This window comes from Phaeovulum sp., from assembly GCF_047638075.1.
In the GTDB taxonomy this organism is placed as follows: Bacteria; Pseudomonadota; Alphaproteobacteria; order Rhodobacterales; family Rhodobacteraceae; genus UBA6197.
Genome location: NZ_JBLJBV010000018.1, coordinates 1 through 57,170, shown reverse-complemented (window position 1 = coordinate 57,170; position 57,170 = coordinate 1). Strand labels below are relative to the sequence as shown.

Below are 57,170 nucleotides of genomic sequence, written 5' to 3'. Positions count from 1 at the left end.
TTTTCACCGCGTTCACGGTCAAGACACAAAAGCCGACACTGGACCGGGGCATCAGCGGCGCCTGGCTGTTGGGGGTGGTAGCGACGCAGGCGATTGCGGTTCTGGCCTCGCTTTTGGCGGTGCATATGGCGCCGCCGCAGCGTATCGCGCTGGATTTCATTTCGCTGTCGATGTGGCTTTGGGGCGGGATGCTTTACATCTGGCTGATGGCGCTGATCTTTTACCGCTACACGTTCTTTCCGTTTTCGCCCAGCGATCTGACACCGCCTTACTGGATCAATATGGGCGCCATGGCGATTTCGACATTGGCGGGCGCGCTGTTGATCAAGAATGCGCAAGAGGCCGGGTTTCTGCACTCTATCGCGCCGTTTTTGAAGGGGTTCACGATCTTTTATTGGGCTTCTGGCACATGGTGGATTCCAATGTTGCTGATCCTGGGATTCTGGCGCCACATCTACATGCGGTTCCCGCTGACCTATGACCCGCTTTACTGGGGGGCGGTGTTTCCACTGGGCATGTACGCAGTGGCAACCCAGCGCATGGCAGAGGCGTTGGAGCTGGATTTCCTGCACCTATTGACAAGCGGCTTTGCCCTGATTGCCATGGCGGCCTGGCTGCTGACCTTTGGCGCGTTGATCTACCGCCTGGTGCGCAATCCAGGCTGAGGGGCCGGACCGGCCCCCCGGCGCGGGTCTCTAGGCTTCAACCTTGTCGGCAATCACGGCAACACAATCCCCGGGTTTGACCAGCCCTGGAAAATGCCGGGCGGTAAACAGCCCGCCGCGGCGCGCCGGAAGGGTGATGGGCGCAAGGCCGGTGCGCGCCACCGGAAAAATCCGTGCGATCGGCTGGCCCTTCGTGATCTGGTCGCCCAGATCGGCCAGAAACTGAATCAGCCCGCCATCTTCTGCGAAGGTAAAGCAATCATCGTCAGGCATATCCAGCCATTCGGTGGGATGCACTGTTACCTCACCCGCCATGATGCCGGCCGCGATCAGAAAATTGCGCGCACCCCGGATGGCGATTTCGGCGGTGCAGGCGCTGGCCGTGCCGCCGCCGCCCAGTTCGGTGGTCACAAAAATCTTGCCCATTTCCTCGGCGGCGGTGTCATACATGCCAACCGCGTCAATTTCCAGCATCTTGACCGAATAGGGGGCCCCAAAGGCGCGCACCAGTTCAAATGAACGCGCCTCTTGCATCTTGTCCGGCACGATATGGGCGGCGCAAAACGGCAAAAAGTCCAAGGTCTTGCCGCCGGAATGGAAATCGAGCACATAATCCGCCATTGGCAACAAAACCCGTTGGAAATAATCGGCAATCTTTTGGGTAACGGTGCCATCCGGCCTTCCGGGAAAGGCGCGGTTCAGGTTGCCGCGGTCAATAGGCGAGGTTCGGGTTGCCGCCTGAAAGGCCGGATAATTCATCGCCGGAATGATGATCACACGGCCCGTCACCTCATCCGCGCTAAGGCGGGCGGCCAGATCGAACAGCGCAATCGGGCCTTCGTATTCGTCGCCATGGTTCGCGCCGGTCAACACTGCGGTCGGCCCGTCGCCATTCTTGATCACGGTAATGGGGGTCATCACTGACCCCCAGGCGGCATCATCGCGGCTGTAGGGTAGCCGCAAAAACCCGTGGTGGACGCCCTCGGCCGCGAAATCCACCGTTGCTGAAATAGGCGAGGGAACCAGTTGCTGTTGCAGCATCGGCCTAATCCTTTACGAACAGTTTGCGCGGCACATCCGCCAGACATTCGACACCGGTTTCGGTGATCAGAATGCTTTCGGTGATTTCCAGCCCCATATCCTCTAGCCAAAGGCCGGTCATGAAATGGAAGGTCATGCCAGGCTGCAACACGGTCCGGTCGCCGGGGCGCAGGCTCATCGTGCGTTCGCCCCAATCGGGCGGATAGCTGACGCCGATGCCATAGCCGGTGCGGTTATCCTTGACGATGCCGTATTTTGCCAGCACGTCAAAGAAACCCTTGGCGATGTCTTCGCAGGTATTGCCGGGTTTGGCAGCGGCAAGCCCTGCCTCCATCCCTTCGAGCGTGGCTTTTTCGGCCTCTAGAAATGCCTGTGTCGGCTTGCCCAGAAACACCGTGCGTGACAGCGGCACATGATAGCGGTGATAGCAGCCGGCAATTTCAAAGAACGTGCCCATGCCCGCCTGCATCGGCTTGTCGTCCCAGGTCAGATGGGGGGCCGAGGCATCGCGCCCGGACGGCAAAAGCGGCACGATTGCAGGGTAATCGCCGCCCATGTCAGGCGTGCCGCGGATGCCGGCATCATAAATCTCTGCGACCAGATCGCATTTGCGCATCCCCACCTCGATCTTGTCGACGATGCGTTCATGCATCTTTTCGACGATCCGCGCGGCGTTGCGCATATAGGCGATTTCCTGCGGCGATTTCACCGCGCGCTGCCAGTTCACAAGGCCGTTGCAATCGCTGAATTTCGCATTGGGCAGATGCTTGACCAGGGCGCCAAACGCAGCGGCGGTGAACCAGTAGTTGTCCATCTCAACACCGATGCGGGCGTTACCCCAGCCTTTGTCTGCCAAGATTGCGGACAGATAGTCCATCGGGTGGCGTTCGGTTGATTGCACATAATGGTCCGGGTAGCCGATGATGTTTTCGGGCTGGAGATAGGCGGTCAGCCGGGCGCCATTGGCGTCTTGGCCGCGGCCAAACCAGATCGGCTCGCCTACCGGTGGGATGATCACGCATTGATGGACGTAAAAGGACCAGCCGTCGTAGCCCGTCAGCCAATTCATGTTGGAAGGGTCGCTGATGATCAGCAGATCGTGGCCCTTGGCCTCCATCGCGTGGCGCGTTTTGGTCAGGCGCGCGGCAAATTCCGCCCGGCTGAACCTGAGGTGAACGTCAGTCATTATGTGGCCTCCTTGGGGCGCCTCTTGCCCCGGGTTAAACGACAAAGCTGTGACCCGCGCCGGCGGCCCTTGCCCGGGTCACGGCCAGTGCGGCAATCGCGGTATCCTGAATTCCGGTGCCGGTCAGATCGGCCAGGGTGATCTGCGCGGGGGCCGTTCGGCCCGGGCATCTGCCGGCGATGATTGCGCCCAGTTCGGAAAAATCGGCATCGCCCGCAATCAGCCCGGCGGTAATTGCGTGGTGCAATTCACCCATAAGGCGGGTCTGCGACAGGCGGTCTGCCACATAAAGGGTGCGGGCAATCAGCCGCGGGTCAAGCTCGTTCTTGTGTTCGGCGTCTGACCCCATCGCCGTGATGTGCTGGCCGGGTTCAACCACCCTTTCGGGCAGGATAGGGTCTGTTGCGGGCGTGGTGGTGACGATGATATCAGCCCCCGCCACGGCCTCGGCCACGCTGGTCACGGCGGTTGCACAAAAGCCCGGATCCAGCCGCGCCGCTAGTGTTGCCGCCTTGGCCGGATCGCGGGCCCAGATCCGCACGGCCGACAAGCGCCGCACCAAGGCAAGCGCACGCAGTTGCATTTCGGCCTGTTTGCCGGCGCCCAATATGGCCGCGACATGCGCATTTGGGCGTGCAAGGTGGCGGGCCGCGACGGCGCCCGCGGCGGCGGTGCGCACATCGGTCAGATAGCCATTGTCCAAAAGCAGCGCCTGCACCAAACCGGTTTTGGCCGACAAGACCACCATCAGCCCACTGGTCGACGGCAACCCCAGCGCCGGGTTGCCAAAGAACCCCGGGCTTATTTTGATCGCAAAGCTGTCAAGCCCCGGCACATAGGCGGTTTTGACATCGACCTCGCCCCGGTGTTCGGGGATATCCAGCCGCAGAACCGGCGGCATGGCCACGGGTTTCGTCGCCAGCGCGCAAAAGGCATCCTCGATGCAGGTGACGGCGCTTTGATCCAGCGGCACCAGCCTGCGCAGGTCGGTCTCGGTCAATATGGTGATCGGATGGCGCATCAGGGGGTTTCCAGTTCGGGGTCACGGGCCAGAACGCGGGCAAAGAGATCAGGGGCGATGTTGGCACCTGAAAGGATTGCGACCACCGGGCCGGTTACGCGGACCTTGCCCGCCAAAAGGGCCGCCACGCCCACGGCGGCCGCGCCCTCGACGGGGTCACCGGTGGTGGCGTGGATATGGCGCATTGCGGCGGCAATCTGGGCTTCGGTCAGCAGCACGACGCCGTCCAGAAGGGTGCGGCACATCGCAAAGGTGGTGGTGTTGGATAGGCCGATCCCGCCGCCAAGGCTGTCTGCAAGGGTGGGCAGTTCCGCAACCTTGACCGGGTGGCCCGCGGCAAGGCTGGCGGCCATGGCGGCACCACGGGTCATGCTTAGGCCGATGATGCGGGTGTCGGGGCGTAGGCCCTTGACTGCGGCGGCGACCCCGGCGGCAAGCCCGCCCCCCGAAAGCGGCACCAGAAGGGTGCTTGCCGTCGGGCAGTCTGCCAGAATCTCCAGACCCAGCGTGCCCTGACCTGCAACGACGGCGGGGTGATCAAAGGGGGGGATTTCGGTCAGCCCCTCGTCGCGGACCGCGCGGGCGACCTCTTCCATCGCGTCGTCCTGGGTGGCGCCGACAATTCTGATTTCGGCGCCCAGATCGCGCACGGCGGCAACCTTGTTGGCGGGGACAAGCCGCGACAGACATACGACCGCCCGCACCCCGGCGGCCCGCGCGGCGTGCGCCAGCGCGCGGCCATGATTACCGGTTGATGCCGTGACCACCCCGCGGGTCAGGACCTGCGGCGGCAGGGACAAAAGGGCGTTGGTGGCGCCGCGCAGTTTGAAGGCGCCGGTGTCTTGCCGGTATTCCTGCTTTAGAAATACCGGCACCCCTGCCAGATCCGACAGGCTTTTATCAAAGAGGATTGGCGTTTGGCGAACCCGACCTGAAATGCGGGCCTTGGCGGCGCGAATATCGGTCAGGGTGACGGGAAGGTGGTCCATCATTCCCCCAAAGGCAGGGTCATGAGATGCCCGGCGGCACCTGCACCCGGGTCTTTCAGCAGGCGCAGCACATTCCACGCGACAGCGTAGTTTGAGGAAAGGGCCAGCGCCCCGGTGGCGGCCTCGACCTGGTCAATTATACCTGCGGCGCGCACGGCGGTGCAGGAAATGAACAGCGCATCAGAGGTTTTGGCCATCGCATCGCGGGCAAATGCCACAATCTCATCCGGGGATATGCGGGCCATCGCGCGGTCATCGTCCATGTCAAGGCAGGTGAAGCGGTCGACGGTAAAGCCTTCGGTATCAAAGAGTTGCGCGGTAGAGGCCGAGGTGGCCACCGAATAGGGCGTCAGCACCGAAATGCGCCGCGCGCCCATCGCCCGCAGCCCCGCCAGCGTGGCCGAAATGGGCGTGACCACCGCGACACCGGGTTTGCCGCGCTGAACGGCGGCGCGCACCGCCGCGTCACCAATCACCACCGAGGCCGAGCTACAGCCGTAGATCACCGCATCCAGCGGCTCGTCGGGCAGGATCAACGCGGCCGCCTTTGCCAGCCCCGGTTCCATCGCGGCCAGGGTTTCAGGGGTGACGGGGTTGGCATAAGGGATGCGGTTGACATAAACGCCAATACCGCGCGGCGCCAGAATGCGGGCGTAGTCCACCTCACTGGTGTGATCGGTGGCAAGGGCGACCAGCCCGACGCGATGCGGCACGGGGCGGTCGTCAAGGCGGGGTTTTCGGGCAGAGACAAGGATTTCGGTCATTGCGCGGGTCTTCCATAGCGGTATTCAAGCCAACGCAGGATCACTACGGAAACCAGGCTCATCGCCAGGAAGAACACGCCGACCAAGGTGATCGGTTCTATGTAGCGGTAGCTGGCATTGGCGACGGATTTGGCCCGATTCATCAGTTCAAGCACGGTGATGGCCGACAAAAGCGGCGTTTCCTTGAACATTGCGATCAGGTAATTGGCCAGCGCCGGGATCATGGGCGGCACCGCCTGCGGGATGATCACATGCGCCCATGTCTGACGCATGGTCAGGTTGGTTGCGCGGGCGGCCTCCCACTGGCCGCGGGCGACGTTTTCAATGCCGGCACGGTATACCTCGGCGGTGTAGGTGGCATAGTGCAGGCCCATGCCGATGACCCCCGCCACCAGAGGTGACAGCACGATCCCGGCATCGGGCAGCACATAAAAGATAAAGTAGAGCTGCACCAAAAGCGGCGTGCCGCGGATAAACTCTACGAACCCGGCCACCGGGCGCGAGATGACCTTGACCTTTGATCGCCGCGCGATGGCAAAGGCCAGCCCCAGAACCGCAGCAAGGATTGCCGCCAAAAGCGATATGATCAGCGTCAGCCGCAACCCCGCCAGCAGGGTCGGCATGATTTCGGCAACGAAGGTCCAGTCCCATTCCATGCTTTAGCGCACCCCATCCAGCCCGCGCGTCAGGCGGCGTTCCAGCGCGCGCATACCGGCGGAAATCAGCAGCGCCATAGCGAAATACAGCACCAGAATTGTTACGAACGGAACCAGCGTGCTGCCCGTTTGCGCGCGCACCACCTGTGCCTGAAAGGTCATATCCGATAGCGAAATCAGCGAGACAATGGCGGTGGCCTTCAACAGCTCGATCACGTTGTTGCCAAAGGTGGGCATCATCAACGGCAGGGCCTGCGGCAGGATGATGTGGCGCATGCGTTGAAACCGGGTCAGGTTGACCGCGATGCAGGCTTCATACTGGTCACGGGGCACAGACAGGATCGCGCCGCGCACCACCTCGGCGCCGTAGGCCCCCACGTTCAGCCCCAGCGCCATCACCCCCGCCTGCAACGGTGTCAGGGTGACACCCGCAAAGGGCAGCACGAAATACACCCAGAACAGCTGCACAAAGATCGAGGTGCCGCGGAAAAACTCGATATAGATGGTGGCCAGCCACCGCAGCGGCCAATAGGGCGCGACCCGCCCCAGACCCGCCGTAAAAGCCACCACCAGCGCCAGGGCCGAGCCCATTGCCGTCAGCTTGACCGTTACCAGCGCCCCCTGAAAGATCAGGGTCAAATATCCGAACCAGTCGACCATCAGGTTTTGCCCTTGTTGGAAAATCGGGGGCGGCACCCGGTGTGTGCCGCCCACAGGTCAGATCATTCGCCGCACTGTTCCGCGCGGCTGGTCGAGATGGCAGCCGCGGCAGAAAAGCCGTACGGCTCGATGATGGCGGCGAAATCGCCGGACTCTTTCATCTTGGCCAGTTCCACATCAAAGGCATCGCGCAGCGCGGTGTCGTTTTTGTTGAACGCGGCGCCGTCGCAATAAACCGGGGCACCGACAACCGGGGCAAACATTTCAAGGTTCGGGTCGTCGGCCTTTGCCATCAGATCCGAAATTGACAAAACGGGCAGCGAATATGCATCAAGACGACCGTCTTGCAGCATCTTGACCCCCGATTGCCCATCGGGCACCACAATCACCCGGTCACGCGGAACCCCGGCGTTCAGGGCCAGTTTCTCTTCGGTGCCCCCGCCTGGCGCCCCGACCTTGGCGGTTGGGTCTGCGGCAATGTCTTCGTAGGATTTGAAGCCTTTGGGGTTGCCTTTGGGCAGCAAAAGGGCCTCTGCATCGCAGAGCACGGGTTCAGAATAGGCAACGGCCTTGCAACGCTCTGGCTTCATGAACAGGCCCGCGGTGATGACATCATGGCGGTGTGCCTGAAGCCCCGGAATCATTGCGCCATATTCCGAAATGGAGGCCACGACCTCGGGCACGCCAAGACGTTTGAAAATCTCTCTTGCGACATCGGGGGCGGCGCCTGAAACGGTGCCATCGGCGGCAACGGCGGTAAAGGGGGGCTCGTTTGCGATGGCGATGCGGGCAAAGCCCTGCTCTCTCAGATCATCCAGTCTGTCAGCAAAGGCGGGCAGCGGTGCGGCCAGCAAAGCCACGGCTAGAAGGGTCTTTTTCATCGGGTTCGTCCTCTCTGTCGGTTGGGGTCAGACGCGGTGCCCTGCTGCAATGATCTTGCGCAGGAATGCTTGGGTTCGTTCTTGCGTCGGGTTGGTGAATATTTGTTCGGGCGGGCCCTGCTCGATGATCTGGCCCCGGTCAAAGAACAGGACGCGATCAGCGAATTCATGGGCAAAGCCCATTTCGTGGGTGACAAGAAGCATGGTCATGTCGGTTTCCACCGCCAGCTGTTTCATCACCGAAAGCACCTCTTCGACCAGTTCAGGGTCAAGCGCCGAGGTCACTTCGTCAAACAGCATGATGCGCGGTTGCAAGGCCAGGGCGCGGGCAATGGCGACGCGCTGTTTTTGCCCCCCGGAAAGCTGGCTGGGCATGGCGCGGGCCTTGTCGGCCAGGCCGACCATTTCCAGCAGTTCCATCGCGTGAGCTTCGGCCTTGGCGCGCGGCACGCCCTTGGTCAGGATCGGCGCAAGGGTGACATTGTCGAGCACCGATTTATGGGGAAACAGGTTGAAGTGCTGAAACACCATCCCGATGTAATTGCGCATATGGTGCAGATGCGCCTCATCTGCGGGTATTTCCTGACCATTCTTTTGCATGTGGTAAAGCTGTTCGCCACACACCTCTATATGGCCACCGGAAATGGTTTCCAGCGTCATCAAGATCCGCAGGATCGTGGTTTTGCCTGACCCCGAAGGCCCGATCAGGGCCAGCTTTTCACCGGGCATAACCTCAAAGGAAAGGCCGTCTAACACCTTCAGTTTCCCGAAAGATTTATCAAGGCGGTCAACACGAATGATTGGCGTCGTCAAAACTGGCTCTCCCAGGTCAGGTTTGTTGCAGCATTGTCGTGATATAAAATCATGTCAATTTATAAATCGTATCATGACAATAATAATTCCCTGCCCGCAACCCTGGCGGGTCAGATGGGCGTCAACAGCACCTCTGGTTCATCCGCCAGCAACGCCGACACAATCCCCAGCCCGCGCCGCATTTCCTCTTCTCGGGCAGACCCGAGCGAGATTCGGATTGCGTCGCGGCGCCCTTTCTCGGTTGACCGGAACGACCCGCCCGAAGCTATGGCGACGCCTTGCAACCGGGCTTGGGCCACAAAACTTTCTTCGGTCCAGCGGGGGGGCAGGGGTAGCCACAGGTGCAGGCTATGCGGGTGGCAGGTGGGCATTGCATCGCCCAAAACCTGACGGGCGACCGTGTGGCGTTGTGCCAGCGCCGCACGTTGCCACGCAGCCAGCGTGGCCACGGTGCCATCCGTGATCCAATGGCTGAGCAGGTCCACCATCGGCGGGGTGGCCATCCAGTTGGCGACCAGATGCCGGTTTGCGACAGTTGTTGCCAGACGCGGCGGCGCCGTCAGATAGGCCAGCCGCAACCCCGGCAGGGTGATTTTGGTAAAGCCGCAAATATGCAAGACCCGTTCGGGGGCAAGGGCGGCAAAGGCCGGCGGACGGTCAGCGATCATCACGTTCAAAATGTCATTTTCGATGATCGTCAGGTCATGCCGCCGGGCGATCTCGATCAGTTCACGGCGTCGATCTGTCCCCATAAGATTCGCTAAAGGGTTGATAACGTTGGGTTGCAAGTAAACCGACCGGATTGCCCCCTTGCGCGCCGCCTCGTCCAGCGCGTCAGGGCGCATTCCGTCGGCGTCCATCGCGATGCCTTCCAGATGCAGCCCCAGATAGCTGCAAAGCGGCATGATCGAGTGATGGGTCAACGCCTCTGCGGCGATACCCGCGCCAGAGGGGGCGACGCTCATCAGGGCCGCGGTGATGGCAGGGGTGGCGCCGTTGGTGATGGAAATGCTGGCCGGGTCGGCGGCCACGCCCTGGCGCGCCAACCAATCTGCTGCCACCTTACGGTGACGGGGCATGACCATGTTTGGCCGGAACGACAGGGCCGAGCTGGCCGTGATATTTTCAGCCAGCCAGGCAAAGCCCTGTCGCATGCGATTCAGGTGCATTTCCTCGACCACGGGCTTGAGGATCGACAGATCAATGACCTCGCCGGGGCGTTCGGGCAGATAGGGCTGACGCGCCTCGGCCCCTGGTCCCAACACGAATGATCCGCGCCCGATTTCACCCGCGATAAGGCCCCGGCGGCTTAATTCCTCATAAGCGCGGCTGACGGTCTGCACGGATAGGCCCAGATCGTTGGCCAGCTTGCGGTGCGGCGTCAAGCGCGCAGCGGCGGGTAGCGCCCCTGATTCGATGGCCCGCGCGAATTGTTCGGCCAGCGACATATAGGCGGGGCGGTGCAAAAGGGCGGGATCGGGATTCCAATTTGTCATGATTGCAAATCTGGTCAATATCAGGTCAATCTGCAACTGATTTGTTTTTATGGATACCCAACATGCGACTCGACGCCATTGACCTGCGCATCCTGGAGGCCGTCCAGCGGGATGGCCGGATCACAAAGCTGAAGCTGGCCGAAGTGGCGGGCCTGTCGCCTACGCCGTGCTGGCTGCGGCTGCGCAAACTGGAAACCGCGGGCCTGATCGAGGGCTATCACGCGCGTCTTGCCCCGCGCCGTGTGGCCCCGGTGACGACCGTGATCATGGAGATAACGCTGGCCAATCACCGTCAGGCTGATTTTGAGCGGTTCGAGCGCGCAGTAGCCGCCCGGCCCGAAATCACCGCCTGTTGGTCGGTGGGCGGCGGTGTTGACTACTTTGTCAAGGTGATGACGCGTGACATTGACGCCTATCAGCGGCTGGTTGACCAAATGCTGTCCGAGGATATCGGAATCGACCGGTATTTCACCTATATCGTCACCCGCGTGGTCAAGGATGACGGGGCGGTGCCGATTGCGCTGATGGCACCCCGCTAGAGAGTCTCTCTGCCGAAGGCGGGTCTGACAGGTAATTTCGGTTGTGCGGGGGGTCAAATATGGCCCCCTTTTCCTGTCCGGGGGGTGCATCATGGGTGAAATCCTTTCGGAGTATCCCGCATGAATGCCCGTATCCCGCATCCCCCGCCGCATCCGGCCCTTGCCCGCCTGGGCGACCGCAGCCTGCTGCGGGGTCTTGGCTATGTGAATGGTCGCTGGACTGCGGCCAGCGATGTGGCCGACTTTGAGGTGACAGATCCCGCCAGCGGGGCGCTGCTGGCCCGGGTTGCGGCGCTTGGCCCGGCTGAGACCGACAGCGCGATTACAGCCGCTGCCGCCAGCTTTGCGGCGTGGCGCGACCGCCTGCCGCAGGACCGCGCGGGAATTTTGCGCCGCTGGGGGGCGCTGATGCTGGAGGCGCGCGAGGATCTGGCACTGTTGATGACGCTTGAGCAGGGTAAACCGCTGGCCGAAAGCCGGGGTGAAATCGACTATGCCGCATCCTTTCTTGAGTGGTTCGCGGGCGAGGCGCCGCGCATGAACGTGGAAGGCGTTACCAGCCATCTGCCGGGTGCCGAAATGTTTGTGCGGCGCGAGGCGCTTGGCCCGGTGGGGGTGGTGACGCCGTGGAATTTTCCGGCGGCGATGATCACCCGCAAGGTGGCGGCGGCGCTGGCTGCGGGTTGCACCGCGGTGGTCCACCCCTCGTCCGAGACGCCGCTATCGGCGCTGGCGCTGGCAGAGCTGGCGGAACGCGCCGGGGTGCCTGCGGGGGTGTTCAACGTGGTGCCGGGAGATGCGGCGGCAATCGTGGGGCAGATGTGCGCCGATGACCGGCTGCGCGCGATGTCCTTTACCGGCTCAACCGAAATTGGCCGTATGATTGCCGCGCAATGCGCGCCGTCAATGAAACGGCTGGTGATGGAGCTGGGCGGCCATGCGCCGTTGATCATCTTTGCCGACGCTGACCTTGACCGCGCTGTAGATATCGCGATGGACGCGAAATTCGCCACCTCTGGGCAAGACTGTCTTGCCGCGAACCGCATCTATGTGCAGCGCCCCTTGCTGGCCCGCTTTACCAAGGCGTTCGCGGCGCGGATTGCAGCCCTTAGGGTGGGCCCCGGCATTGATGCGCAAACCGATATTGGCCCCCTGATGCACGCCCGCGCCGTGGAAAAGGTCGCCGCCCAGGTCAAAGATGCGCAGGCCAGGGGCGCACGTCTGGTGACCGGGGGCGGGGTGCATCCGGATCTGCCGCTGGCCTATCTGCCCACGTTGTTGGCCGATGTGCCCGCAGATGCGCTGATCGCGCGCGAAGAAACCTTTGGCCCGGTTGCGGCGCTGATGCCCTTTGAGGACGAGGCCGAGGCGATAGCCCGCGCCAATGCCACCCAATACGGGCTGGTTGCCTATGTTGTCACCCGCGACGGGGCGCGGCAGATGCGTCTTTCGCGCGCGCTGGAATTTGGCATGGTCGCGGTGAACCGGGTGAAACTCACCGGTGGCCCCGTGCCTTTTGGCGGCTGGAAACAATCGGGCCTTGGCCGCGAAGGGTCGCGCCACGGGTTAGAGGCTTTTACCGAACTGAAATATCTTTGCATTGATACGGCCGCGTAAGGCCACGAAAGGACAAACCATGCTTGACCGCGATAATGATCTGAACGCCTGGGACCGGGACCATTTCTTTCACCCCTCGACGCATATGGGGGCCCATGCGCGCGGCGATTTGCCCCGCCGGGTGATTTCTGGCGGTGAGGGCGTTTACATCACTGACAGCACCGGCAAGCGCAGCCTTGATGCCTTTGCCGGGCTTTACTGCGTCAACGTCGGTTATGGGCGCACGGAAATTGCAGACGCGATTGCCGAACAGGCCCGCGAACTGGCCTATTATCACGCCTATGTCGGCCACGGTACCGAAGCCAGCATCACCCTTGCCCGGATGATCATCGAACGTGCGCCCAAGAACATGAGCCGGGTCTATTTCGGCCTTTCAGGGTCGGATGCGAATGAAACCAACATCAAGCTGATCTGGTATTACAACAACATCCTGAACCGCCCGGAAAAGAAAAAGATCATCAGCCGGTGGCGTGGGTATCATGGCTCGGGCGTGATGACGGGCAGCCTGACGGGGTTGCACGCGTTTCACAACGCGTTCGATCTGCCGCGTGCGGGGGTCTTGCATACCGAGGCGCCCTATTATTTCCACCGCGAAGATCGCAGCATGAGCGAAGAACAGTTCAGCGCCCATTGCGCCGCCATGCTGGAGGAGATGATTCTGGCCGAGGGGCCCGATACGGTCGCGGCCTTTATCGGTGAGCCGATCCTTGGCACCGGCGGTATTGTGCCGCCACCAGCGGGCTATTGGGCGGCCATTCAGGCGGTGCTGAAAAAGTATGACATCCTTTTGGTGGCCGATGAGGTGGTCACCGGGTTTGGCCGTCTGGGCACCATGTTCGGGTCTGATCACTACGGGATGGAGCCGGACCTGATTACCATCGCCAAGGGGCTGACCTCGGCCTATGCGCCTTTGTCAGGGTCGATTGTCAGCGACCGGATGTGGCAGGTTCTGGTGCAGGGGTCTGATCAGTTGGGGCCGATTGGCCATGGCTGGACCTATTCCGCCCATCCGATCTGCGCCGCGGCCGGGGTTGCCAACCTGAAGCTGATCGACGAATTGGGGCTGGTCGCAAACGCCGCCGAAACGGGGGCCTATTTCCGCAAATCCCTGGCCGATGCGCTGACGGATCACCCCAATGTTGGCGAAGTGCGTGGCGAGGGGCTGGTGGCCGCGGTCGAATTTGTCGAAGACAAGGACGATCGCCGCTTTTTCGACCCCGCGCGCAAGATTGGACCGGCAGTTTCAGCCGCCTTGCTGGAATGTGGCGTGATTGGCCGGGCGATGCCGCAGGGCGATATTCTGGGCTTTGCCCCGCCCCTGTGCATGACCCCGTCCGAGGCCGATACCGTGGTGGCCGCCACCGTCAAGGCTGTCGCCAAGGCTTTGCCCCGGCGCTAGGGGTCAGTGACCGGCGGCCAAGGGTCGCCGGGTTTGCCCGATGGTCTGGCGGAACTGCTGCCGATAAGACCGCGCCAGTGTCTGCGCCGACTGAAAGCCGGTGCGGGCCGCTATTTCGGCAAGGGTCAATTGCGTCTCCATCGCCAGGGCGCGGGCGTGTGACAGGCGGATGCTGCGGTAATAGCGGCCCGCCGACATGCCCAGCGTCGTCGTAAACAGCCGGTCCAGCGTGCGCAGCGATACCGCCGCCTGTTCGGCAATCTGCGGCAGCGGCAGCGGCGCATCGGCGCTTTGGCGCATGTGCAGGATCGCGCGTTGCAGGGGCGCGGGCAGAATGCGGTTGGCCGTGCGGCCTACGGGGCGGTCCGGGGTCGGCGCGGCGGGGTCGGTCTGGTGCTGGAACATATTGGCCACGTCAAACCGCAACGCCGCGTCGGCGCGCTGCCCGATCAGGTCCAGCACCCAGGCCAGCACCCCCTGCGCCCCGCCACAGGTGATGATATTGCCGTCGGTGACATAGGGGGCGGCAACTGGTTTCAGATCCACAAAGGCTTCGGCAAAGGCGTCCAGTTCCAGCCAGTGGATCGTTGCCCTGCGGCCATGCAACAGCCCCGCCGCCGCCAACAGCCACGCCCCGGTATCCAGCGCCCCGATGATCGGCACGCCGCGTGCCTTGCGGCGGATCAGGGTCAGGGTGTCGCGCTGCAAATGGTCGCGCACACGGTAGCCCGCCACCAGCACCAGCGCATCGGTCGCGCCGATACGGTCTGCGGCAATATCCACCCCCACCGCCAATCGCGAAGACGAGATCGCCGGCCCCCCTGTCAGTGACGCCACCTGCCATGAAAACAGCCGCTTTCCTGACAGGTCGCGCGCCGCGCGCAGCGGCTCTATCGCGCTGGCCAGCACCATGTTCGAAAACCCGTCGAACAGCAAAAAGGTGATATTCAGTGGTAATATTGGCGACATCAGCACAATATATGACAGAATCAGCACATACTGCGAGAGGTTTCTCCCTAAGATAAGATCAAATCAAAAAGGGGAATGCGATGAATCGCGATGTTTTCATCACCTGTGCGGTGACGGGATCGGGGCAAAGCCATCTGAAATCGGACCGGGTTCCGGTCACGCCGGCCCAGATTGCCGACGCCTGTATCGAGGCGGCCAAGGCGGGCGCGGCCATTGCCCATGTCCATGTGCGTGACCCAAAGACCGGCACCCCGTCGCGCGACCCCGCGCTATACCGCGAAGTGGTCGACCGGGTGCGCAATTCTGATACCGATGTGGTGCTGAACCTGACCGCCGGAATGGGCGGCGACATTCTTTTGGGCTCGGCCGAGGCACCGCTGCCGCTGTCGCCCGCGACCGATCTGGTCGGCGCGACCGAACGGCTGGTCCACGTCGAGGAACTGCTGCCCGAGATTTGCACCCTTGATTGCGGCACGATGAACTTTGCCGAGGCCGACTATGTGATGACCAACACCCCCGGCACGCTGCGCGCGATGGCCGCCCGGATCAAGGCCGCCGGTGTGCGCCCCGAGATCGAGGCGTTCGACCTTGGCCATCTTTGGCTGGCGAAAACGCTGGTGGATGAGGGGCTGATTGACGATCCGGTGCTGATTCAGCTGTGTATGGGTATTCCCTACGGCGCCCCCGCCGATACCAACAGCCTGATGGCGATGGTCAATAACGTGCCACCGGGCTGGGTCTATTCGATGTTTTCCATTGGCCGGATGCAGATGCCCTATGTCGCGCAGGCCGCGCTGGCCGGGGGCAATGTGCGGGTCGGGCTGGAGGATAATATCTGGCTTGATAAGGGCGTTCTGGCGTCAAACGGCGATCTGGTTGACCGGGCCGGAACGATCCTGACTGCCATGGGCGCGCGGATCATTGGCCCCGCCGAGGTGCGCGAAAAGCTAAAGCTGACCCGCCGCTAAGCGGGCAATAAGAACAACAGGGAGAACTGCCATGGATTTTCAACTATCACGCCGTAACCTGATGCTGGGCACAGCCGCGATGGGGGCCGCGACGCTGATCCTGCCCCGGGGGGCGCGCGCCCAGGAACCGCGCCGTGGCGGCACGATCCGCCTGGCGCAGGTGGGCGGGGCGACATCGGACACGATTGACCCAGCCACCTATGCCGCCGGGCCACTGGTGACCGCGATGCTGGCCGTATGCAACACGCTGGTCGAGATTGACGCCAAGGGCGAGGCCGTTCCCGAACTGGCCGAAAGCTATGAGCCGGATGGCGAAGCGCGGGTCTGGACCTTCCGCCTGCGCGATGGCGCGACATTCTCGGACGGGCGCAAGGTGACGCCGGCGGATGTGATTGCATCCTTCAACCACCACCGGGGCGACGATACGATTTCGGGGGCCAAGGGCTCGCTTGAGCAGGTGATCGACATCCGCGCCGATGGCGATAACGCGGTGGCGTTTGAACTTTCCAGCGGCAATGCGGACTTTGCCTATCTGACCTCGGATTACCATTTCGTCATCATGCCCGCGAAAGACGATGGCAAACTTGACTGGCAGTCGGGTCTTGGCAGTGGCGGCTATGTGCTAGTCGAACATGAACCGGGGGTGCGCTTTACGCTAAAGCGGCGTGATGATTACTGGAAGACCGACCGCGCCTGGTTTGACGAGGCCGTGCTGTTGACGATCAACGATGCGACCGCCCGGCAAAACGCGCTGATGACCGGCGAGGTTGACGTTATCAGCTCGCCCGATCTGGGCACGTTGCACCTGTTGGAGCGTCGCCCCGGCCTGACCCTGGTCGAGGTGACAGGCACCGCGCATTACACGATGCCGATGTTTTGCGACACCGCCCCCTTCAACGACCCCAATGTCAGGCTGGCGCTGAAACACGCGATCAACCGGCAAGAGGTGCTGGACAAGGTGTTGCGCGGCCATGGTCAGATTGCCAACGACAGCCCGATTGCCCCGGCAAACCGCTACTATGCCGCCGATCTGCCGAAAAACGACTATGACCCCGACAAGGCGCGCCATTACCTGAAACAATCGGGTCTGGACGGGCTGAAGATTGATCTGTCGTCGTCCGATGCGGCCTCGGTCGGGGCGCTGGATATGGCGCTGCTGTATCAGCAGGCCGCGTCGGCCGCCGGGATTGACATTAACGTGCACCGCGAACCCGAAGACGGTTACTGGTCGAACGTCTGGCTGAAAAAGCCGTTCTGCGCCAGTTACTGGAATGGCCGCCCGACCGAGGATGACATGTTCAGCCTGGTCTATGCCAAAGGCGCCGAGTGGAACGAAAGCCACTGGGACAACGCCCGTTTCAACGAACTGCTGCTAAAGGCCCGCGCCGAACTGGACGACGGTCTGCGCCGCGAAATGTATACGGAAATGCAGGGTCTGGTCAGCAGTGACGGCGGCACGGTGATCCCGGTTTTCGTGAACTACATTGACGTGCGTAACGACAAGGTTGCCCATGGAGAGGTGGCCAACAACCGCTTCCTTGACGGCTGGAAGATCGTCGAGCGGTGGTGGGCAGCATGAAGATTGCAGCCATTGGCGGCGGCGTTATCGGTGGCGGCTGGATTGCCCGTTTTCTTCTGAACGGGCATGACGTCACCGTTTATGACCCCCACCCCGAAGCCAGCCGCGTTTTGGGCGAGGTGGTTGGAAATGCCACCCGCGCCTATCAGCGGATGCTGCTGGCACCGCTGCCCGAACCGGGGCGGCTGATCTGGGCGGACTCGATTGCCGAGGCGGTCGAGGGCGCCGGTTTCATTCAAGAAAGCGTGCCCGAACGGCTGGACCTGAAACACCGGATTCTGGCCGAGATCGAGGCCGCGGCCCCGGCGGATGCGGTGATCGGTTCCTCCACCTCGGGGTTCAAGCCGTCAGAATTGCGCCAAGGCGCCAAACACCCTGACCGCATCCTTGTGGCGCACCCCTTCAACCCGGTTTACCTGTTGCCCGTGGTCGAAATTGTCGGCGGCGCACCCGACGCCCCAGCGGTAGTGAAATGCTGCGATCTTTTGCGCAGTGTTGGCATGAAACCCGCCGTGATCGCCGCCGAAATTGACGCCCATATCGGGGACCGTCTGCTGGAAGCGATCTGGCGCGAGGCGCTTTGGCTGGTCAAGGACGGTATCGCCACGACCGAGGTAATCGACGACATCATCCGCTATGGCTTTGGCCTGCGGTGGGCGCAGATGGGTCTGTTTGAAACCTACCGCATCGCCGGGGGCGAGGCCGGGATGCGGCATTTTCTGGCGCAATTCGGCCCTGCGCTGAAATGGCCCTGGACCAAGCTGATGGATGTGCCCGACCTTGACGATGCGCTGATCGACATGATTGCCGAACAATCCGATGCGCAGTCCGGCGCCCATTCGATCCGCGAATTGGAGCGGATTCGTGATGACAACCTGATTGGCATCTTGCAGGCTCTGAAGGCCAATGACTGGGGCGCGGGCCAGACCTTGCGCGAAATGGAGAACCGGCTTTATGCCCGCGCCGTGCCTGCACCGGTGGGCTATCCGCTGGTGTTGCACCACGCGCTGGTGCGCGGCGACTGGGTCGACTACAATGGCCATATGACCGAATTTCGCTATCTTCAGGTGATGGGCGATGCGACGGACGCGCTGATGATTCACGTTGGGCTGGATGAGGCCTACCGCGGCACCGGCCATTCCGCCTATACGGTTGAAACCCATATCCGGCATCTGGCGGAAACCTCGGCCGGGGCCAAGCTTTCTGTGGAAACCCGGCTTTTGGGGCATGACGCCAAACGCTTTCGCCTGCATCACAGCATCCGCACCGATGATGGCGTCGAGGTGGCAACCGGCGAACACATGATCTTGCATGTGGATACCGTTGCGGGGCGCGCCGTGCCTATGCCCGCCCCGCTTTTGGCGCGGTTTGATGCGCTTGCCGCGCAGGAAACCGACGCCCCCCCCCTTCATGCCGGGCAAGGTATCCGCAGCATTGGTAAGGGCGCATGAGTGGCGCACAAGGCCACGCGCTGCGCCGCATGATCCTGACCCGGATTGGCCTTGGCCTTGGCACGCTATGGCTGATTTCGGTGCTGGTGTTTCTGGCTGTCAGCCTGCTGCCCGGCGATATCGCGCAGCAGGTGCTGGGCCAATCCGCGACGCCGGAAACCGTGGCCGCCTTCCGGCGTGAACTGGGGTTGGACCGGCCTATCGTCTATCGCTACCTGGATTGGGTTGGCGGTATCGTGCAGGGCGATTTTGGCCAATCGCTGGCCAATGGTCGCCCGGTTTCCGAACTGCTGGCGGGGCGTTTGGGCAATACGCTGTTTCTGGCGGGCTATGCGGCGGTCATTGCCGTGCCGCTGGCGGTGGTGCTGGGGCTGCTGGCCGCGCTGTGGCGCGGTAGCTGGTTTGACCGGGTGATCAATACGCTGACGCTTTCCGCGATTTCGTTCCCTGAGTTTTTCATCGCCTACATCCTGATGTATTGGCTGTCGGTCCGGTTGGGGATCTTTCCCTCGATGGCCAGTTTTGGCCCCCGCCCCGACCTGTGGGATATGCTGACCCGCGCATTCCTGCCTGCGGTGACGCTGGTTTTGGTGGTTACCGCGCATATGATGCGGATGACGCGCGCGGCGGTGGTCAACGTGCTGGGCGCGCCCTATATCGCGATGGCGCGGCTGAAGGGTGCGTCGAACTCGCGGGTGGTGGTGCGCCACGCGCTGCCGAACGCGCTGGCCCCGGTGATCAACGTGATCGCGCTGAATGTCGCGTGGCTGATCACTGGCGTGGTGATTGTCGAGGTGGTCTTTGTCTATCCCGGTCTGGGCCAGTTGATGGTCGATTCCGTGACCAACCGTGACCTTGCAGTGGTGCAGGCCTGCGCGCTGATCTTTGCGGCGGTCTATATTTCGCTGAACCTTCTGGCCGATGTGTTGGCAATTGCCACCAACCCGCGCCTTCTGCACCCGAGGTAGCGGCATGGCAAACCTGACACGCACCCTGCGCCATATCCCGCTGACCGCCCTTTTGGGGATGGTGCTGATCGCGCTTTATGCGGTTGTTGCCATTGGCGCGCCGCTGCTGGCCCCCTTTGGCGAGGCTGAAATTGTTGGCGCCCAGTTTGAACCATGGGGCGGCGACTATATCCTGGGCACCGATGCGCTGGGGCGCGACATGCTTTCGCGGCTGATCTGGGGCGCGCGCAATACCGTTGGGGTTGCTGTGCTGACCACCTTCCTTGCCTTCATCATAGGGGCGGTGCTGGGGCTTTTGGCGGCGGCGCTGGGGGGCTGGGTCGATATGGGCCTGTCGCGGCTGGTCGATCTGTTGATGGCGGTGCCGGCGCTGATCTTTACGCTGCTGGCGCTGTCGGCACTGGGGCCGGGGGTCACAAATCTGGTGATGGTCATCGCGGTGCTGGATGCGACGCGGGTGTTTCGGCTGGCACGCGCCACCGCCATGAACGTGATGGTGATGGATTACGTCGAGGCCGCCCAACTGCGCGGCGAAGGCATCTGGTGGCTGATCCGCTACGAGGTGCTGCCCAATATCGCGGCGCCCTTGGTCGCGGAATTCGGGCTGCGGTTCTGCTTTGTGTTTCTGACCATCTCATCGCTGTCGTTTCTGGGTCTGGGGATGCCGCCGCCGATGGCGGACTGGGGTTCCATGGTGCGCGACAATGCCGCGCTGATCACCTTTGGCGACATCACCCCCTTGCTTCCGGCGGCGGCGATTGCGGTGCTGACGGTGGCGGTCAACTTCGTGGTGGATTGGATGCTTCACCGCGCCTCGGGCCTGAAGGAGTAATCCATGGCACCCTTGCTGGACATCCAGGGACTGAAAGTCGACGCGCGCGGCGAGGACGGCTGGACGCCGATCCTGCATGGCGTCAACCTGCAACTGAACCGCGGCGAGGTGGTCGGCCTGATCGGGGAATCGGGGGCCGGGAAATCAACGCTGGGGCTGGCGGCGATGGGCTATTCGGCCCCCGGTTGCCGCATTTCGGGCGGCAAGATCCTGTTTGATGGCACGGATCTGGCCCACCTTTCGGGCCGTGCTGCACGCAACATCCGTGGCCGGCGTATCGCCTATGTGGCGCAGTCGGCGGCGGCCAGTTTCAACCCCGCCTGGCGGCTGATGGCCCAGTTTCTGGAGGGGCCGCAGATTCACGGCACCGCGTCGCGTCAGGAATCCGAGGCTTTCGCCCGCGACCTTTACAAACGGATGCACCTGCCCGACCCGGACCATTTCGGCCTGCGCTTTCCGCATCAGGTCTCAGGCGGGCAATTGCAGCGCGCGATGGTGGCCATGGCGATGGCCTGTCGCCCCGATGTGATCGTCTTTGACGAACCCACGACCGCGCTGGATGTCACCACTCAGGTCGGCGTGCTGGCCGCAATCCGCAGCGCGGTGCGTGATTTCGGCACCGCCGCGATCTACATCACCCATGATCTGGCCGTGGTCGCGCAGATGGCCGACAAGATCAAGGTCATGCGCCACGGCCGCGAGGTTGAAGAGGCCCCGACCCGGCAGATGATGGAGACCCCGAAAGAAGACTATACCCGTTCGCTTTGGGCGGTGCGCAATTTTCGCCGCGCCGACCGGGTCTTGCCCAAGGCCGAATTTCCGGCGCTGCGGTTGCAGGGGATTACGGCGGGCTATGGTGCGTCAGACGTGTTGCGCGATGTCAGCTTTGAGGTGCCCCGCGGTGCGACGGTTGCGGTGGTGGGCGAATCCGGGTCCGGCAAATCCACGACCGCCCGTGTGATCACCGGGCTTTTGCCGCAGCGCCAGGGTCTGGTTGAACTGGACGGCCAGCCACTGCCGCCGCGTCTGGCGGACCGCAGCCGCGAACAGCTGCGCACGGTGCAGATGATCTATCAGATGGCCGATACCGCGCTGAACCCGCGTCAGACCCTGCGCCAGATCCTGGGCCGCCCGCTGAAATTCTACCATGGCCTGACCGGCACCGCGCTGAACACCCGCCTGAATGAGCTGATGGAGCAGATCGAACTGGACCCGGCCGACTACCTCGACCGTTTGCCGGGCGCTCTTTCAGGGGGGCAAAAACAGCGCATCGGCATTGCCCGCGCGCTGGCCGCCGAACCCACCTTCATCATCTGCGATGAGGTCACCAGCGCGCTTGATCAGTTGGTTGCTGAAGATATCTTGCGCCTGCTGAGCCGGCTTCAGGACAAAACCGGTGTTTCCTACATGTTCATCACCCATGACATTGCCACCGTCCGCGCAATCGCGGATGAGGTGGTGGTCATGCGTCAGGGTCAGGTCATGGATGCGGGAAGAAAAGAAGATGTCCTGACCCCGCCTTTGCACCCCTATACCGCTGATCTTCTGGCCTCGGTCCCCGAACCCGACCCCGATTGGCTGACCCAACGCATCGCGGCGCAATCGGAGCCAGTCAAATGAGCCAAATCACCGACCCCGAGGTTCTGGATTTCATCGCCCGCACCGATGATGCCTACCCACCAGACTCCAACGGTGCCAGCGCGACCGAGAACCGTCGCTATTATGATCAGATGTGCGCCCGCTTTCGCGCGCCGCGCCCCGAAGGGCTGGCCGTCGAAGACCGCAGTATCGGCGGTGTGCCGTGCCGGGTTTACGGCGTCGATCGGGGGGCGTTCGTGCTATACCTGCACGGCGGCGGCTTTGTGGTCGGCGGGCTGGACAGCCACGATGATGTCTGCGCCGAGATTGCCGATGCGACCGGCCTGACCGTGGTATCGGCCGATTACCGGCTGGCCCCGGAACACCGCTACCCGGCGCAAATCACCGATGTGCAGGCGGTCTGGCGGGCGCTGGCCGGTCAGGGCCGGCAGGGTGTGGTCGCGGGCGACAGCGCAGGCGGCAATCTGGCGGCGGCGCTGTGTCTTGCCATGCGCGATATGGCGGGGCCAATGCCGCTGGGTCAGGTGCTGATCTATCCGGGTCTGGGCGGTGATCAAACCGCGCCCTCCTACACTGAAAACGCCATGGCCCCGATGCTGCGTACCCAGGATCTGGCGTCTTACCGCGCCATGCTGCACGGCCCGGACAATAGCGCCACAGACCCGCTGGCCGCCCCGCTGTGCGCGCCAGATCTGACCGGCCTGCCCCCCGCTTTTCTGGTCAGCGCCGATGTGGACCCGCTACGCGATGACGCCCGCGACTATGCCCTGCGCCTGACCGCCGCCGGCGTGCCCGCCCATTGGCGCAATGAACCGCAACTGGTTCACGGCTATCTGCGCGCCCGCCGCACCAGCGACCGCGCAAGGCGCAGCTTTGCCGCAATCATCGCGGCAATCGCACGGATGGCCTGAGGCGGTTTGCGGGATCAGGCCGCAGGCGGATCATCGTCCAGAACATGGGCGGTGCCGGTGATGGTAACGGCGGCAATATCACCCGTGCACAGGGGCAGATCGGACGGTTGGCGCAGATTGAAGGTTGCATCATGGGTGGCGGCCGTTCCGGGCACCGCAATGGGCCGCATCCTGATGCTGCAATCGGCCCCGCCGAATTCGACCTCAAGGATTTCGACCGTGGGGATGCCGTCATCGCGCGGGTTGTGACAGGGGTGCAGATGTAGCTGATCAGGGCGCAGCAGGATCAAGGCGTGGTCGCGCGCCTTTGGTTCATCGACGGGCAGGTGGCCCAATGCACAATGCGCCATGCCCGCGCGCAGCGTTGCGGGCAAGATGATCGCATCCCCCAGAAATTCGGCCGTCAGCCGGTTGCGCGGTTTGCGATATAGCGCGCGTGGCGGGCCGACCTGTGCAAAATGCCCCTCGTGCATGACCGCGATCTGATCGCCATAAGACAGGGCCTCAACCCGGTCATGCGTGACCAGGATCGACGCGATCCCGGCCTTGGCCAGCACGGCGGTGACGGCCTTGCGCATTTCCGCGCGCAGGCCGGTATCCAGCGACGAAAACGGCTCGTCCAGCAGCATCAGGCGCGGTTTGCGCACCATCGCGCGGGCCAATGCGACGCGCTGTTGCTGGCCACCTGACAACTCGTGCGGATAGCGCGCAAGCGAGGGTTTCGACAGCCCGACAAGATGCCCCACATCTGCGATGATCTGCGCGCGGTCGGGTGCTTTGGTCGCGATGCCAAAGCCGATATTGTCGGCAACGGAAAGGTGCGGAAACAGCGCACCATCCTGCGCGACCAGGCCAATACCGCGCAAATGTGTCGGCAGGCTGGTAGTGGCGTCCGCGATCAGCACCCCGTCCAGCAGGATGCACCCGGTCGTCGGCGCCTCGAACCCGGCGATAAGGCGCAGCAGCGTTGTCTTGCCACAGCCCGACGGCCCCACGATTGCCGTGCGCTCGCCCGGCCGCAGTGAAAGGTTGATGTCGCGCACCGCACCAACGGGCCCAAAGGATTTCGACAGGTTTTCAAGGGTCAGGACGCTCATCTGCCGGCCATGCGCCGTGACTGCACGAACAAGACCCAGGTGAGAGGCAGGGACAGGGCGACCATGATCAGCGCATAGGGTGCTGCGGCGGCATAGTCCAGCTCGCCGCTTTTGGCCCAGAACGCCAGTGCCAGCGTGCGCGTGCCATTGGGGGCCAGCATCTGTGTCGCCGTCAGTTCGGTCATGATGCCGATACCCACCAGCGCCGCGCCCACCGCCGCACCCGGCGCGGATAGCCGCATGGTGATCTGCAAAAGCGCCTGGAACGGGTTGCGCCCCAGCACACCTGCCGCCTGTTCCAGTTCTACCGGCGCACGCGCAAGGCTGGCGCGCAGGTTGATCATGGCGCGCGGCAGAAACATCAGCGCATAGGCGGCAAGGATGGTCGCAACACTTTGATATAGCGGCAGTGCCACGCGCACGGTGATTGTCACCAGCGCCAGCGCCACGACAACACCGGGTAGCGCGCCAACGATATAGTTGCCCGCCTCCAGCAGGCGCGGCAGCGGTCCGCTGCGCCGGTTGGCAAGCCACGCGGCCGGTGTTGCCATCACCACGGCCAGCAGCGCACCGCCCACCGCCAGCACCAGCGTCTGCCAAAAGGCAAGGCCGATCGCCCCCATGTCCCAGACCTGCGCACCGCCCGCGACCAGCCAGCGCGCGATGGTCAAAAGCGGCACCCCGAGGCTAAGAGCCGCAACACCAAACGGCAGCGCAAGGCACGGCCAAACTGCACGGCCCAGCCGCATCCGGCGCGGTTTGCGTGCCGCGCCCGATCCGACACGCGCATAGCGCGCACGCCCGCGCAACATGATCTCGGCGGCCAGAACGGCAAGGCAGCAGATCACCAGCACCCCGGCCAGCATGTTGGCCGCCGCACTGTCAAAGCGCGACTGGAACTGATCGACGATGGCCGTGGTGAACGTATCAAAGCGGATAAAGGCAAACAGCCCGTATTCCGTCAAAAGATGCAGCGCCAACAGCAGCGACCCGGCCAGAATTGCCAGCCGCAGTTGCGGGACGACGACATGCAAAAACACCCGCCAGGGCGTATGGCCAAGGGCGGCCGCGGCCTCTTCCAGCCCCGGATCCAGAAAGCGCAGCGCAGCGGCGACGGGCAGATAGACGAAGGGAAAATAGGCCAGGGTTGAAATCAGCACACCCGCAGGCAGCCCGTGCAGGCCGGGCAGCACGGTGATCCACGCATAGCTGTGCACGAACGCCGGCACCGCCAGCGGCGCGATGGCCAACCACGCCCAGACCCGCGCGCCGGGCAGGTCGCTGCGTTCGGTCAGCCAGGCTAGCGCCAGTGACAGCACCACCGAAATCGGCACCGTCAGCGTGATCAGCAAAACGGTGCCGATCAGCAAATCACCCACACGCGGGCGAAACACCAGCGCCGCCACTGTGGGCCAGCCGCTTTGCGCCACCGCCCAGATGACAAAGCCAAGCGGCACCAGCGCGAACACCATCACCAGAACCGCCGCCACGCTGATCAGCGACGGCGCGCGCAGCCGCCGCAGGCGGGGCAGCGGCGCCGGGCTGTAGGCGCGGTGTTCGATGATGCCCATGGCTTACTTGCTCATTTGCTGATGACGATCTTGTGGCGCACCGGTGCGCGCGTATTCAAAGCAAGCCGGCCTCGGTCATCAATGCGCTTACCTTTGCGGCGTTCAGATCGGAAGGGTTGATCTGTGGCGGGTCCAGCGTGTCCAGCGGAACCAGCGCCGGGTTCGATGCCCCGACAAGCGCATATTCCAGCGACTCGCCCGTGCGCAGAATATCCTGCCCGCCCTGCCCCACGATCCATTTCAACAGCTGTTGCGCCGCCTCTGGTTGCTTGCTGGAGGCCAGAACCCCGCCGCCTGACACACTGACGAACGCGCCGGGATCGCCCTTGCCGAAATAGTGCAGCGCCACGTTTTTACTGTTTTCGCCGGTCTTGGCCTGATCGCGGTAGTAGTAATAGTGATAGATGATGCCGCCCTCGACCTCGCCCGCGTTGATCGCCTTCATCACGCTGCTGTTGCCGCGATAGGCGGTAAAGTTGGCTTTCATCCCCTTTAGCCAGGCGCGGGTGGCGTCTTCGCCCTCAAGGTCGAGGATCGCCGCGACGATCGCCTGAAAATCGGCCCCCGTGGGGGACGCGGCCCACCGCCCCTTCCAGGCCGGATCGGCCAGATCCATGATCGAGCGCGGCGCGTCCGCATCGCTCAGCTTGCGGGTGTCATAGGCAAACACGGTCGAGCGCGCGGCAACCCCGATCCAGTGGCCGTCAGTGGGGCGGTATTGCGGTGCCACCATGTCAAGCGTGTCAGGTGCGACGGCGGCAAAAAGCCCGGCATTGTCGACCAGCGCCATGGCGGGCGAATTTTCGGTCAGGAACACATCCGCAGGCGAAGCGGCCCCTTCTGCGACGATCTGGTTGGCAAATTCCGTATCCCCGCCGTCGCGCAGGACCACCTGGATGCCGGTCTGTGCGGTGAACCCCTCCACCCAGGCCTTGGTCAGGTTTTCGTGCTGGGCATTGTAAACGACCAGTTGGACAGCGTCCTGCGCAAAGACAGGGCCAGCCACAGCCAGGGCCCCAAGGGCCAAACCGCTGGTGAGGCATGATCTTCGTGTCAGCATGAGACGCTCCGATGTTTTTACTAAGATATATGAGTCACCTATCTTTATCCGAGCAATTAAGTCAATTATCCTCTCCGCAAAACGGGAAACACTCTCCCTTTCGTGAACGCACCAACACCGGCCCGCGCGCGGGTGAACGCAGCCGGGCGACCAAAAGCCGCCCGGAACGATCATTCAGCCTGGTGCAGGTCGAACCGGTCCGCGTTCATCACCTTGGTCCAGGCCGCGACGAAATCGTGGACGAACCGCTTAGCCCCGTCACGCTGCGCGTAGACCTCGGCATAGGCGCGCAGGACCGAGTTTGAGCCAAAGACCAGGTCGACCCTGGTTGCGGTCCAGCGCACCTGCCCGCTCGCCCGGTCGCGAAGCACATAAAGCCCGTTCTCGATAGGTGCCCAGCTATGGCCCATATCCGTGAGGTTCATGAAAAAGTCGGTGCTGAGCGCGCCGGGCCGGTCGGTGAATACGCCGTGCGGGGTGGCGCCGTGATTGGCCCCGATCACCCGCATCCCGCCGATCAGGGCGGTCATTTCGGGCGCCGAAAGCCCCATAAGCTGGGCGCGGTCCAGCAACAGCTCTTCGGGGGTGACAATATAGTCCTGTTTCACCCAGTTCCGGAACCCGTCATGGATCGGCTCCAGCACGTCGAAAGAGGGGGCGTCGGTCATCTCGTCCGTGGCGTCCCCGCGGCCCGGCATGAAGGGAACCGTCACCGGCACACCCGCCGCAACAGCGGCCTGTTCGACACCGACGTTGCCACCCAGAACGATCACGTCCGCGATACTGGCGCCGGCCCGCGCCGCGATGGGTTCCAGCACGGAAAGGACACGGGCCAGCCGCGCGGGCTCGTTGCCTTCCCAATCTTTCTGGGGGGCAAGGCGGATGCGGGCCCCGTTCGCACCGCCGCGCAGATCCGAGCCGCGAAAGGTGCGCGCGCTGTCCCAGGCGGTGGCGACCAGGTCGGCGGTGCTTAGGCCGCACGCTGCGATCTGCGCCTTTACCGCGTCCACGTCCCAGCCGGTCGGGCCCTGCGGCACCGGATCCTGCCAGATCAGGTCTTCGGACGGTGCGTCGGGGCCGACATAGCGCGATTTCGGGCCCATGTCGCGATGGGTCAGCTTGAACCAGGTGCGGGCGAAAACATCCGAGAAATGTTCTGGATCCTTGTAGAACCGCGCCGAGATTTCGCGGTAGGCCGGATCCTTGATCATCGCCATGTCGGCGTCGGTCATGATCGGGTTGTGGCGAATTGACGGGTCTTCAACGTCAACGGGCTTATCCTCTTCCTTGATGTTGATCGGTTCCCATTGCCAGGCCCCGGCAGGGGATTTTTTCAGTTCCCAATCATAGGTGAAGAGCAGGTAGAAATATCCGTTGTCCCATTTGGTCGGATGCGTGGTCCAGGCCCCTTCAAGCCCGCTGCTGACAGTGTTGCGGCCGACCCCGCGGCTGGTGTGGTTGTTCCAGCCCAGCCCCTGTTCGGTCAGGTCTGCGGCCTCTGGGGCAGCGCCCAAAAGGGCCGCATCGCCGTTGCCGTGGCATTTGCCGACGGTATGGCCGCCGGCGGTAAGGGCGACCGTCTCTTCGTCGTTCATCGCCATCCGGGCAAAGGTTTCGCGGATTTGCGCGGCGGTCTTTAGTGGGTCAGGCTGGCCGTTCACGCCTTCGGGGTTCACATAGATCAGACCCATCTGCACGGCGGCCAGCGGGTTTTCCATGGTCGCCGGGTTTTCCAGATCGCCATAGCGGGCGTCCGAGGGTGCAAGCCACTCTTTCTCGGCGCCCCAATAGGTGTCCTTTTCCGGGTGCCAGATATCCTCGCGGCCAAAGGCAAAGCCATAGGTTTTCAGCCCCATCGACTCGTAGGCGACGGTCCCGGCCAGGATGATCAGGTCCGCCCAGCTGACCTGGTTTCCGTATTTCTGTTTCACCGGCCACAGAAGGCGGCGAGCCTTGTCAAGGTTGACGTTATCGGGCCAGGAGTTCAGCGGCGCAAAGCGCTGGTTGCCGGTCCCGCCGCCGCCGCGCCCATCCGCGATCCGGTAAGAGCCGGCCGCGTGCCAGGCCATCCGGATCATCAAACCACCGTAATGCCCCCAGTCTGCCGGCCACCAGTCCTGACTGTCCGTCATCAGCGCGTGCAGATCCGCCTTTAGCGCGCCCGCGTCCAGACCTTTCAGGGCGTCGCGGTAGTTGAACCCTTTTAACGGATTCGTCTTTGTGTCCTGCTGGTGCAGGATGTCGAGGTTCAACGCATTCGGCCACCATTCCATATTGGTGCGGCCGATGGCGCTATGGGCGCCGTGCATGACCGGGCATTTGCCGCCGTTGTGAGGGGTTCCGTCCATCGTGCTGGTCCTTTCAAGGTCGTTGCGTGCGGTCCCCGCAGGCCGGGGGTTTGCGACAGACTACAGCGCGGTGAATCCATGATAAATTCAATTGGTTCTATAGCTACGATAGGCTAAATCAATGAATACGCTGGCACGCTTACAGGATCCCTCATGCTTACGCTTCGACAAATGGCCTTTCTCGTCGCGATCGCAGAGGAGATGAACTTTACCCGGGCCGCGGCCCGGTGCCACGTCACCCAACCCTCGCTAAGCGCGGGCCTGCGCGAACTGGAGGCACGGCTTGGCGTAAAGCTGGTTGAGCGGACCAGCCGATCGCTTTTGCTGACCGAGGTCGGAGAGGGGGTCGTCAAAGAGGCGCGCAAACTTTTGGAGGGGGTGCACCGCATCGAGACGCTGGCCGCAGCCCATCTGAACCCCGAACAGGGTGATCTGCGACTGGGGGCGATCCCGACCATCGGGCCCTATCTGTTGCCCCGCGCGATCCCAGAGATCCGGGAAACCTTTCCACAGCTGCGCGTCTTTATCCGCGAAGAGATGACCGAAAGCCTGCTGGAGGGGGTGGAAAGCGGCCGGCTGGACCTTGCGCTTATCGCCCTGCCGTTTGAGACGGGGGCGTTGGCGACAACACCGCTATTTTCGGACGGCTATCACCTTGCCACGCCAGAGGGCATGCCGCTTGACGCGGCAAAGCGGGATCTTGATCTGTTGCTTCTTGAAAGCGGTCACTGTCTTCAACGCCACGCGCTGGCGGCGGTAGACACCTCAGCGTTCCGGCGGAACGCGCATTTTGAGGCAACGAGCCTGCCCACCTTGATTGCGATGGTCGGAGAGGGGCTGGGTATGACCCTTCTGCCCAATCTGGCGGTTCGGACCGGGGTGGCAGAGGGGCAAGGCGTTCGCCTGACCCCGCTGCCGGATGCCCATCCGCGCCGGGTGGCGCTGGTCTGGCGCAGAACCACGGCACGGTCCGAAACCTTTCGCACGATCGGAAAGATCCTGTGCCGGGTTGCGCGTGGTGCTGGGGCTTGTCCAACCCCGAGACAGGGAAAAACGTGACTATCCCGCCCCTTTAGCCCAACGCGGGTCACGCAGAGTTTTGGCGCAGGCGCGCGGAACCATTGCCGCGCGCTTGCCGTTGCTTTGGTGCTTAGTCTGCAAATCGCTTTGCGGCCGGCAGGAAGCGCATCAGCAACCAATAGGCCAGCCCCGCCGGGATCAAGCTGGCATACCAGGAGATGTCCGAAAAGGTCAGCGCGACAATAACCCCCAACACCATGGCAATGACGGCCGCCCAGTTGACACCCTTGTAAGGGCCCTCTGGATCGTAAAGCTTGTCCAGATCCAGCGTCTGCTTGCGCAAGATGAAGTAGTCGACGACAAGGATTGCAAATATCGGCCCCAGGAATGCCGAATATGTCTGGATGAAGATCCCAAGACCGGCGGCGGATTCGTCCTTCACCAGTTCCCATGGGAATGTCGCAAAGGCGAGAAGCCCAACCAGCACGGCAGACGTTTTGAACTTGAGGTTGAACACATCCATCAGCGCATAGGCAGGGGGAACCACATTGTTGAGAATGTTGGTCGTCACCTGCGCAAACGCGATGAACAGCAGCGTGGTTACCAAAAGCGGCTTGTTGTCGACGGCGCTTGAAAACACCTTGATCGGATCAACCTCGCCAGTGGCCCCCGATACCATCAATCCGATCAGCCCCATGAACAGGGTGGCCGGCAGGATGGAGTTGGCATAGATCATCGCTTGCTTGATCGGCCCGACATTATGGCGCAATTCGCGCGAATAGTCCGATACGTTCAGCATCATGGTGCTGTAGATGCCGAGGAACAGCATGGTTGCCCCCCAGAACGGCGCGCCCCAGGTCCCCTCCACATTGACCAGGTTGGCCATGATCTCATCGCCGTATTTGTTGATGACGCTGAAGAACATATAAACCAGCGAACAGATGATGAAGACCGACCCGATGTTTTCCAGCCATTTGATACCATGGAAACCCAACACCGACAGGCCGATTTGCAGGAACTGAAAGCCGATGAAGAAGAGCCAGATGTTGGAATAATCGAACAGCGTATCTGACACGAGGTTCAGGGCGCCCGCGCCAATCCAGCTTTGAAATCCGAACCAGACAATCGCCGGAACCGAACGGACCAACGCCGGAATGCGGGTTCCGGTAAACCCAAAGGCCGACCGCGCCTGAACCATGAACGGGATTCCGTATTTGTGCCCGGCCTGCCCGTTGATCATCAGCGCAACCCCGATCACGGTGCAGCCGATTGCGATGGCCAGAAAGGTCTGAAGCAGGTTCAGCGTGCCCACAAGGCCCGAACCGACCGTAAACGTTCCAATCGACACGCACCCGCCCAGCCAGGCAAAAAGATAGGATACCGGGCCCATGATCCGTGTATTCTGGGGTGCCAGGCTTTCCTCGCCAATTGCCTTGTGGTCGATCGCCTCTACACGAGGCGCCTCCATTTGCGTTGTCACCGTCATATTTTGTCCTCCTCCTTCAAAATTATGCTCAGATCGGGGTGGCGTAGGCCCCTATCTTGCTGGTCTTGAGCCCGCAGCCGATCAGCGCCTCGATCATTCGTGTTGCTACGGTCACACCGTCGATGACCGGCACGCCGGTCTCTTTGGTCAGCCATTCGGTCAGATCGGCCATGCCCGCACAGCCCAGCACGACCGCCTCGCAGCGATCCTCGCGCACTGCCTTCAGGATCTCATCGCGCACCTTCTCTTTCGCGCCTGACCCCTCCTCCTCAAGGGCCAGTACCGGGATCTCGGCCGAGCGGACGCGACGGCATTGGTGCGACAGGCCGTAGCCGTGGATCAGGTGTTCAATGACCGGAACAGACCGCGGCAGCGTCGTCACCACCGAGAATGATGTGGCGATCATGCTCGCAGCTTTGACAGCAGCTTCGCAGATCCCCAGGACAGGCCCCGTGAACACTTCGCGGCAAGCGCCGATGCCAGGATCGTCAAAACAGGCGACAACCACCCCGTCCAGACCTTCCTTTTCGGCCTGTTTCAGTCGCGCCAACAGGCCCGGCACCGACATCGCCTCATCGTGGTGGCCTTGGATGCTGGCAGGCGCATCCTGGCCGGTGGCCGCTATTATCGTCGTCCCGTTGCTTGCAACCTGTCGCGCGCTTGCGACGATCTTGTCTGTCATCGAGACTGTCGAATTGGGGTTCATGATCAGAATTTGCATAACGCCTCCCAGTTTGTCATCAAAAATTGTTAACAAACATTTCTCATCAGATCAATATTTTTGTCAACAAGACATTGCGCGACGGTCTCGGTCTCGACTAGAATTGAGCCATGACAAGTGTTTTTGAAAATAATCAGATAGATAGCGAAATGCGCCCGCCAGAGGACGCCATCACGCGATCCATTCTGACCGCTGTTTCCGAACAGCGGCTTCCGGCTGGCACCAAATTGGGCGAGCAGGCACTGAGCGACCTTTTCCAATGCAACCGCGCCAATGTGCGCCGCGCATTGACGGCGCTTGCCGCGCAACATGTGGTCGAACTTCGCCCGAATCGCGGCGCGTATGTCGCCACACCGTCCCCCGAAGAGGCGCGCGAAGTCTTTGAGGCGCGCCGCACCATCGAACGCACGCTTGCCCGCAATGTCGTCGCCCGCGCAAGTGCCGAGGATATTGCGTATATGCGCAACAACATCATCGAGGAAGCACGCGCCCGTGCTGCAAACGACAAGCCGCAAGAGCTGCGCCTGTCGCGGGCCTTTCACATGCGGTTGGCCAAGATCGCCGGTAATCGGGTGCTTGAACGGTTCCTGGCCGACCTGTCCCTGCGCACCACCCTCATCCTGGGCCTTTACAACGCTTCGGGCACCTCCAACTGCGCCGAAGACGAACATGCCGCCATCGTCGATCAGATCGAGGCCCGAAACAGTGAACGCCTGGTCAACCTGATCGACGAACATCTGCGCCACCTTGAACAGGGGCTGGACTTTCAGCGTGTCGGGCCCCGGGATCTGACGCTTGCAGAACAATTATCACGTTGAACCGGCAAAACAGCGGCAACGCCGACCGGCGGTCAGCCTGAGAATTTTCAGCCCGTCAAAAACGCCGTTGATCCGCCGGCAGGGGACGGCGCCCACACCCCGGTGCAGTATGATGCCATTTCATCCCGCTGCTGCGGCCCGCGCCTTATCCCAGATAGTGCAAAGGCGGGCGTAGCGTTCGGCCATCTGGTCCACCGCCTGCGTGTCGCTGATTTCGCCCATCAGCCAGCCGCGCGCCGCATCGCCAAAGATCGTTCGCCCCACGGCAAAGCCCTTGACCAGCGGCTGTTTCGCCGCCAGCGCAAAACTGGCCGCAAGATCCTGTTCCGGCGCATCAAGGCCCAGCACAACGATGCCCCTTGTGCGCGGGTCGTTGCGTTCGATCGCCGCGACCGCATGCGCCCAGGCGGCATCGGTCTTGAAGGGCTCCAGCTTCCACCAATCGGGGTAGACGCCCGCATCATAGAACTGCTGGATAAGGGTCGCTGTCGTGTCGTCGCTCACCGGCCCGACCTTGGACGGGATCATTTCCAGCAGGAATTCCAGCCCGTTGCGGCGCGCGGCGGTGAACAGCCGCCCGACCCGCCTTTCTTGCAGCGCGCGGGTGGCGGCATCGTCATCCGGGTGGCAAAACACCAGCAGCTTGACCACATTTTCGCGCGCCCACGCGCGAAAACCGCCAAGATCAACGCCAAGCTCTGGTTCAAATTCAATGGGGCGTGAACCGGGCAGTTCCGTCGGCCGCCCGATCCACAGACCGCTGCCGCTTGCCGCGTGCAGGGCAGATCGCCCGATCCGGTCGTCGCACAGGATGCCAAAGCCGGGTTTGCCATCCTGCACCTTCAGCGCGGCCTTCAGGCACAGCTTCTTGAATGCGCCACCTTTTTCAAGCGAATAGCCCTCCATCTGCTCTAGCTGCAAGCGGTGGTCAAAGGCAAAGGTCCGCACGCAGTCCCGATCGCCGCCAATCCCAAAGCGGCGGGTGGTGGCCCAATGCACCTGCTCCAGCTCTGCGTCGTTGCGCAGATCCGCGCGAACGATCCCGCGTTTAAGGAAGAACTGCAATTCGTCCCAGGAAGGATAGGCCGGGGTGCAGCCGTGGCGGCTGACCGCAAAGGCACCGCAGGCATTGGCGTATTTCAGGGCGGTCGGCCAATCCTCGCCATCCAGCCAGCCTTTCAGCAACCCCGACATGAAGCCATCGCCGGCCCCCAGCACATTAAAGACCTCGACCCCAAAACCGGGGCCGGTCTGGCCGCCGTCCAAGCTGTCGGGGATAGGCCCGTCAAAGGCTGTGGCCCCCATCGGCCCGCGCTTGCAGACCAGGGTGGCGCCGCTAATCGCACGCACAGCGCGCAGCGCCGCGACCGTATCGGTGGTGCCGCCGGCAATGTGAAACTCTTCCTCGGTTCCGACGATCAGGTCGAAATGATGCAGCGTTTCTTGCAGGCTGGCGGTTACCTCGGCGCTTTCGGCAAAGCGGCTTTCGCCGTCGCCGTGGCCCAGCACACCCCAGAGATTGGGGCGATAGTCGATGTCGAGCGCGGTTTTTGCCCCGTGCGCCTTTGCCAGTTCCAGCGCCTTCAAAAGGGCGGCGCGCGGCGTTGGGTGACTAAGGTGCGTGCCGGTGGCCACCACCGACCTTGCCGAGCCGATAAACGCCGCCTCGACGTCATCGGCGCAAAGCGCCATGTCGGCGCAATTCTCGCGGTAGAAGATCAGCGGGAACTGTTCCTGATCGCGGATGCCTAGTATGACCAGCGCGGTCAGCCGGTCGGGATCGGTCTTGACCCCCTCAACGTTGACCCCGTGGCGGATCAGCTCCTCGCGGATGAAGCGGCCCATATGCTCGTTGCCGACGCGGCTTAGCAGGGCCGATTTCAGCCCAAGCCGTGCCGTGCCGCAGGCCATATTGGTGGGCGAGCCGCCGATATATTTGTCGAACGTGCCCATATCCTCAAGCCTGCCACCGACCTGCGTGCCGTAGAAATCGACGCCCGCGCGGCCCATTGTGATCACATCAAGGGTTTTCATGGCACTGATCCTTTTCATCGCGGCGGCGGCGGCGCCCGGCCCGGCCCCGGTCATCGGGCTATCCGCTTTCATACCCTTAGTGACGCGCGCCCTGCTTTCGCGCAAGGCCGGGCCGCCGCAGGATGAATTTGGCCATGCCCCAGGTCAAGGGGCTTAGGTGCCCGGACCTTTGAGTGCCGCCGCCCGCCTGATTTGGCGCGATTGGTCAGTCGTCTGGGTGGCCCAGTTCGCAAAACCACCCGCCAAGATAGCGCACGGATGCCGCTTTCGGGTCGGGAACCGGGGTGCTGGCCTCGACCTTGGCGCGGAACGGCTCGGACGTGTCTTGCGGGTGAAAACCCAGATGTGCCGCGCCGGTATTGTCCACGGTCTTCACCTTGTTGTCCGAAATGCCAAAACTTAGCGTATGGCCGATGCGCGGCGCGGTCAGCGACGCCTCGACCAGCCGCAGGCAATCGTCGAACGACAGGTAAGACCACAGCATCCGCCGGTCTGCCGGTTCCGGGAACGACGAAAAAATCCGCAGACAGGCAGACTCGATCCCGAATTTGTCCCAGTAAAGCCGGCTCAGGCTTTCGACAAAGTTCTTTGAGACACCGTAAAGACTGTCCGGCCGCACCGGCGCGTCAACGCTAATATGCGCTTCAATCTCATGATAGCCGATCGCATGCACGGATGAGGCGTAGATCACCCGTTTGACGCCGTGTTTCCGCGCGCCTTCATAGATGTGGTAAGAGCCGCGAATATTGCTGTCAAGAATGTCCTGCCACGGGCTTTCCATCGGCGCGCCGCCGAAATGGATGATCGCGTCGCAATCTTTCGTCGCGGCAATCGTTGCCTCCATGTCCGACAGATCGAACACGGCCTGTTCTTCGTTCGGCGCCAGATCGTCAAACGGCGCCCGGGCGCCCAGCCGGATCACCTTGGCCATCGGCGCCAGCCCCTTGCGCAGGATGGACCCAAGGCGGCCATTCGCGCCGGTAATCAGGATGCGTTCATATTGCGGCATGGCTTACTCCAGTTCCGAAATGGCGGCTTTGATCCGGGCAATCGCCTCGGTCAGCACGGCATCGGCGGTTGCGGTCGAAATGCGGAAATAGGGCGACAGGCCATAGGCCGCGCCCGGCACGGCGGCCACGCGCCCCTCCTCCAAGAGGTAGGTGGCGACGGCGGCATCGTCGTTCAGGACCACGCCTTTCGGGGTCTTGCGCCCGATCAGGCCCGCGCAGCCGATATAGGCGTAAAATGCCCCTTCGGGCGGCGATAGGGTCACTCCGTTCATCCCGGCAAGGCCGTCGACCACCAGATTGCGCCGCCGTTCAAACGCCGCGCGGAATTCGGCCACCATGTCTTGCGGGCCGTTCAGCGCCGCCACGGCAGCCGCCTGCGCGATTGCACAGACCGAGGTAACGGACTGGCTTTGCACGGTTGCCATCGCCTTGATCAGCGGCTGCGGCCCCGCCGCATAACCCACGCGCCAACCGGTCATCGCATAGGCCTTGGCAACCCCGTTCACGATCAGGGTGCGGTCGCGCAATTCCGGGCAGGCCTTGCCAAAGGACAAAAAGCTGCGCCCGTCAAACAGGATATGTTCATAGATCTCGTCCGACAGGATCAACACCTGCGGATGTTTCGCCAAAACCGTGCCCAGGGCCTTTAGCTCATCCTCGGAATAGACTGCGCCCGAAGGGTTTCCGGGCATGTTGAGGAACAGCCATTTGCTGCGGGGCGTAATGGCGGCTTCCAGCACCTCTGGGGTCAGCCGGAACCCGGCGTCACCGGGACATTCCGCGATAACCGGGGTGCCGCCCAGCAGTTTGACCATTTCGGGATAAGACACGAAATAGGGCGCGGGCAGGATCACCTCATCGCCCGGCTCTAGCGTGGCCATCAGCGCGTTGAAGATGATCTGCTTGGCGCCATTGGCCACGATGATGTCATCGGCGGTGTAATCCAGCCCGTTTTCGCGCCGGAACTTGCTGGCCACGGCTTCGCGTAGCGCCGGTGTGCCGGTGGCGGCGGTGTACAGCGTTTCGCCCGCTTTCGCGGCGGCATGGGCCGCCTCGATGATATGGGCGGGGGTCGGGAAATCGGGCTCGCCAAGGCCAAGGTCGATCACATCGACCCCGCGCGCGCGCAGCGCCTTGGCGGCCTGAGAAACCGCCATCGAGGCCGAGGGTTTCACGATCGACAGACGCGAGGCAATATAGGTCATCGCATTACTCCGTTACATATCCTTTGGAACGATCTTCGGCACGCGCCTCGGGGCTGCGCCGCTTTGGGTCGCCATAGCCGCCGCCGCCGGGCAATTCCAGAACCAGTCTGCGGCCTTCGGGCACATGTTGCCAGCCTTTGGGGCGCATTTTGGTGCCATCGTCCAGATGCACCGCGCCAACCACGCCGTCTTTGCCACCGTTACGCCCGCGCGGCGCATGGTTTATCCGGTCGAACATGGCGGAAAAGTCAAACTCGTGGCCCTCTTGCGGGGCAATTTCCATGATCTGGCCCAGACCGCCGCGATATTCGCCGTCTCCACCGGAATCGGGGCGCAGCTCCTTGCGCCAGATCACGATCGGGCCGGTCTGTTCGGTCGCCTCGACCGGCATGGTATGCACGCCCGAGGGGAAAGCCGTTGCCGAGAGCCCGTCAAGCGTAGGCCGCGCGCCCATTCCGCCCGAATTGAACATCAGCACTTCGGCGCGGCGCCCATCCTTTCCGGCGCTGGGGCGCACTGAGATATGGATGTTCCAGAGCGCCGCCGCCCCTTCGGCAAGAATGGTTTCAGGAAGCGCCTGCGCCACCGCCCCCAGCACAAGGTCGGGTACCATATGGCCGATCACATGCCGAAGTGCCACGGGTGCAGGGCGGGCCGCGTTCAGGATATTGGTCGGGGAGGAAACGGTGAACAGGGCCAAAGAGGCCGCATTGTTGGGCACGTCAGGCGCCACCACGCATTTCAGCGCATAGCTTGCGTAGGCCTTGGAATAGATGATGGGCACATTGATGCCCCAATTGCTCATCGCGTCGGTGCCGGTGAAATCGGCGTTGACGGTGTCTTCCGCGATGGTGATTTTCACCGCCAGCTTTACCGGCGCGTCATAGCCATCGGTCATCAGCGTGTTGGACCAGCTACCGCGCGGCAGGGCGCGGATACGTTCCAGCATGGCGGTATGGGTGCGCGAAAAGATGAAATCGCTAAGGTTATCCAGCGAGGCAAGGCCAACTTCGGTCATCAGCGCAACCAGACGGCGGTGCCCCACCTCATTACAGGCCGCCAGCGAATAGAAATCGCCCACAACCTGATTGGGTTCGCGCACGTTGGAACTGAGGATCTTGACCAGATGCCGGTTCACGTCGCCTTTTTCAGCGAACTTCATGATCGGAATCTGAATCCCCTCTTCATAAACCGATTTGGCATCCGCGCCAAAGCCGCGCCCGCCGACATCAACGACATGCGCGGTGCAGGCGAAAAACGCCACCAGCTCGCCATTCAGGAACGAGGGGGAAACCATGGTGATGTCATGCAGGTGCCCGGTGCCAAGCCAGGGGTCGTTGGTGACGTAGGTATCGCCCTCAAACATCTGGTCGCGCGGGATTTCATCCATGAAATTCTGCACCGCTTCGGCCATGGTGTTCACATGGCCCGGTGTGCCGGTCACGGCCTGCGCCAGCATTTCGCCCTTGGGGTTGAACACCCCCGCCGACAAATCGCCCGCCTCGCGTACCGAGGTGGAAAACGCCGTGCGCAGAAGGGTCAACGCCTGTTCCTCAACGACCGAGATCAGACGGTTCCACATCACCTGCATGTGGATTTCTTCGATATCGCTCATGCTTTGAACCCCTTGCGGATAAGTAGGATAGAGCCGTCATGCTGGATCACGGCATCAAAGGAAGATGTCACCACCGTCGATGTTTCGCGTTCGACAATCACCACCGGGCCGTGCAACCGATCACCCGGCTTCAGGCTGGCCCGGTCGGCAAGGCCGGTTTCCAGCATACGCGCTGCGGTAGGGTCGAAAACCTGGCGCGTTGCGGTGGCGGCCACATCGCGGTTGCCATGGCTGATCTTGTGCGCCTCTGGCCGGGGGCGATGGTCTTGCGCCTTTACGGACCAGGTCACAATCTCAATCTCCAGCCCATCCAGCCCGTCAATCGCGCGGCCAAAGAAGCGGGCGTAACAGTCACGGAAACTGTCTTTCAGCGCCGCAACGTCGGCTTTGGTAAAGGGCCGGTCAGGCAGCGGCACCGGAATTTCCCAACCCTGACCGGCATAGCGCATGAAGGCGGTGATTTCGCGCAGGATCTGGCCATCGGTGCCCGAGCTGACAAACCGTTCGGCGGTTGCTTTCAGATCGGCAATCGTCTTGTTCGCGTCGTCCACATCAAACTGCGAAACCCGGACCAGTTTGGAGGCCAGCGCCTCATAGCCGAAAGGCGCCTTCAGAAACCCGATGGCTGAACCGACACCTGCACCCTGCGGCACAAGGCATTGATTGACGCCCAGTTTTTCACACAGCCGCGCCGCATGAAGCGGGGCCGCGCCGCCAAAGGCGATCATCACATTGTTGGAAATATCCTTGCCGTTTTCCACCGCATGGACGCGCGCCGCATTGGCCATGTTTTCGTCAACCACCTCGCAGATGCCAAACGCGGCCGATAGCGGCGCCAGTGACAGCCTGTCGCCCACATCGCGCCCAATCGCGGCGCTGGAGGCGTTGGGATCAAGCCGGATACTGCCGCCTGCGAAATTGTCGGGGTCCAGCTTGCCCAGCATCAGATCGGCATCGGTGATCGCGGGGCGGTCGCCGCCACGGCCGTAGCAGGCCGGACCCGGCTCTGACCCGGCACTTTCGGGGCCGGTCTGGATGCGGCCCATGGCATCGACCCAGGCAATGGACCCGCCCCCGGCGCCAATTTCGATCATCTCGATCACCGGGATGGAAATTGGCATGCCAGAGCCTTTGCTGAACCGGTAGGTTCGCGCCACCTCAAAGGTGCGGGCGGTTTGCGGGGTGAAATCCTCGATCAGGCAGATCTTGGCGGTGGTGCCGCCCATGTCATAGGACAGCACCTTTTTCAGATCAAAGCGCGCGGCCACGTCGGCGGCAAAGATCGCCCCGCCCGCCGGGCCGGATTCAACCAGCCGCACCGGAAATTCCGCCGCCGTCTCGACCGAGATCAGCCCCCCGCCCGAATGGATCATGAACACCGGGCACTTTGCGCCCATCTCTTTCAGGCGCGATTGCAGGCGGGCCAGATAATCGGCCATCTGCGGGCGCACATAGGCATTGGCGCAAACGGTGTTGAAACGCTCAAATTCGCGCATCTGGGGCGAAACCTCAGAGCTGAGCGAGATCGGCAGATCCAGCTTCTTCGCCAGAACCGCGCGGGCGCGTTCTTCGTGTGCGGGGTTCATGTAGGAATGGATGAACCCGATCGCCACGGCGCGGAAATCAGAACCCGCGATAGTGTCGGCAATCTGCGCTAATGCGGCCTCGTCCAGCGCCAGCAGCTCTTGACCTTGGGCACCAATGCGCCCGGCAACCGCAAAACGGTCCTCGCGCGGGATCAGCGGGGGGGGCAGGCGCATGTTCAGGTCATACTGTTCAAACCGGCTTTCCGTGCGCATTTCGATCACATCACGAAAGCCCTCGGTGGTGATAAAGGCGGTGCGCGCGCCGCGCCGTTCAATCAGCGCATTGGTGGCCAGCGTGGTGCCGTGGATCACAATGTCCAGATCGGTGATGCTTAGCCCGGCATCGCGCAAAACTATGTCTATCCCGTCGAAAATCGCCTGTTCTGGGGCGGTGTAATTGGTCAGCACCTTGGTGGAATAGATCGTTCCGCGCACGTCCAGTGCGATATCGGTAAACGTGCCACCGATGTCGGCACCCAGCCGGATGTCGTTTGACTTTGCGTTCATGGCTTTGCCTTTTTTGAGGCGAGCGCGTCATTGCGCATCTGTGAAAGGGTCTGGCGCGGGGTCAGCGCCTCGGGCGAGATGATCAGTTCCAGCACCGCGCCACTGGTCGAGGCGAGGGCACGTTCAAAGGCCGCCGGAAAATCATCCGTGGCGGCGACGGTTTCGGCGTGAAACCCGTAAGATTTGGCGAGTACCACGAAATCGGGGTTTTGCAGGGTCGTGCCTGAAACGCGGGCCGGATAGGTGCGTTCCTGATGGGCGCGGATCGTGCCGTAGATGCCGTTGTTGAGGATCAGCACAATCGGCTGCGCCCCGGCCTGCATCGCGGTGCCAAGTTCCTGGCAGTTCATCTGAAAGTCACCGTCCCCGGCAAAACAGACAACGGTCCGGTCCGGGTGCGCGACCTTGGCCGCGATCGCGGCGGGCAGGCCGTAACCCATCGCCCCCGATTGCGGCGCAAGCAGGCGGGCCTTTGGGCCAAAACGGAAAAACTTGTTCGGCCAGACGGTGAAATTGCCTGCGCCGTTGGTCAAGATCATATCCTCGGGCAGGTGGTCGCGTAGCCACGCTGCGATCTTGACCATATCCACCGGGCCGGGCTGCGCGGGCGCGTCAAAGCCCGCCTCATAGGCCGCACGGGCGGCCTTGCGCCAGTCTGCCCAGCCGCCATTGACCGGCGCAAGCTGGCGGGCAAAGGCGTTGGGGCCGGCCTGAAGACCCAGCGTCGGCACATAGACCTTGCCGATTTCGCGGTCAGAGCCATGCACATGAATCAGCTTTTGCGCCGGAACAGGCACGTTCAGCAGCGTATAGCCATCGGTTGTCATTTCGCCAAAGCGCAGGTTGATCGCCAGAATGACGTCTGCATCGCGGATCAGCGCCTTTATATGCGGCGCCATCCCGACCCCGGCCTCACCCACGAAAACGGGCGAGTGATTGTCAAACCGGTCCTGATAGCGGAACGCGGCAACCACCGGGATATCCGAGGCCTCGGCCCAAGCCTGAAAATCGGCGCGCCCCGTATCGGTCCAGTTGCAACCGCCAAAGAGGACCAGCGGGCGTTTGGCCTGCGCCAGCAGCGCCAGCGCGTCGGCCATGGCGCCGGGCTCGGGGGCGGGTTCGGTGATGCGGGCGGGGCCGGTCAGCGCGGGGGCATCGGTCAGGGCGGTCAGCATGTCTTCGGGCAGCGCGATGACCACGGGGCCGGGGCGGCCCGACAGGGCGGTGGTCCAGGCGCGGGCCATGATCTCGGGCAGGCGGTCGACCTGATCCACCTCGGTGACCCATTTCGCCATCGTGCCAAACACGGCGCGGTAGTCAATTTCCTGAAACGCCTCGCGGCCCTTCATATCGGTGCCGACCTGACCGACAAAGACGATCATCGGCGCGCTGTCCTGCATTGCGGTATGCACCCCGATCGAGGCATTGGTGACGCCCGGCCCGCGGGTCACAAAGCAAAGGCCGGGGCTGCCGGTCAGCTTGCCGTAAGCCGCAGCCATAAAGGCGGCGCCACCCTCGTTCCGGCACAGCACATAGTCCAGCCGGCCGGCGGTATCATGCAGCGCATCCAGCACCGCCAGATAGCTTTCCCCCGGCACGCCAAAGCCCTTGCGCGCGCCAAGCGCCACCAGACATTCGACCAAAAGCTCACCGCCGTTGCGCAATCTGTCTGTCATGTGTCGTGCTCCAAAGGGGGGTGTCGGGGCGCTTTGGCCCATGGGTATCGTGCACATCGGGGCGGGGTAGTGAAATCAAGAAAATCAGGCCAAGCACAAGTTATTCTTTGGTCTGGTCCGGGGTGATGGTGGTTATGATAACGCCGGGGTTGAGGTAGGCGTCAGGGTCAAACGCCTGTTTGATCCGCGCCATCAGGCCCCGTTCAACCGGGCTGCGATGCGTGTCTGCCAGGGCGGTTTTTGCGCGCCCCAGCCCGTGTTCGGCGGCAAAGCTGCCGCCCATTGCGGTGGCAAGACCGGCCAGCCCTTGCGCCAGATCACCACCGCGCCCGTCAAAGCCGGTGGCGTCTTCGGGGGGGGACAGGTTGAAATGGATATTGCCATCGGCCAGGTGCCCGAAGGGGTTGATCCGAACGCCCGGCAAAAGGGTCTGGCACAGCCGGTCCGCGTCATGGATGAATTCCGCGATCCGGCCGGGGGGCACAGAGATGTCGTGCTTTAACTGTGGCCCTTCAAGGCGCTGGCCTTCGGGTTGCTCTTCGCGCAAGCGCCAGAAATGGCTGCGCTGCGCTTCGGACATGGCCAGCGCACCGTCCAGCACCAGCCCCTGTTCCATCCCCCATTCCAGCGTGGCCCCCAGCACATCGGCCAAGGGCACGAGATCCGAGCTTGACGTCAGCTCAACCAGAACATAGGCGCCGCCGCGCGTTTCCAGCGGAAAGCCCAAGCCGGCCAGATGCCGCATCGTCAGGCCAAGCCCAAAGTCTGAAAAGAACTCCAGCCCGTTCAGAAAATCGGCCGCCTCGGCCCGGATATGGGTGCCAAAGGCAACAGCCGCCTCCATGTCAGGCAGCGCAAGCAAAGCGGTTTGACGCTGTTTTGGGGCGGGATAGAGCCTTAGTATCGCCCGAGTGACAATACCAAGCGTGCCTTCCGCGCCGCAAAACAGCTTGCGCAGTTGATAGCCCGCATTGTCTTTTTGTACGGCGCGCAGGCCGTTCCAGATGGTGCCGTCGGCCAGAACCACCTCCAGCCCCAGCACCAGATCCTGCATCATCCCGTAGCGTGCGGCATGGCTGCCGCCGGCATTGGTGCCGATCAGCCCGCCAATTGTGGCGCTACCCTCGGCCCCCAGATGCAGCGGAAAGATCAGCCCCTGCGGTTCCAGCGCCTGATGCAACGCCTCCAGCACCGCCCCCGCGCCCACGCAGACCGAGGCCGATGCCCGGTCAGGCGCCGCAATCGCCGCCATGCGCGACAGCGACAGGATCACCCCCGCCCCCGCAGCCACAACGCTTGCCCCGCAAAGGCCGGTGTTGCCGCCTTGCGGCACGACGATGATGCCATGCCGGTGGCAGAGTTGCAGCACCGCCGAAACCTCGGCGGTATCGGCCGGGCGCGCCACACCTATCGGCGCTATGCCGTATCTGTTCAGCCAGTCGCGGCTATAGGGCGCGGCGCCATCGCCAGAAAGCCAGCCTTTTGCGCCCAGTAATTCGGCAAACTCTCGTGCCAGATCCGCCATGTCAGTGCCTTTTTGCCCAGGTTTTTGTGCTGCGCGAGTCCGCCTCAATGCGCCAGAATTTGCGACAGAAACTTTTTCGTCCGCTCATTTTGCGGCGCGTTGAAGAACGGCTCGGGGGCAGCCTCTTCGATGATCTCGCCCGCGTCCATGAACACCACGCGGTCGGCCACCTTGCGGGCAAAACCCATTTCATGCGTCACGCAGATCATCGTTATCCCCTCATCTGCCAGCGCCACCATGACGTCCAGCACTTCGGAAATCATCTCCGGGTCCAGCGCCGAGGTGGGTTCGTCAAACAGCAATATCTCGGGTTGCATGCATAGCGACCGGGCAATCGCTACCCGCTGCTGCTGCCCACCCGACAACTGGCCGGGAAACTTGTCGGCCTGTTCAGGGATGCGCACCTTTTCCAGAAAGGCGCGGGCGTTTGCCTCGGCCTCGGCGCGGCGGGTCTTGCGCACCAGCATCGGCGCGAGGGTGCAGTTTTCCAGCACGGTCATATGCGGGAACAGGTTGAAGTGCTGAAACACCATGCCGACATCGCGCCGGATTTCGTCGATATTGCCCAGATCGTCGTTCAATTCCGTGCCCAGAACCGTGATCTTGCCGCTATCATGTTCTTCCAGCCGGTTGATGCAGCGGATCATGGTCGACTTGCCAGAACCCGACGGCCCGCAAACCACCACCTTTTCGCCCCGCCCAATGGTCAGGTTGATGTTTTTCAGCGCCTGAAACTTGCCGTAGAACTTGTTCATATGTTCGATCTGAATTGCGGGGATGTCCCCCGCGGCTTTGGTTTTCTGGGTCATGCAAAGACCTCCTTACCGTTGGCCGATTTCCATGCGCCGTTCAAGAAAGGCACCATAGCGCGACAGGCTGAAGACAAAGACGAAGTAGATCAGGGCGACAAAGACGTAGACCTCGACATAGGCAAAGGTCCAGTCGCCGGTGCCGTAGGCCGCGCTGGCCGAGGCGAGGATTTCGAAAAACCCGATGATGATGACCAGCGAGGTTTCCTTGAACGAAATCACGAACTGGTTGATCGTCGCGGGCAGCGCGTTGCGCATGGCCTGCGGCAGCACGATCCGGCTGATGCGGTGCCAATAGCCCAGCCCCAGCGCCTTGGCGGCCTCTTCCTGCCCGGCGGCGACGCCCTGCATCCCGCCGCGCACGATCTCGGCCTGGTAGGCGGCAAAGAACAGCGCCGACCCCAAGATCACGCGGTAAAGTTTGTCGCCCTGTAGCCAGTCGGGCAGCATGAAGGGCAGCACGATCGCAAAGGTGAACAGGATCGAAATCAGCGGCAGCGACCGCACCGTATCAATGATCAGCCCCATCGTGCGCGAAATCCACGGTAGTTCAGACCGGCGCATCAGGGCAAACACGATCGACAGGGGAAACCCGATCAGGCAGGTCGACAGAAAGATGAACAGCGTCAGCGCCAGCCCGCCCCACATTTCTTCGCCCACTACCTCCAGCCCGAAAATGCCACCCGCCATCAGAATGTAATAGCTGCTGGCCCCAATACCCCAGATCAGCGCAATCCGCCGCCCGGTCCAAAGGGCCGGGATGCAGCTTAAAACCGTCATCACCACCACGGCCACGCAGGCCAGCGCAGAACGCCACTGTTCCTCATAGGGGTAAAGGCCAAACATGATGATCCGCCAGCGGTCTGCAATGACAGACCAGCACGCGCCGGTGGCCGCCTTGCAGGCCGCGGGGCCGCCAGCACTGCCGAACACCGCCGAAAACAGTGCCCAATCCGATACTTTCCAGATCAACAGCGCCAGCAGCGCCAGGCAGATGATGGAAACCGCCGCGTCCAGCGGGGTGGAGAAGAAGCGCCGCTTGAGCGAGCGCGATGCGTGCCGGCGTGCCATGGGTGAGGATGCCATCATCTGTTCACGTCCGAAGTTGATTGCCCTTCAGGGCAATGGCCTTGTTGATACGGTTGAACACTGCCGCGACCGTAAAGTTGATGATCAGGAACCCCGCCATCAGAATGAAGATCGCCTCAAGCGTTTGGCCCGACCGGTTGATGGTCAGCGATACGATCATGAAGAAATCGGTAAAGCCGACCGTAATGCCCAGGGTGGTTGCCTTGATCAGCCAGACGTACTGGTTGGCCAGAATGGGCAGCATCGCGCGCAGCGCCAACGGCAACCGCACCCGCGTGAATATCTGCCAGCGTGTCAGGCCCAGCGATTGTGCCGCCTCGATCTGGCCCCTACTGACGGATTTGAAGCCGCCGCGGACGATTTCAGCGATATAGGAACCGCCGTAGACGGCAATGCCGATCAGCAGGGCCGAAAACTCGGGCGGGATCCGCAGGCCACCTTGAAAGTTCAGCCCCTTTAGCATCGGCACCGAAACGAAGCTGCCCCCTGCGGGACGGCCCAGCAGCAGGGCCGCCGCAAATACCGCAAGGCAGACGGCGGTGGCGGTGATTTTCAGCGCGCGGCGTTCTTCGCGGGGTTTGGCGATCTTGCGGCTGACGGAGATGAAAAGCGGCAGTATCACCGCCGCGACCAGCGCCAGCACCGCCAGAACCAGCCAGCCATTCCCGACATTCAGCATCGGCAGGAAAACCCCCCGGCTGCTTAGCGCCATACCGCCAAATTCCAGCGCGTCACGGGGTCCGGGCAGATGGGTCAGGACCGCATACCAGAAGATGACCTGCAAGATGATCGGCACGTTGCGAAAGGATTCAACGTAGATCGTGCCCAAAAGGCTTGCCACCTCATTGGCCGAGGTGCGGGCAAGGCCGACGACCATGCCGACGATGGTTGCCGCCAAAAGCCCGAAAAAGCCCAGAAAGATCGTGTTGACGAAACCGATAAGCAAAAGCCACCAGTAGGGGTCTGTCGCGGTCACCGGCAGCAGCGAAAAAGACACGTTCAGGCCGGTTGCCTTGGACAGAAACCCAAAGCCCGAGGAAATGCCCTGAGCCTCCAGATTGCGCATCGCAATCAGCGTGCCGGAAATGACCAGCGCGGCAAGTCCCCCTACAAACAGGGTCTGCAACACGGCATTCCGGGTTTTCAGGTTGCGCAGTGGATTTCGCATCAACCAACCTTTCACAGGGGTGAAATGGCCCCGCCCGCGACCGGGCAGGGCCGATAGTGTCAGTCGAAGACCAGCGGGAACAGAACGCCGCCGTCTTTCCACAGGGCGGTCATTTCACGCGGCATCTTGTAGGGCGATTCCTGGCCCAGATTGCGCTCGAACACCTCGGAGAAGTTTCCGACATTCTTGATGACGTTGTAGGCCCAGTCATCCGTCAGCCCAAGGCCCTTGCCCACACCCGGGGTCACGCCCAGAAACTTGGACACTTCGGGCGTTGGCGGGTTGGCGCGCATGTCATCGACGTTGCCGGAATTGACGCCCTCTTGTTCCGCGAACAGCAGCGCGCTTAGCGTCCAGTTGGCGATATCGACCCAGTTGTCATCGCCCTGGCGCATCACCATGACCTCGGGTTCCAACGCCAGAACGTCAGGCAGCAGGACGTGTTCATCAATGTTGCCCTTGGCGGCGCGGGCAATCGCCAGAACCGGGCCCCACTGGGTATAGGCGTCGCACCGGCCCGAGAAATAGGCCTGCTCCAGTTCCTCGGTTTTCTGAATCACGACCGGTTCCAGCGTGATGCCAAGACGCTGGGTATAGGACGCGATCTGCTGTTCTTGTGTCGTGCCTGCGGGGATGCAGATCGTGCCGCCATCGGCATCCGCGATCGACTTCAGGCCCAGTTCCGCGTGCGCCATGATCTTGGTTGTGCCAAGATAGTAGGAGTTGGAAAATTGCAGCCCCAGTTCCGTGTCACGGCTAAGCGTGCCGCCCGATGCCTTGATGACGATATCGACATCACCCGACTGGAGCGCAGGCCAGCGCTGCGCCCAGCTGATCGGAATGATCTTCAGCGCGGTCGGATCCCCGAAAATGGCGGTCGCAACAGCGCGGCACAGGTCGATATCAAGGCCCTTCCAGTTGCCCTTGTCATCAACCTCGGCAAAGCCAAGATACGAGCCGTCATGCCCGGTGCACAAAAGCGAGCCGCGCGCCTTTACGGTCTCCAGGGTTTTGCCGGCGTCGGCCAGCGCGGGCAGTGCGGGCATGGCAAGCGCGGCAGAAAGCGCCACGGCGGCCAGATTGGATAGTTTCATGTCTTTACTCCCTTGGTGTCGGATTTGGTGGGTTGAATTGTGGTCGCGTTTTTATTGGGGGGCGCGGTATTGGCTGCGCCCCCGGTCAAACCGGGGTCAGGCGTCATGGGGCGGTATCGCCGCCAATGGCGTTGACAAAAGGTCAGGGAGGCTGTCCCACGTCTGATTAAGCAACCAGCGGTGCGAGGCGGCCACCACCTTGACGCGCAGATGCGCGCGCGGCGCCAGCAGGTAGAACCCCGGCACCTCATCCTTGGGCATCGTTTGCAGGGCGTCGCGCCCCAACGGCGCAACCAGCAGCCCCGAGCGCAGATCCTCTTCGGCGTCGATAACCGAGACAAGGCCGATCCCCATGCCCTGTAGCGTGGCCCGCCGCATCGTTGCCGCATCATCAAAGCCGATGCTGCCATCCTGATCGCCCTGTGCAACGCCGAGGTGGTGCAGAATATCGGGCCAAAGGCGTTTGGATTTGACCGTGTGCAGCAGCGCAAAACGGGTCAGGTCGGCTGCGGTTTCTATCTGCGCGCCAATCGCGGGGCTGCAACAGATGACCTTGGGGTCGCGCACCAGCAGCGACACGTCAAGGTCGGGCCAGTCGCCATAGCCCCACTGCACCGAAACGTCTATGTCGTCGCGGGCGAAATCGGGGGTGTCGACCATCGTGGTCAGGCGCAGATCGGCCCCCGGAACCGTTTCGCGAAACTGCGCCAGACGCGGCATCAGATAGCGCGTGGCGAAATACGGCGAGGCGTTCAGATTGATCCGGTTGCGGTAGTTCGACTTGGTGACGCGGCGCACGCCCTCGGCAAATTCGGCAAAGCCGGCGCCGACGTAATGCGATAGCAAAATGGCGTCCTCAGTAGGCTCTACGCTGCGGCCGCGCCGTTCAAACAGGGTCACTTGCAACGTATCTTCCAGCAGTTTGATCTGCTGACCCACCGCCTGCGGCGTCACCAAAAGCTCATCCGCCGCCTGCCGGAAACTGGCATGGCGCACCACTGCATGAAACACCCGCAGCGCGTTAAGGGGGGGAAGGCGTAATTTGCCAGACAAGATCAGCGCCTCCTTTCGGCGGGGGGTGAACGGGGCTGTGCGAACAGTAGCACACAGCGGTGGATCTTATCAGGCGTAGATGTAACCGCCTGAAACAATGATGTTTTCGCCAGTCATATAGGTGTTTTTCGGGCCGCCGGCCATCAATACCCATTCGGCTATCTCTGTGGGCATCGCGCCACGACCCAAGGGGCTGGCCTTTGCCAGTTCGTCCAGAAAGCCAAGCTCGCGGGCGCGGTCGGTCGCCATACCGGCGGGGGCCACGGAATTGATCAGGATACCATCCTTGGCCACCTCATGCGCCATTGAACGGGTCAGGCTGACCACCGCCGCCTTGGTTGCCGCGTAATGGGCGTTTTGCGGGTGCGCCTTGAACGCATCGACCGAGGTCAGGTTGACGATCCGGCCGCGCACATGGGCTTTGGGGTCTTGGGTCTGCATATGCCGGATTGCGGCGACCGCCATGTGATAGGTGCCCTTGACGTTGATCCCGTTCGAGGCGTCCCATTCGGCGTCGGTAATCTCAAGGATCGGGCGGCGCGGATAGATCGCGGCGCAGTTGATCACCGTATCAACCCGGCCAAGTGCCGCAACGATGCTGCCAAAGGCGGCGTGGCATTGCGGGCCAACCTGAATGTCGCATTTTGCCGAAGCCGTGGGCAGACCCTTTTCGCGGGCCGAGGCCAGGGCCTTTTCGGCGGCGTCGGGGTTGATGTCGATGATCCCCACCGCCGAGGCGCCCGCCTCGACCGCCATCTGGGCCAAGAGCGCCCCAAGGCCAGAGCCTCCACCGACGATTAGAACTGAAAGATCCTTCATTCTGGCCTCACTTTTTTCCGGTTGGGGTGGTGGGATTGGTCGGCATGATGTCAAAGCGGGTGACATCGGCCCATTGCGGCAGCGCCAGCACCGCGACGACCATTCTGGCTACATCTTCTGGCTGCACGGCGATCTGCCCCGCATACATCGCGGCGCGTGTCTTTTCATCAAGGACGTCTTTATAAAGCTGCGTTTCAACCCGGCCCGGAACAATCTCGGTCACGCGGACGCCAAAGGGCGCAAGATCGGCCCGCAGCGCGCCCGCAAAACCGGCAATGGCGGCCTTTGTTGCGGTATAGACGGCGATATTGGGGTAGGTCGCATGCGCCGCGGACGACCCGGTGAACAGCACATGCCCGGCACGGCGTTCGCGCATGTGCGGCACAACCATCCGCGTCAGCAATATCGCAGCACTCAGGTTCACCTCTAACGCCGCGTCGATATCGGAAATGGCGGTATCCGCGAAATTCCCCAGCGGCGGCATGATCCCGGCATTGTTGATCAGAACGTCAATCTCCAGCCCGGAAACCACATCTTCCAGCGCCTCGCGGTCTGTTATGTCAAGCGCGATCGGGGCTATATCCAGCCCTTCGGCCTTTAGCGCCTCCAGGGCTGTGGCGCTGCGGCCGACGGCGTAAACCTTGTATCCGGCGCGGGCAAGTTCCAGCGCCATGGCGTGGCCGATTCCGCTAGTCGCGCCAGTGATGAACGCTGTTTTCAACTGTTTTCCTCCACTTGTCCCTGGGTCAGGTTACGCAGCGGACGCCCGGTCCAAAAACAAGAATTAACGACACTGGGAAAGAAATTCTTTCCGATGGCGCCGGGGGCTTTTTGACTGGCGGGCGGGCGCATCAGATTACGGCGTCTTCCAGGAACGGTTCGTTCGCCGGGATGCGTTCATAGCGGAACGGGGTCAGGTCCAGCGTGCGAAAACCGCCATGGACAATCAGCTCCATCACCGCGCGGCCGACGGCGGGCGATTGTTGCAGCCCGTGGCCGGAAAAACCGTTGGCGAACATGAAGTTCGTCACCTCGGGGTGAAAGCCGACGATACCGTTGTGATCGAGGGTGTTGTATTCATAATGGCCGGTCCAGGACTGCTGAATCCGCAGCGCGTCAAACGCCGGTATCCGGTGCCAGAGCGAGGGCCAGAGACGTTCTTCAAACTCTTCATGGCGTGTCTCAAAATCGTCATAGCCTGCGGGGCCGTCGTTTTCGGGGGTGTTGCCGGTCAGGAACAGCTCGCCTTCCGGGCGCACGAAGGTGCCGGTCAGATCAATCACGTTCGGCATCCGGCCGGGAATTGGCGTGGCCGACGCAAAGACGAAGCTGTGCCGTTTGCGGGGCTCGACCGGGATGGACAGCCCCGCCATTGCGGCAATCATCTGTGCGCGCGGGCCGGCGGCATTGACCAGCGTGCCGCAGGAAATCACCTCGCCGGTCGACAGTTGCACGGTTTTGACCGTCCCACCCTCAAGGCCAAGCCCGGTCACGGCGTTGTCTACATATTCCACGCCTTGCGCCCGTGCGCCGCGACGAAAGCCGGTCAGCAACCCCATCGAGTCAAACCAACCCTCGGCCTCGGCCCCCCAGGAGGCACCGCCGAGGTCTTCGACATTGACCCAAGGGAATTTTTCCTTCAGCGCGCCGGGGTCCAGAAACACCGTATGCGCGCCGAGGTTGCGCTGCAATTCGACCCGGTCCTTGGCGGCATCCACGCCTTCGGGGGTGCAGCAGTAAAGGTAGCCGTATTCCTTGAACCCCAGATCGGGGGCGGGTTCGCCGGGAAAGAACTTGCCCATCCGGTCAGCGAAGTTGCGGATGATTTCGACCCCGAACTGGCTGATCGTCACGTTGATCGGGTTTGAATATTGCTGCCGGATCGCGCTGGTCGACAGTGCGGTTGACGAAAATTCGTAGCTGCTGTCCCGTTCAACCACGAGGACCGAGATTTTTTCGCCCATTTCGGTCGACAGCCAATAGGCGACGGATGAGCCAACCGCGGCCCCCCCGACAATCACGACATCATAGCGGCGCTGTTTGGGGGCCTTGTAAGGAGGTATCGGCATTTTGGTTCTCGTCCTAGCGGGTGAAAGAAGCGATCAGCGCGTCAGAGCCGCGCGCAAGCAGGCCAAGGTCTGACCCCACGGCCACCATGGTAAAACCGGCGGCAAGGTATCGGTCAGCATCTGCCTTGGCGGGGGCCAGAATACCGCTGGCCTTGCCCGCATCGGCGGCGGCGCGCTGCACCGTGGCGATGGCCTTTTGCACATGGTCCGCGCCGGGGTTGCCCATCGCGCCCATATTGGTGGAAAGATCGCCGGGGCCGACGAACAGCACATCCACCCCGTCGATGGCGGCAATTTCGCCCGCGTTGGCCACGCCGGTTTCACATTCGATCTGCACCGCCAATAGCTGATTGCGCCGTGCATTGGCGTGATACCCCGCGATCCGCCCGAACGCATTGGCACGATGCCCAACCGAAAAGCCGCGCACCCCCCCCGGCGCATAGGCCATGGCGGCCACGATGGCGCGGGCCTGTTCAGCGGTGCGCACATTCGGGATCATCAGGCTGCGGGCGCCAATATCCAGCGCCTGTTTGATATGTGTCACATCATCCGCCACCAGCCGCACCACCGGTTCGCACGCAAACGCGGCAGCGGTCTGTAGCTGCGCCATGATGCTGCGCATGTCGTTGGGGCTGTGTTCACCGTCAATCAGCAGCCAATCGGCCCCTGACCCCGCCACCACCTCGGTTGTCAGCGCAGAGGCGAGCGAACACCAGATGCCGATGGCCGCTTTGCCGCCTGCCACCGCTGTTTTCAGGCTATTTTCCCGCTCTTTTATACTGGGTGTTTGCATTGCTGTCGTCTCCGGGGTGAATCGGGTTGTAATTTATATGATGTCATATAATAAGTGTTGCAACACGTCTAGTGCTGCATTGCAAGCGGCGCGATTACGAAACCGAAGGGGGGGATGAAAATGAAGCTTGGGTTTATAGGTCTGGGGGTCATGGGGGCGCCGATGGCCCGCCACCTTGCAGCCGCATCGCATGAGATATTTACAACGCTGAACCGCGCGCCCCTGCCCGCCGATCTGGCCGCGACGGTGCTGCCGACCGCCGCCGATGTGGCCCGTGCGGCGGATATCATCATCACGATCCTGCCCGATACCCCTGATGTAGAGACGGTTTTGTTGGGCGACGGTGGTGTTATTGAAGGCATTGCCAAAGGCGCGCTGGTGATCGACATGAGCTCGATCAGCCCGATCGTGACGAAAGAGATGGCCGCGAAAATTCGGGCCGCCGGGGCGGGCTATGTTGATGCGCCGGTGTCCGGTGGCGAGGTGGGCGCCAAAGCCGCGACCCTGACGATCATGGCCGGGGGGCCGAAGGCTGAATTTGACCGCGCAGAGCCGCTGTTCAAGCTGCTGGGCAAGAACATCACCCTTGTCGGTGAAGAAAATGGCGCGGGCCAGACCTGCAAGATCGCCAATCAGATCATCGTTGCGCTGAACATCGAAGCCGTTTCCGAGGCGTTGGTATTTGCCGCGAAAGCCGGGTGTGACCCGGCCCGCGTGCGCGCGGCGCTGATGGGCGGCTTTGCCGGATCGCGTGTGCTGGAGGTGCACGGTGAACGGATGATCAACCGCAATTTCGCGCCCGGATTCCGGATCCGCCTGCACCAAAAAGACCTTGGGCTTGCATTGTCCAGCGCGCGCAGCCTTGGCGTGTCGCTGCCCAACACCGCAACGACCCAGGAATTGCTGAACAGCTGCGCCGCACACGGCGACGGCGATGCCGATCATTCGGCCCTTGTCCGGGCACTGGAACGGATGGCGGCGCTAACACACCCCCATGAAAAGGAGAAAGCCTGATGCGCGGAACGGGAAAAGCTGATGTGTTCGTGATGCTTGCGCATCCGGTTGACCATGCCAAAAGCCCCGGTGATTTCAACGCGCTTTTTGAGGAGCGCGGGCTGGATAGCCTGATGGTGCCGCTGACCTGCAAGCCCGCAGATTTTGAGACCTTTTGGGCGGGCCTGACGGCGGCACAAAATGTGCGCGGGATGATCATCTCGGTTCCCTACAAGATTGCAGTGTTTGAAAAATGCAGCGGCGCGCATGACCGCGCCGCGCGGGTGAACAGCGCGAACTCGGTCCGCAGGCTGCCCGATGGTAGCTGGTATGCCGATAACTTTGACGGTGTGGGCTTTATCGACGGGCTAAAGGCGGCGAACCGGCAGATTGCGGGCAAGCGGGTGTTGCAGGTGGGTGCGGGCGGCGCGGGGGCGTCAATCGCCTATTGCCTTGCCGAAGCGGGCGCCGCCGAGATCCGGCTGAATGACATTGACGCCAGCCGCGCCGCAAAGCTGGCCGAACTGGTCGGCCGCGCCTTCCCCGATTGCCGCATCGCGGTTGGCCCCGCCGATCCGCGCGGCATGGATATTGCAGTGAACGCCACCCCCGTCGGGATGCACGCGGGCGACCCGTTGCCGCTGGATGTGACCGGGCTGACACCCGATATGCTGGTGGTGGATATCATCATGGAACCGGCTGAAACCGCGCTTTTGCAAGCGGCGGAAAAGGCGGGATGCCAAATTCAGCGTGGCCGCCCGATGATGGCTTTCCAGATCGAGGCGATGGCGGATTTCTTTGATGTCGACCGCAAGGATCGCGGCAATGGCTGATACGCGCATCGTCGTGGTCATTGGCGGCACCGCAGGCATTGGCCGCGCCATTGCCGAGGGGTTTTCCGGCAAGGGCTGCACCGTTATCGTTGCGGGCCGTGATGCAGAACGCGGCGCCCGTGCCGCCGATGCTTGCCGCGCCGCAGGGGCGCCGGCGGCGGAATTTATTGAAACCGATGTGGCGAACCCGGCCTCGCTGACCGCGCTGGCGGATGCCGTGGTGGCGGGGTTTGGCGCGCCCGATGTGCTGATCAACTGCGCGGGCATCTTGCAAAGCGGCCAGCATGTGCTGGATCAGGATCTGGACGAAGACGAACGGATGTGGCGGATCAATTACCGTGGTACGCTGGTCGGTTGTCAGGTCTTTGGCCGGATCATGGCGGCCAAGGGGCGCGGGGCAATCCTTAATGTCGGGTCGCTCGCGTCTTTTGCGCCGCTGTCGCTGCCGGCCTATACGCCGGGCAAACACGCGGTTTTGGCGCTGACCCAGATACTCGCCGCTGAGCTGGGGCCAAAGGGTGTGCGCGTCAATGCGGTTGCGCCGGGGTACACGCTGTCGGACGGGCTGAAGGCCAAGATCGCTGCGGGCGAACGTAACCCCGATGCGATCAAGGCCACCACCGCGCTGCGCCGTTTTGTTGACCCTGCCGACGTGGCCGCCGCAGCGCTGTTTTTATGCTCGGACCAAGCCTCGTCGATTACCGGGGTGACGCTGCCGGTTGATGCGGGCTGGTTGGTTCAGGCCCCCTATGCCCATTACCTGCAAGGTAACCCAATCCGAAAACCAGAAGGAAAAGAATAATGACTACAATCAACCGCTTTGATTTTGACACGCGTATCCACCACGGTGTGACCCATAACGGCACCCTCTATCTGACCGGCCAAGTGGCCGAGCCGGGCCAATCCGCCGCCGACCAGATGCGCGAGGTTCTGGCCAAGATCGACGATCTTTTGGCCAAGGCGGGCACGGACAAGACGAAAATCCTGCATGTGCAGATGTGGCTGGACGACGTGCGCGACTTTGCCGAGGTTAATACCGTCTGGGATGCCTGGATGCCGATGGAACACGCGCCGGCGCGTTCCTCCGGTCAGGGGCGGATGGCAAAACCGGGCATGTTGGTCGAACTGATCGTCACCGCCGCTGTCTGACCGGGATTGATGATATCCTTGCCTTGGCCGGGCGGCTCTGTCAGAAAATCAGGTATCATTAAGAAAAGATATTATTCATATGCCCAGGGTGCCCAAACGCAAAGCACTGTCCACGGTTGTCGCAGACAGCCTGTTGGCGCAGATTCAGTCCGGCCAGCTTGCGCCCGGCACGCAACTTCCCACCGAGGCAGAGCTCTGCGTGCAGTTTGAGGTCAGCCGCACCGTCATCCGTGAGGCCGTGGCGCGCCTGCGCCATGAGGGGCTGGTGATACCGCAACAGGGGCGCGGCGTTTTCGTCAGCGAGGCGCCGCAGCCCTCGACCTTTTCAATCCCGCAAGAGGCGCTGTCGACCCTGCCCGAAACCATCGCGCTGCTGGAACTGCGGCTTGCCGTCGAGGTCGAGGCCGCCGGGCTTTGCGCCGAAAGACGCACCGCCGAAGACGCCCGCAAGATCCGCGAACTGATGGAACAGGTTGATGCGGGGCCGTCCGATCCGAATGTGGTGCAGATCCATTACGACTATGACTTTCACCTGATGATCGCGACAGGCGCGAAGAACGAATTCATCCACGCTTTTCTGACCTATCTGCGCCCGATCATCACGCCCCGGTTCAGGCTGAGCCATGTCGTTTCAAAAGACGTCATGCCCAGCTATTTCGGGCGGATCCACAGTGAGCATGACGCTGTTGTAACCGCAATCGAACGCCAAGACCCGTTGGCAGCACGCCGTGCCATGCGGATACACCTGCAAAACAGCCTTGAACGGGTCAAGGCTTTGGCGCGCGCATCAGGCATTGCCGATGCAGGGCCAAACGCAAAGGCCACGACCTTCTTTGAAGATCTGATCCGCCGTTGAAAACCTGACAAGGCTGATCGCTTGTCTTACCTTTCCCCTGCGCTATAATGACCCGCAAGTGAGGACGACCTCCCCCGCCTTGGGATGTTTTATCGGGACGACCCGACGTTTCAGAGGGCCCGATGCGCACCACCCCCGACAGAATTCGCCACGCCATCAGTT

Annotated in this window: 51 protein-coding genes (1 of these 51 running past the window's edge); 18 read left to right on the top strand and 33 right to left on the bottom strand. The window is 62.4% G+C overall.

Annotated elements, in window-relative coordinates; translation table 11 throughout:
* Positions 1-665 carry the 3' portion of a tellurite resistance/C4-dicarboxylate transporter family protein gene (locus ACM62R_RS02395; RefSeq protein ID WP_415182474.1) on the top strand. The gene continues 415 nt to the left of window position 1, outside the view, so only the last 665 of its 1,080 coding nucleotides appear in the window; its start codon lies off the left edge, out of view; its stop codon occupies positions 663-665.
* 30 nt (positions 666-695) lie between these two features.
* Here ACM62R_RS02395 and doeB read toward each other — a convergent pair whose 3' ends face one another.
* The 10 genes from doeB to ACM62R_RS02345 all read right to left on the bottom strand — a co-directional run bounded on the left by doeB (position 696) and on the right by ACM62R_RS02345 (position 10,172).
* Positions 696-1,706 (bottom strand): N(2)-acetyl-L-2,4-diaminobutanoate deacetylase DoeB, encoded by a 1,011-nt coding sequence (doeB, locus tag ACM62R_RS02390; protein ID WP_415182473.1) that lies wholly within the window; start codon positions 1,704-1,706, stop codon positions 696-698.
* A gap of 4 nt (positions 1,707-1,710) precedes the next feature.
* The gene (gene doeA / locus ACM62R_RS02385; RefSeq protein ID WP_415182472.1) at positions 1,711-2,892 is read right to left on the bottom strand and encodes an ectoine hydrolase DoeA; all 1,182 of its coding nucleotides are present in this window, start codon (positions 2,890-2,892) and stop codon (positions 1,711-1,713) included.
* Positions 2,893-2,926: 34 nt separating this feature from the next.
* The gene (gene eutC / locus ACM62R_RS02380) at positions 2,927-3,913 is read right to left on the bottom strand and encodes an ectoine utilization protein EutC (RefSeq protein WP_415182471.1); all 987 of its coding nucleotides are present in this window, start codon (positions 3,911-3,913) and stop codon (positions 2,927-2,929) included.
* Positions 3,913-4,905: a hydroxyectoine utilization dehydratase EutB gene (gene eutB / locus ACM62R_RS02375; protein ID WP_415182470.1), complete on the bottom strand. Its 993-nt coding sequence runs from the start codon at positions 4,903-4,905 to the stop codon at positions 3,913-3,915. The genes eutC and eutB overlap by 1 nt, the downstream gene beginning before the upstream one ends.
* Positions 4,902-5,666, bottom strand: coding sequence for an ectoine utilization protein EutA (gene eutA / locus ACM62R_RS02370; RefSeq protein ID WP_415182469.1), 765 nt, complete (start codon positions 5,664-5,666; stop codon positions 4,902-4,904). The genes eutB and eutA overlap by 4 nt, the downstream gene beginning before the upstream one ends.
* Positions 5,663-6,322: an ectoine/hydroxyectoine ABC transporter permease subunit EhuD gene (ehuD, locus tag ACM62R_RS02365; RefSeq protein ID WP_415182468.1), complete on the bottom strand. Its 660-nt coding sequence runs from the start codon at positions 6,320-6,322 to the stop codon at positions 5,663-5,665. Before ehuD ends, eutA begins: the two co-directional genes overlap by 4 nt.
* A 3-nt stretch (positions 6,323-6,325) precedes the next feature.
* Positions 6,326-6,982: an ectoine/hydroxyectoine ABC transporter permease subunit EhuC gene (gene ehuC / locus ACM62R_RS02360; RefSeq protein WP_415182467.1), complete on the bottom strand. Its 657-nt coding sequence runs from the start codon at positions 6,980-6,982 to the stop codon at positions 6,326-6,328.
* A gap of 62 nt (positions 6,983-7,044) precedes the next feature.
* Entirely contained in the window at positions 7,045-7,863 is an 819-nt protein-coding gene (gene ehuB, locus ACM62R_RS02355; protein WP_415182466.1) for an ectoine/hydroxyectoine ABC transporter substrate-binding protein EhuB, read from the bottom strand.
* A 27-nt stretch (positions 7,864-7,890) separates the two neighbouring features.
* Positions 7,891-8,676, bottom strand: coding sequence for an ectoine/hydroxyectoine ABC transporter ATP-binding protein EhuA (gene ehuA / locus ACM62R_RS02350; protein WP_415182465.1), 786 nt, complete (start codon positions 8,674-8,676; stop codon positions 7,891-7,893).
* Positions 8,677-8,786: 110 nt separating this feature from the next.
* Positions 8,787-10,172: a PLP-dependent aminotransferase family protein gene (locus ACM62R_RS02345; RefSeq protein WP_415182464.1), complete on the bottom strand. Its 1,386-nt coding sequence runs from the start codon at positions 10,170-10,172 to the stop codon at positions 8,787-8,789.
* A gap of 62 nt (positions 10,173-10,234) precedes the next feature.
* On the opposite strand from ACM62R_RS02345, the gene ACM62R_RS02340 reads away from it, so the two are divergent.
* From ACM62R_RS02340 to ACM62R_RS02330, 3 genes are all read left to right on the top strand, one after another.
* Positions 10,235-10,711: an Lrp/AsnC family transcriptional regulator gene (locus tag ACM62R_RS02340; protein WP_415182463.1), complete on the top strand. Its 477-nt coding sequence runs from the start codon at positions 10,235-10,237 to the stop codon at positions 10,709-10,711.
* 120 nt (positions 10,712-10,831) lie between these two features.
* Positions 10,832-12,328, top strand: a complete 1,497-nt coding sequence (locus tag ACM62R_RS02335; RefSeq protein WP_415182462.1) for an NAD-dependent succinate-semialdehyde dehydrogenase — start codon at positions 10,832-10,834, stop codon at positions 12,326-12,328.
* 19 nt (positions 12,329-12,347) lie between these two features.
* Complete coding sequence (locus ACM62R_RS02330; protein WP_415182461.1) at positions 12,348-13,727, top strand: aspartate aminotransferase family protein; 1,380 nt, start codon at positions 12,348-12,350, stop codon at positions 13,725-13,727.
* Between the two features lie 3 nt (positions 13,728-13,730).
* On the opposite strand, the gene ACM62R_RS02325 is transcribed toward ACM62R_RS02330, so the two are convergent.
* Positions 13,731-14,723: a GlxA family transcriptional regulator gene (locus ACM62R_RS02325; protein WP_415182460.1), complete on the bottom strand. Its 993-nt coding sequence runs from the start codon at positions 14,721-14,723 to the stop codon at positions 13,731-13,733.
* 53 nt (positions 14,724-14,776) lie between these two features.
* Here ACM62R_RS02325 and ACM62R_RS02320 point away from each other — a divergent pair, with 53 nt between their 5' ends.
* Genes ACM62R_RS02320 through ACM62R_RS02290 form a run of 7 tightly spaced genes read left to right on the top strand, consistent with a single transcriptional unit; the run spans position 14,777 to position 23,004 of the window.
* Entirely contained in the window at positions 14,777-15,664 is an 888-nt protein-coding gene (locus ACM62R_RS02320) for a 3-keto-5-aminohexanoate cleavage protein (protein ID WP_415182459.1), read from the top strand.
* Positions 15,665-15,695: 31 nt separating this feature from the next.
* A complete protein-coding gene (locus ACM62R_RS02315; RefSeq protein ID WP_415182458.1) occupies positions 15,696-17,243 on the top strand; it encodes an ABC transporter substrate-binding protein in 1,548 nt (515 codons plus the stop codon).
* The gene (locus ACM62R_RS02310; RefSeq protein ID WP_415182457.1) at positions 17,240-18,694 is read left to right on the top strand and encodes a carnitine 3-dehydrogenase; all 1,455 of its coding nucleotides are present in this window, start codon (positions 17,240-17,242) and stop codon (positions 18,692-18,694) included. The genes ACM62R_RS02315 and ACM62R_RS02310 overlap by 4 nt, the downstream gene beginning before the upstream one ends.
* Positions 18,691-19,662 carry an ABC transporter permease gene (locus ACM62R_RS02305; protein ID WP_415182456.1) on the top strand — a complete coding sequence of 324 codons (972 nt, stop codon included), beginning with the start codon at positions 18,691-18,693 and terminating at the stop codon, positions 19,660-19,662. Before ACM62R_RS02310 ends, ACM62R_RS02305 begins: the two co-directional genes overlap by 4 nt.
* 4 nt (positions 19,663-19,666) lie before the next feature.
* Positions 19,667-20,494 (top strand): ABC transporter permease, encoded by an 828-nt coding sequence (locus tag ACM62R_RS02300; protein WP_415182455.1) that lies wholly within the window; start codon positions 19,667-19,669, stop codon positions 20,492-20,494.
* 3 nt (positions 20,495-20,497) lie between these two features.
* On the top strand, positions 20,498-22,114 hold the full coding sequence (locus ACM62R_RS02295; protein WP_415182454.1) for an ABC transporter ATP-binding protein: 1,617 nt from the start codon (positions 20,498-20,500) through the stop codon (positions 22,112-22,114).
* Complete coding sequence (locus tag ACM62R_RS02290; RefSeq protein ID WP_415182453.1) at positions 22,111-23,004, top strand: alpha/beta hydrolase; 894 nt, start codon at positions 22,111-22,113, stop codon at positions 23,002-23,004. The genes ACM62R_RS02295 and ACM62R_RS02290 overlap by 4 nt, the downstream gene beginning before the upstream one ends.
* Before the next feature lie 14 nt (positions 23,005-23,018).
* Here ACM62R_RS02290 and ACM62R_RS02285 read toward each other — a convergent pair whose 3' ends face one another.
* The 4 genes from ACM62R_RS02285 to katG all read right to left on the bottom strand — a co-directional run bounded on the left by ACM62R_RS02285 (position 23,019) and on the right by katG (position 29,080).
* A complete protein-coding gene (locus ACM62R_RS02285) occupies positions 23,019-24,101 on the bottom strand; it encodes an ABC transporter ATP-binding protein (protein WP_415182452.1) in 1,083 nt (360 codons plus the stop codon).
* Positions 24,098-25,672 carry an ABC transporter permease gene (locus ACM62R_RS02280; protein ID WP_415182451.1) on the bottom strand — a complete coding sequence of 525 codons (1,575 nt, stop codon included), beginning with the start codon at positions 25,670-25,672 and terminating at the stop codon, positions 24,098-24,100. The genes ACM62R_RS02285 and ACM62R_RS02280 overlap by 4 nt, the downstream gene beginning before the upstream one ends.
* Before the next feature lie 55 nt (positions 25,673-25,727).
* Positions 25,728-26,678 carry an iron ABC transporter substrate-binding protein gene (locus ACM62R_RS02275; RefSeq protein ID WP_415182450.1) on the bottom strand — a complete coding sequence of 317 codons (951 nt, stop codon included), beginning with the start codon at positions 26,676-26,678 and terminating at the stop codon, positions 25,728-25,730.
* Between the two features lie 224 nt (positions 26,679-26,902).
* The gene (gene katG / locus ACM62R_RS02270) at positions 26,903-29,080 is read right to left on the bottom strand and encodes a catalase/peroxidase HPI (RefSeq protein WP_415182449.1); all 2,178 of its coding nucleotides are present in this window, start codon (positions 29,078-29,080) and stop codon (positions 26,903-26,905) included.
* A gap of 153 nt (positions 29,081-29,233) precedes the next feature.
* Here katG and ACM62R_RS02265 point away from each other — a divergent pair, with 153 nt between their 5' ends.
* Positions 29,234-30,139 carry a LysR substrate-binding domain-containing protein gene (locus ACM62R_RS02265; RefSeq protein WP_415182448.1) on the top strand — a complete coding sequence of 302 codons (906 nt, stop codon included), beginning with the start codon at positions 29,234-29,236 and terminating at the stop codon, positions 30,137-30,139.
* Positions 30,140-30,230: 91 nt separating this feature from the next.
* Here the strand turns inward: ACM62R_RS02265 and ACM62R_RS02260 are convergent, their stop codons facing one another.
* Both ACM62R_RS02260 and ACM62R_RS02255 read right to left on the bottom strand, forming a co-directional pair.
* Complete coding sequence (locus ACM62R_RS02260; protein ID WP_415182447.1) at positions 30,231-31,586, bottom strand: NCS1 family transporter; 1,356 nt, start codon at positions 31,584-31,586, stop codon at positions 30,231-30,233.
* 28 nt (positions 31,587-31,614) lie between these two features.
* A complete protein-coding gene (locus ACM62R_RS02255) occupies positions 31,615-32,307 on the bottom strand; it encodes an aspartate/glutamate racemase family protein (RefSeq protein WP_415182446.1) in 693 nt (230 codons plus the stop codon).
* A gap of 110 nt (positions 32,308-32,417) precedes the next feature.
* Here ACM62R_RS02255 and ACM62R_RS02250 point away from each other — a divergent pair, with 110 nt between their 5' ends.
* Positions 32,418-33,125 carry a GntR family transcriptional regulator gene (locus ACM62R_RS02250; protein ID WP_415182445.1) on the top strand — a complete coding sequence of 236 codons (708 nt, stop codon included), beginning with the start codon at positions 32,418-32,420 and terminating at the stop codon, positions 33,123-33,125.
* A 120-nt stretch (positions 33,126-33,245) separates the two neighbouring features.
* On the opposite strand, the gene ACM62R_RS02245 is transcribed toward ACM62R_RS02250, so the two are convergent.
* The 16 genes from ACM62R_RS02245 to ACM62R_RS02170 all read right to left on the bottom strand — a co-directional run bounded on the left by ACM62R_RS02245 (position 33,246) and on the right by ACM62R_RS02170 (position 53,177).
* Complete coding sequence (locus ACM62R_RS02245) at positions 33,246-35,159, bottom strand: bifunctional 5-dehydro-2-deoxygluconokinase/5-dehydro-2-deoxyphosphogluconate aldolase (protein WP_415182491.1); 1,914 nt, start codon at positions 35,157-35,159, stop codon at positions 33,246-33,248.
* 205 nt (positions 35,160-35,364) lie between these two features.
* A complete protein-coding gene (locus ACM62R_RS02240) occupies positions 35,365-36,168 on the bottom strand; it encodes an NAD-dependent epimerase/dehydratase family protein (protein WP_415182444.1) in 804 nt (267 codons plus the stop codon).
* A 3-nt stretch (positions 36,169-36,171) separates the two neighbouring features.
* Positions 36,172-37,374: a pyridoxal phosphate-dependent aminotransferase gene (locus ACM62R_RS02235; RefSeq protein WP_415182443.1), complete on the bottom strand. Its 1,203-nt coding sequence runs from the start codon at positions 37,372-37,374 to the stop codon at positions 36,172-36,174.
* Positions 37,375-37,378: 4 nt separating this feature from the next.
* Positions 37,379-38,989 carry a hydantoinase B/oxoprolinase family protein gene (locus ACM62R_RS02230; RefSeq protein WP_415182442.1) on the bottom strand — a complete coding sequence of 537 codons (1,611 nt, stop codon included), beginning with the start codon at positions 38,987-38,989 and terminating at the stop codon, positions 37,379-37,381.
* Positions 38,986-41,082, bottom strand: coding sequence for a hydantoinase/oxoprolinase family protein (locus tag ACM62R_RS02225; RefSeq protein WP_415182441.1), 2,097 nt, complete (start codon positions 41,080-41,082; stop codon positions 38,986-38,988). Before ACM62R_RS02225 ends, ACM62R_RS02230 begins: the two co-directional genes overlap by 4 nt.
* On the bottom strand, positions 41,079-42,758 hold the full coding sequence (locus ACM62R_RS02220) for a thiamine pyrophosphate-binding protein (protein WP_415182440.1): 1,680 nt from the start codon (positions 42,756-42,758) through the stop codon (positions 41,079-41,081). Before ACM62R_RS02220 ends, ACM62R_RS02225 begins: the two co-directional genes overlap by 4 nt.
* A gap of 100 nt (positions 42,759-42,858) precedes the next feature.
* Positions 42,859-44,283 (bottom strand): FAD-binding oxidoreductase, encoded by a 1,425-nt coding sequence (locus ACM62R_RS02215; RefSeq protein WP_415182439.1) that lies wholly within the window; start codon positions 44,281-44,283, stop codon positions 42,859-42,861.
* Between the two features lie 44 nt (positions 44,284-44,327).
* Positions 44,328-45,092: an amino acid ABC transporter ATP-binding protein gene (locus ACM62R_RS02210; RefSeq protein ID WP_415182438.1), complete on the bottom strand. Its 765-nt coding sequence runs from the start codon at positions 45,090-45,092 to the stop codon at positions 44,328-44,330.
* 12 nt (positions 45,093-45,104) lie between these two features.
* Positions 45,105-46,181, bottom strand: coding sequence for an amino acid ABC transporter permease (locus tag ACM62R_RS02205; protein WP_415182437.1), 1,077 nt, complete (start codon positions 46,179-46,181; stop codon positions 45,105-45,107).
* Positions 46,182-46,185: 4 nt separating this feature from the next.
* A complete protein-coding gene (locus ACM62R_RS02200) occupies positions 46,186-47,349 on the bottom strand; it encodes an ABC transporter permease subunit (protein ID WP_415182436.1) in 1,164 nt (387 codons plus the stop codon).
* Positions 47,350-47,408: 59 nt separating this feature from the next.
* On the bottom strand, positions 47,409-48,443 hold the full coding sequence (locus ACM62R_RS02195; RefSeq protein WP_415182435.1) for an amino acid ABC transporter substrate-binding protein: 1,035 nt from the start codon (positions 48,441-48,443) through the stop codon (positions 47,409-47,411).
* Positions 48,444-48,539: 96 nt separating this feature from the next.
* A complete protein-coding gene (locus tag ACM62R_RS02190; RefSeq protein ID WP_415182434.1) occupies positions 48,540-49,496 on the bottom strand; it encodes a LysR substrate-binding domain-containing protein in 957 nt (318 codons plus the stop codon).
* Between the two features lie 69 nt (positions 49,497-49,565).
* Positions 49,566-50,315 carry an SDR family NAD(P)-dependent oxidoreductase gene (locus ACM62R_RS02185; RefSeq protein WP_415182433.1) on the bottom strand — a complete coding sequence of 250 codons (750 nt, stop codon included), beginning with the start codon at positions 50,313-50,315 and terminating at the stop codon, positions 49,566-49,568.
* A gap of 7 nt (positions 50,316-50,322) precedes the next feature.
* Entirely contained in the window at positions 50,323-51,036 is a 714-nt protein-coding gene (locus tag ACM62R_RS02180) for an SDR family oxidoreductase (RefSeq protein WP_415182432.1), read from the bottom strand.
* Between the two features lie 130 nt (positions 51,037-51,166).
* Entirely contained in the window at positions 51,167-52,384 is a 1,218-nt protein-coding gene (locus ACM62R_RS02175; protein ID WP_415182431.1) for an NAD(P)/FAD-dependent oxidoreductase, read from the bottom strand.
* A gap of 13 nt (positions 52,385-52,397) precedes the next feature.
* Complete coding sequence (locus ACM62R_RS02170; protein ID WP_415182430.1) at positions 52,398-53,177, bottom strand: HpcH/HpaI aldolase family protein; 780 nt, start codon at positions 53,175-53,177, stop codon at positions 52,398-52,400.
* Positions 53,178-53,291: 114 nt separating this feature from the next.
* On the opposite strand from ACM62R_RS02170, the gene ACM62R_RS02165 reads away from it, so the two are divergent.
* The 5 genes from ACM62R_RS02165 (at position 53,292) to ACM62R_RS02145 (ending at position 57,008) form a co-directional block, all read left to right on the top strand.
* A complete protein-coding gene (locus tag ACM62R_RS02165; protein ID WP_415182429.1) occupies positions 53,292-54,191 on the top strand; it encodes a 2-hydroxy-3-oxopropionate reductase in 900 nt (299 codons plus the stop codon).
* On the top strand, positions 54,191-55,003 hold the full coding sequence (locus ACM62R_RS02160) for a shikimate dehydrogenase family protein (protein WP_415182428.1): 813 nt from the start codon (positions 54,191-54,193) through the stop codon (positions 55,001-55,003). The genes ACM62R_RS02165 and ACM62R_RS02160 overlap by 1 nt, the downstream gene beginning before the upstream one ends.
* Complete coding sequence (locus ACM62R_RS02155) at positions 54,996-55,805, top strand: SDR family NAD(P)-dependent oxidoreductase (protein WP_415182427.1); 810 nt, start codon at positions 54,996-54,998, stop codon at positions 55,803-55,805. Before ACM62R_RS02160 ends, ACM62R_RS02155 begins: the two co-directional genes overlap by 8 nt.
* Positions 55,805-56,152, top strand: a complete 348-nt coding sequence (locus tag ACM62R_RS02150) for a RidA family protein (protein WP_415182426.1) — start codon at positions 55,805-55,807, stop codon at positions 56,150-56,152. The genes ACM62R_RS02155 and ACM62R_RS02150 overlap by 1 nt, the downstream gene beginning before the upstream one ends.
* A gap of 88 nt (positions 56,153-56,240) precedes the next feature.
* Positions 56,241-57,008 carry a FadR/GntR family transcriptional regulator gene (locus ACM62R_RS02145; protein ID WP_415182425.1) on the top strand — a complete coding sequence of 256 codons (768 nt, stop codon included), beginning with the start codon at positions 56,241-56,243 and terminating at the stop codon, positions 57,006-57,008.
* Positions 57,009-57,170: the final 162 nt, after the last annotated feature.

Bases quoted from the DNA above. Each gene is read 5' to 3' on its own strand.
- doeB (WP_415182473.1), bottom strand. From the start codon at position 1,706: ATGCTGCAACAGCAACTGGTTCCCTCGCCTATTTCAGCAACGGTGGAT.
- doeA (WP_415182472.1), bottom strand. From the start codon at position 2,892: ATGACTGACGTTCACCTCAGGTTCAGCCGGGCGGAATTTGCCGCGCGC.
- eutC (WP_415182471.1), bottom strand. From the start codon at position 3,913: ATGCGCCATCCGATCACCATATTGACCGAGACCGACCTGCGCAGGCTG.
- eutB (WP_415182470.1), bottom strand. From the start codon at position 4,905: ATGATGGACCACCTTCCCGTCACCCTGACCGATATTCGCGCCGCCAAG.
- eutA (WP_415182469.1), bottom strand. From the start codon at position 5,666: ATGACCGAAATCCTTGTCTCTGCCCGAAAACCCCGCCTTGACGACCGC.
- ehuD (WP_415182468.1), bottom strand. From the start codon at position 6,322: ATGGAATGGGACTGGACCTTCGTTGCCGAAATCATGCCGACCCTGCTG.
- ehuC (WP_415182467.1), bottom strand. From the start codon at position 6,982: ATGGTCGACTGGTTCGGATATTTGACCCTGATCTTTCAGGGGGCGCTG.
- ehuB (WP_415182466.1), bottom strand. From the start codon at position 7,863: ATGAAAAAGACCCTTCTAGCCGTGGCTTTGCTGGCCGCACCGCTGCCC.
- ACM62R_RS02345 (WP_415182464.1), bottom strand. From the start codon at position 10,172: ATGACAAATTGGAATCCCGATCCCGCCCTTTTGCACCGCCCCGCCTAT.
- ACM62R_RS02340 (WP_415182463.1), top strand. From the start codon at position 10,235: ATGCGACTCGACGCCATTGACCTGCGCATCCTGGAGGCCGTCCAGCGG.
- ACM62R_RS02335 (WP_415182462.1), top strand. From the start codon at position 10,832: ATGAATGCCCGTATCCCGCATCCCCCGCCGCATCCGGCCCTTGCCCGC.
- ACM62R_RS02330 (WP_415182461.1), top strand. From the start codon at position 12,348: ATGCTTGACCGCGATAATGATCTGAACGCCTGGGACCGGGACCATTTC.
- ACM62R_RS02320 (WP_415182459.1), top strand. From the start codon at position 14,777: ATGAATCGCGATGTTTTCATCACCTGTGCGGTGACGGGATCGGGGCAA.
- ACM62R_RS02315 (WP_415182458.1), top strand. From the start codon at position 15,696: ATGGATTTTCAACTATCACGCCGTAACCTGATGCTGGGCACAGCCGCG.
- ACM62R_RS02310 (WP_415182457.1), top strand. From the start codon at position 17,240: ATGAAGATTGCAGCCATTGGCGGCGGCGTTATCGGTGGCGGCTGGATT.
- ACM62R_RS02305 (WP_415182456.1), top strand. From the start codon at position 18,691: ATGAGTGGCGCACAAGGCCACGCGCTGCGCCGCATGATCCTGACCCGG.
- ACM62R_RS02300 (WP_415182455.1), top strand. From the start codon at position 19,667: ATGGCAAACCTGACACGCACCCTGCGCCATATCCCGCTGACCGCCCTT.
- ACM62R_RS02295 (WP_415182454.1), top strand. From the start codon at position 20,498: ATGGCACCCTTGCTGGACATCCAGGGACTGAAAGTCGACGCGCGCGGC.
- ACM62R_RS02290 (WP_415182453.1), top strand. From the start codon at position 22,111: ATGAGCCAAATCACCGACCCCGAGGTTCTGGATTTCATCGCCCGCACC.
- ACM62R_RS02285 (WP_415182452.1), bottom strand. From the start codon at position 24,101: ATGAGCGTCCTGACCCTTGAAAACCTGTCGAAATCCTTTGGGCCCGTT.
- ACM62R_RS02280 (WP_415182451.1), bottom strand. From the start codon at position 25,672: ATGGGCATCATCGAACACCGCGCCTACAGCCCGGCGCCGCTGCCCCGC.
- katG (WP_415182449.1), bottom strand. From the start codon at position 29,080: ATGGACGGAACCCCTCACAACGGCGGCAAATGCCCGGTCATGCACGGC.
- ACM62R_RS02265 (WP_415182448.1), top strand. From the start codon at position 29,234: ATGCTTACGCTTCGACAAATGGCCTTTCTCGTCGCGATCGCAGAGGAG.
- ACM62R_RS02260 (WP_415182447.1), bottom strand. From the start codon at position 31,586: ATGACGGTGACAACGCAAATGGAGGCGCCTCGTGTAGAGGCGATCGAC.
- ACM62R_RS02255 (WP_415182446.1), bottom strand. From the start codon at position 32,307: ATGCAAATTCTGATCATGAACCCCAATTCGACAGTCTCGATGACAGAC.
- ACM62R_RS02250 (WP_415182445.1), top strand. From the start codon at position 32,418: ATGACAAGTGTTTTTGAAAATAATCAGATAGATAGCGAAATGCGCCCG.
- ACM62R_RS02245 (WP_415182491.1), bottom strand. From the start codon at position 35,159: ATGAAAACCCTTGATGTGATCACAATGGGCCGCGCGGGCGTCGATTTC.
- ACM62R_RS02240 (WP_415182444.1), bottom strand. From the start codon at position 36,168: ATGCCGCAATATGAACGCATCCTGATTACCGGCGCGAATGGCCGCCTT.
- ACM62R_RS02235 (WP_415182443.1), bottom strand. From the start codon at position 37,374: ATGACCTATATTGCCTCGCGTCTGTCGATCGTGAAACCCTCGGCCTCG.
- ACM62R_RS02230 (WP_415182442.1), bottom strand. From the start codon at position 38,989: ATGAGCGATATCGAAGAAATCCACATGCAGGTGATGTGGAACCGTCTG.
- ACM62R_RS02225 (WP_415182441.1), bottom strand. From the start codon at position 41,082: ATGAACGCAAAGTCAAACGACATCCGGCTGGGTGCCGACATCGGTGGC.
- ACM62R_RS02220 (WP_415182440.1), bottom strand. From the start codon at position 42,758: ATGACAGACAGATTGCGCAACGGCGGTGAGCTTTTGGTCGAATGTCTG.
- ACM62R_RS02215 (WP_415182439.1), bottom strand. From the start codon at position 44,283: ATGGCGGATCTGGCACGAGAGTTTGCCGAATTACTGGGCGCAAAAGGC.
- ACM62R_RS02210 (WP_415182438.1), bottom strand. From the start codon at position 45,092: ATGACCCAGAAAACCAAAGCCGCGGGGGACATCCCCGCAATTCAGATC.
- ACM62R_RS02205 (WP_415182437.1), bottom strand. From the start codon at position 46,181: ATGATGGCATCCTCACCCATGGCACGCCGGCACGCATCGCGCTCGCTC.
- ACM62R_RS02200 (WP_415182436.1), bottom strand. From the start codon at position 47,349: ATGCGAAATCCACTGCGCAACCTGAAAACCCGGAATGCCGTGTTGCAG.
- ACM62R_RS02195 (WP_415182435.1), bottom strand. From the start codon at position 48,443: ATGAAACTATCCAATCTGGCCGCCGTGGCGCTTTCTGCCGCGCTTGCC.
- ACM62R_RS02185 (WP_415182433.1), bottom strand. From the start codon at position 50,315: ATGAAGGATCTTTCAGTTCTAATCGTCGGTGGAGGCTCTGGCCTTGGG.
- ACM62R_RS02175 (WP_415182431.1), bottom strand. From the start codon at position 52,384: ATGCCGATACCTCCTTACAAGGCCCCCAAACAGCGCCGCTATGATGTC.
- ACM62R_RS02170 (WP_415182430.1), bottom strand. From the start codon at position 53,177: ATGCAAACACCCAGTATAAAAGAGCGGGAAAATAGCCTGAAAACAGCG.
- ACM62R_RS02165 (WP_415182429.1), top strand. From the start codon at position 53,292: ATGAAAATGAAGCTTGGGTTTATAGGTCTGGGGGTCATGGGGGCGCCG.
- ACM62R_RS02160 (WP_415182428.1), top strand. From the start codon at position 54,191: ATGCGCGGAACGGGAAAAGCTGATGTGTTCGTGATGCTTGCGCATCCG.
- ACM62R_RS02155 (WP_415182427.1), top strand. From the start codon at position 54,996: ATGGCTGATACGCGCATCGTCGTGGTCATTGGCGGCACCGCAGGCATT.
- ACM62R_RS02150 (WP_415182426.1), top strand. From the start codon at position 55,805: ATGACTACAATCAACCGCTTTGATTTTGACACGCGTATCCACCACGGT.